Source organism: Marixanthomonas spongiae, from assembly GCF_003095375.1.
In the GTDB taxonomy this organism is placed as follows: domain Bacteria; phylum Bacteroidota; class Bacteroidia; order Flavobacteriales; family Flavobacteriaceae; genus Marixanthomonas; species Marixanthomonas spongiae.
In genome coordinates, this window is record NZ_QEHR01000006.1 from 173,015 (window position 1) to 230,685 (window position 57,671).

Annotated in this window: 48 protein-coding genes (2 of these 48 running past the window's edge); 22 read left to right on the forward strand and 26 right to left on the reverse strand. The window is 40.6% G+C overall.

Annotated features, from left to right (window positions below):
* The 4 genes from DDV96_RS10490 to panC form a co-directional block, all read right to left on the reverse strand.
* Window positions 1–1,014, reverse strand: partial view of an alpha/beta hydrolase gene (locus DDV96_RS10490; protein ID WP_116694724.1) — the 5' portion only. The gene continues 135 nt to the left of window position 1, outside the view; 1,014 of the gene's 1,149 nt are visible here — the first part of the coding sequence; it begins with the start codon at window positions 1,012–1,014; its stop codon lies off the left edge, out of view.
* Window positions 1,015–1,081: 67 nt separating this feature from the next.
* A complete protein-coding gene (locus DDV96_RS10495) occupies window positions 1,082–2,047 on the reverse strand; it encodes a lysylphosphatidylglycerol synthase transmembrane domain-containing protein (RefSeq protein ID WP_116694725.1) in 966 nt (321 codons plus the stop codon).
* Window position 2,048: 1 nt separating this feature from the next.
* Window positions 2,049–2,399, reverse strand: a complete 351-nt coding sequence (gene panD, locus DDV96_RS10500; RefSeq protein WP_116694726.1) for an aspartate 1-decarboxylase — start codon at window positions 2,397–2,399, stop codon at window positions 2,049–2,051.
* A 12-nt stretch (window positions 2,400–2,411) separates the two neighbouring features.
* The gene (gene panC, locus DDV96_RS10505; RefSeq protein WP_116694727.1) at window positions 2,412–3,257 is read right to left on the reverse strand and encodes a pantoate--beta-alanine ligase; all 846 of its coding nucleotides are present in this window, start codon (window positions 3,255–3,257) and stop codon (window positions 2,412–2,414) included.
* 105 nt (window positions 3,258–3,362) lie between these two features.
* On the opposite strand from panC, the gene DDV96_RS10510 reads away from it, so the two are divergent.
* The 8 genes from DDV96_RS10510 (at window position 3,363) to DDV96_RS10545 (ending at window position 14,499) form a co-directional block, all read left to right on the forward strand.
* Window positions 3,363–4,169: a glycogen/starch synthase gene (locus DDV96_RS10510; protein ID WP_116694728.1), complete on the forward strand. Its 807-nt coding sequence runs from the start codon at window positions 3,363–3,365 to the stop codon at window positions 4,167–4,169.
* A 26-nt stretch (window positions 4,170–4,195) separates the two neighbouring features.
* Entirely contained in the window at window positions 4,196–5,776 is a 1,581-nt protein-coding gene (locus DDV96_RS10515; protein WP_116694729.1) for a DUF4270 domain-containing protein, read from the forward strand.
* Between the two features lie 5 nt (window positions 5,777–5,781).
* Window positions 5,782–7,629 carry a glutamine--fructose-6-phosphate transaminase (isomerizing) gene (gene glmS, locus DDV96_RS10520; RefSeq protein ID WP_116694730.1) on the forward strand — a complete coding sequence of 616 codons (1,848 nt, stop codon included), beginning with the start codon at window positions 5,782–5,784 and terminating at the stop codon, window positions 7,627–7,629.
* Window positions 7,630–7,868: 239 nt separating this feature from the next.
* The gene (locus DDV96_RS10525) at window positions 7,869–8,591 is read left to right on the forward strand and encodes a sulfotransferase-like domain-containing protein (protein WP_133240841.1); all 723 of its coding nucleotides are present in this window, start codon (window positions 7,869–7,871) and stop codon (window positions 8,589–8,591) included.
* A 2-nt stretch (window positions 8,592–8,593) separates the two neighbouring features.
* A complete protein-coding gene (locus DDV96_RS10530; RefSeq protein ID WP_116694732.1) occupies window positions 8,594–9,490 on the forward strand; it encodes an aminotransferase class IV in 897 nt (298 codons plus the stop codon).
* Window positions 9,491–9,545: 55 nt separating this feature from the next.
* Entirely contained in the window at window positions 9,546–12,302 is a 2,757-nt protein-coding gene (locus DDV96_RS10535) for a TonB-dependent receptor (RefSeq protein WP_116694733.1), read from the forward strand.
* Window positions 12,303–12,640: 338 nt separating this feature from the next.
* Entirely contained in the window at window positions 12,641–14,146 is a 1,506-nt protein-coding gene (gene atpD / locus DDV96_RS10540; RefSeq protein ID WP_116694734.1) for a F0F1 ATP synthase subunit beta, read from the forward strand.
* A 77-nt stretch (window positions 14,147–14,223) separates the two neighbouring features.
* A complete protein-coding gene (locus tag DDV96_RS10545) occupies window positions 14,224–14,499 on the forward strand; it encodes a F0F1 ATP synthase subunit epsilon (protein WP_116694735.1) in 276 nt (91 codons plus the stop codon).
* Between the two features lie 86 nt (window positions 14,500–14,585).
* Here DDV96_RS10545 and nhaA read toward each other — a convergent pair whose 3' ends face one another.
* The 4 genes from nhaA to DDV96_RS10565 all read right to left on the reverse strand — a co-directional run bounded on the left by nhaA (window position 14,586) and on the right by DDV96_RS10565 (window position 17,021).
* Window positions 14,586–15,905: a Na+/H+ antiporter NhaA gene (gene nhaA, locus DDV96_RS10550; protein WP_206074019.1), complete on the reverse strand. Its 1,320-nt coding sequence runs from the start codon at window positions 15,903–15,905 to the stop codon at window positions 14,586–14,588.
* A gap of 76 nt (window positions 15,906–15,981) precedes the next feature.
* Window positions 15,982–16,188, reverse strand: coding sequence for a helix-turn-helix domain-containing protein (locus DDV96_RS10555; RefSeq protein ID WP_116694737.1), 207 nt, complete (start codon window positions 16,186–16,188; stop codon window positions 15,982–15,984).
* A gap of 3 nt (window positions 16,189–16,191) precedes the next feature.
* On the reverse strand, window positions 16,192–16,671 hold the full coding sequence (locus DDV96_RS10560; protein WP_116694738.1) for a DUF2975 domain-containing protein: 480 nt from the start codon (window positions 16,669–16,671) through the stop codon (window positions 16,192–16,194).
* Window positions 16,672–16,673: 2 nt separating this feature from the next.
* Window positions 16,674–17,021: a DUF2975 domain-containing protein gene (locus DDV96_RS10565; protein WP_116694739.1), complete on the reverse strand. Its 348-nt coding sequence runs from the start codon at window positions 17,019–17,021 to the stop codon at window positions 16,674–16,676.
* Between the two features lie 366 nt (window positions 17,022–17,387).
* Between DDV96_RS10565 and DDV96_RS10570 the strand changes: the two genes are divergently transcribed.
* A complete protein-coding gene (locus DDV96_RS10570; protein ID WP_116694740.1) occupies window positions 17,388–18,254 on the forward strand; it encodes a cupin-like domain-containing protein in 867 nt (288 codons plus the stop codon).
* Between the two features lie 78 nt (window positions 18,255–18,332).
* Here the strand turns inward: DDV96_RS10570 and DDV96_RS10575 are convergent, their stop codons facing one another.
* Together DDV96_RS10575 and DDV96_RS10580 are read right to left on the reverse strand one after the other, a co-directional pair.
* Window positions 18,333–20,576 carry an inorganic phosphate transporter gene (locus DDV96_RS10575; protein WP_116694741.1) on the reverse strand — a complete coding sequence of 748 codons (2,244 nt, stop codon included), beginning with the start codon at window positions 20,574–20,576 and terminating at the stop codon, window positions 18,333–18,335.
* Between the two features lie 68 nt (window positions 20,577–20,644).
* Window positions 20,645–21,868: a porin gene (locus DDV96_RS10580; protein ID WP_116694742.1), complete on the reverse strand. Its 1,224-nt coding sequence runs from the start codon at window positions 21,866–21,868 to the stop codon at window positions 20,645–20,647.
* Between the two features lie 407 nt (window positions 21,869–22,275).
* On the opposite strand from DDV96_RS10580, the gene DDV96_RS10585 reads away from it, so the two are divergent.
* Window positions 22,276–22,644, forward strand: coding sequence for a toxin-antitoxin system YwqK family antitoxin (locus tag DDV96_RS10585; RefSeq protein ID WP_116694743.1), 369 nt, complete (start codon window positions 22,276–22,278; stop codon window positions 22,642–22,644).
* A 108-nt stretch (window positions 22,645–22,752) separates the two neighbouring features.
* On the opposite strand, the gene DDV96_RS10590 is transcribed toward DDV96_RS10585, so the two are convergent.
* Together DDV96_RS10590 and DDV96_RS10595 are read right to left on the reverse strand one after the other, a co-directional pair.
* Window positions 22,753–24,696, reverse strand: a complete 1,944-nt coding sequence (locus DDV96_RS10590; RefSeq protein ID WP_116694744.1) for a hypothetical protein — start codon at window positions 24,694–24,696, stop codon at window positions 22,753–22,755.
* Window positions 24,697–24,726: 30 nt separating this feature from the next.
* Complete coding sequence (locus tag DDV96_RS10595; RefSeq protein ID WP_116694745.1) at window positions 24,727–27,501, reverse strand: TonB-dependent receptor; 2,775 nt, start codon at window positions 27,499–27,501, stop codon at window positions 24,727–24,729.
* A 175-nt stretch (window positions 27,502–27,676) separates the two neighbouring features.
* Here DDV96_RS10595 and DDV96_RS10600 point away from each other — a divergent pair, with 175 nt between their 5' ends.
* The 5 genes from DDV96_RS10600 (at window position 27,677) to DDV96_RS10620 (ending at window position 32,690) form a co-directional block, all read left to right on the forward strand.
* Window positions 27,677–29,017 (forward strand): deoxyguanosinetriphosphate triphosphohydrolase, encoded by a 1,341-nt coding sequence (locus DDV96_RS10600; RefSeq protein ID WP_116694843.1) that lies wholly within the window; start codon window positions 27,677–27,679, stop codon window positions 29,015–29,017.
* Window positions 29,018–29,217: 200 nt separating this feature from the next.
* A complete protein-coding gene (locus DDV96_RS10605; protein ID WP_116694746.1) occupies window positions 29,218–29,421 on the forward strand; it encodes a helix-turn-helix transcriptional regulator in 204 nt (67 codons plus the stop codon).
* A gap of 5 nt (window positions 29,422–29,426) precedes the next feature.
* Window positions 29,427–30,638, forward strand: coding sequence for a DNA cytosine methyltransferase (locus DDV96_RS10610; RefSeq protein WP_116694747.1), 1,212 nt, complete (start codon window positions 29,427–29,429; stop codon window positions 30,636–30,638).
* Window positions 30,635–31,732 (forward strand): DNA cytosine methyltransferase, encoded by a 1,098-nt coding sequence (locus tag DDV96_RS10615; protein WP_116694748.1) that lies wholly within the window; start codon window positions 30,635–30,637, stop codon window positions 31,730–31,732. The genes DDV96_RS10610 and DDV96_RS10615 overlap by 4 nt, the downstream gene beginning before the upstream one ends.
* On the forward strand, window positions 31,698–32,690 hold the full coding sequence (locus DDV96_RS10620; protein ID WP_165806004.1) for an HNH endonuclease: 993 nt from the start codon (window positions 31,698–31,700) through the stop codon (window positions 32,688–32,690). The genes DDV96_RS10615 and DDV96_RS10620 overlap by 35 nt, the downstream gene beginning before the upstream one ends.
* Window positions 32,691–33,150: 460 nt before the next feature.
* On the opposite strand, the gene DDV96_RS10625 is transcribed toward DDV96_RS10620, so the two are convergent.
* Window positions 33,151–34,206: an IS110 family RNA-guided transposase gene (locus DDV96_RS10625; RefSeq protein WP_116694750.1), complete on the reverse strand. Its 1,056-nt coding sequence runs from the start codon at window positions 34,204–34,206 to the stop codon at window positions 33,151–33,153.
* Window positions 34,207–34,400: 194 nt separating this feature from the next.
* Here DDV96_RS10625 and DDV96_RS10630 point away from each other — a divergent pair, with 194 nt between their 5' ends.
* From DDV96_RS10630 to DDV96_RS10640, 3 genes are all read left to right on the forward strand, one after another.
* Window positions 34,401–35,084 (forward strand): DUF4919 domain-containing protein, encoded by a 684-nt coding sequence (locus tag DDV96_RS10630; RefSeq protein ID WP_116694751.1) that lies wholly within the window; start codon window positions 34,401–34,403, stop codon window positions 35,082–35,084.
* Between the two features lie 160 nt (window positions 35,085–35,244).
* A complete protein-coding gene (locus DDV96_RS10635; protein WP_116694752.1) occupies window positions 35,245–35,784 on the forward strand; it encodes a hypothetical protein in 540 nt (179 codons plus the stop codon).
* Window positions 35,785–35,825: 41 nt separating this feature from the next.
* Window positions 35,826–36,062, forward strand: a complete 237-nt coding sequence (locus DDV96_RS10640) for a VF530 family protein (protein WP_116694753.1) — start codon at window positions 35,826–35,828, stop codon at window positions 36,060–36,062.
* A gap of 116 nt (window positions 36,063–36,178) precedes the next feature.
* Here DDV96_RS10640 and dxs read toward each other — a convergent pair whose 3' ends face one another.
* Window positions 36,179–37,954: a 1-deoxy-D-xylulose-5-phosphate synthase gene (gene dxs / locus DDV96_RS10645; protein ID WP_116694844.1), complete on the reverse strand. Its 1,776-nt coding sequence runs from the start codon at window positions 37,952–37,954 to the stop codon at window positions 36,179–36,181.
* 54 nt (window positions 37,955–38,008) lie between these two features.
* Between dxs and DDV96_RS10650 the strand changes: the two genes are divergently transcribed.
* Window positions 38,009–38,464, forward strand: coding sequence for a nucleoside deaminase (locus DDV96_RS10650; protein WP_116694754.1), 456 nt, complete (start codon window positions 38,009–38,011; stop codon window positions 38,462–38,464).
* Window positions 38,465–38,525: 61 nt separating this feature from the next.
* Here the strand turns inward: DDV96_RS10650 and DDV96_RS10655 are convergent, their stop codons facing one another.
* The 9 genes from DDV96_RS10655 to DDV96_RS10695 all read right to left on the reverse strand — a co-directional run bounded on the left by DDV96_RS10655 (window position 38,526) and on the right by DDV96_RS10695 (window position 49,939).
* A complete protein-coding gene (locus DDV96_RS10655; RefSeq protein WP_116694845.1) occupies window positions 38,526–38,723 on the reverse strand; it encodes a cold-shock protein in 198 nt (65 codons plus the stop codon).
* 95 nt (window positions 38,724–38,818) lie between these two features.
* Entirely contained in the window at window positions 38,819–39,064 is a 246-nt protein-coding gene (locus DDV96_RS10660; protein WP_116694755.1) for a hypothetical protein, read from the reverse strand.
* The gene (locus tag DDV96_RS10665) at window positions 39,064–40,854 is read right to left on the reverse strand and encodes a chloride channel protein (protein WP_116694756.1); all 1,791 of its coding nucleotides are present in this window, start codon (window positions 40,852–40,854) and stop codon (window positions 39,064–39,066) included. Before DDV96_RS10665 ends, DDV96_RS10660 begins: the two co-directional genes overlap by 1 nt.
* Window positions 40,833–41,156 carry a tetratricopeptide repeat protein gene (locus DDV96_RS10670; protein WP_116694757.1) on the reverse strand — a complete coding sequence of 108 codons (324 nt, stop codon included), beginning with the start codon at window positions 41,154–41,156 and terminating at the stop codon, window positions 40,833–40,835. Before DDV96_RS10670 ends, DDV96_RS10665 begins: the two co-directional genes overlap by 22 nt.
* A gap of 212 nt (window positions 41,157–41,368) precedes the next feature.
* Entirely contained in the window at window positions 41,369–43,126 is a 1,758-nt protein-coding gene (gene aspS / locus DDV96_RS10675) for an aspartate--tRNA ligase (protein WP_116694758.1), read from the reverse strand.
* Between the two features lie 130 nt (window positions 43,127–43,256).
* A complete protein-coding gene (locus DDV96_RS10680) occupies window positions 43,257–46,760 on the reverse strand; it encodes an efflux RND transporter permease subunit (RefSeq protein WP_116694759.1) in 3,504 nt (1,167 codons plus the stop codon).
* Window positions 46,761–46,775: 15 nt separating this feature from the next.
* A complete protein-coding gene (locus DDV96_RS10685; RefSeq protein WP_116694760.1) occupies window positions 46,776–47,936 on the reverse strand; it encodes an efflux RND transporter periplasmic adaptor subunit in 1,161 nt (386 codons plus the stop codon).
* Between the two features lie 24 nt (window positions 47,937–47,960).
* On the reverse strand, window positions 47,961–49,334 hold the full coding sequence (locus DDV96_RS10690) for a TolC family protein (protein ID WP_116694761.1): 1,374 nt from the start codon (window positions 49,332–49,334) through the stop codon (window positions 47,961–47,963).
* Window positions 49,331–49,939, reverse strand: coding sequence for a TetR/AcrR family transcriptional regulator (locus DDV96_RS10695; RefSeq protein ID WP_116694762.1), 609 nt, complete (start codon window positions 49,937–49,939; stop codon window positions 49,331–49,333). The genes DDV96_RS10690 and DDV96_RS10695 overlap by 4 nt, the downstream gene beginning before the upstream one ends.
* Before the next feature lie 172 nt (window positions 49,940–50,111).
* On the opposite strand from DDV96_RS10695, the gene DDV96_RS10700 reads away from it, so the two are divergent.
* Window positions 50,112–51,086 carry a polyprenyl synthetase family protein gene (locus DDV96_RS10700; protein WP_116694763.1) on the forward strand — a complete coding sequence of 325 codons (975 nt, stop codon included), beginning with the start codon at window positions 50,112–50,114 and terminating at the stop codon, window positions 51,084–51,086.
* Window positions 51,087–51,089: 3 nt separating this feature from the next.
* On the opposite strand, the gene DDV96_RS10705 is transcribed toward DDV96_RS10700, so the two are convergent.
* Window positions 51,090–51,617: an alpha-ketoglutarate decarboxylase gene (locus DDV96_RS10705; RefSeq protein WP_116694764.1), complete on the reverse strand. Its 528-nt coding sequence runs from the start codon at window positions 51,615–51,617 to the stop codon at window positions 51,090–51,092.
* Window positions 51,618–51,730: 113 nt separating this feature from the next.
* Here DDV96_RS10705 and DDV96_RS10710 point away from each other — a divergent pair, with 113 nt between their 5' ends.
* Entirely contained in the window at window positions 51,731–54,529 is a 2,799-nt protein-coding gene (locus DDV96_RS10710; RefSeq protein WP_116694765.1) for a 2-oxoglutarate dehydrogenase E1 component, read from the forward strand.
* A 37-nt stretch (window positions 54,530–54,566) separates the two neighbouring features.
* Window positions 54,567–55,871 carry a 2-oxoglutarate dehydrogenase complex dihydrolipoyllysine-residue succinyltransferase gene (gene odhB / locus DDV96_RS10715; protein WP_116694766.1) on the forward strand — a complete coding sequence of 435 codons (1,305 nt, stop codon included), beginning with the start codon at window positions 54,567–54,569 and terminating at the stop codon, window positions 55,869–55,871.
* 287 nt (window positions 55,872–56,158) lie between these two features.
* On the opposite strand, the gene DDV96_RS10725 is transcribed toward odhB, so the two are convergent.
* Both DDV96_RS10725 and DDV96_RS10730 read right to left on the reverse strand, forming a co-directional pair.
* A complete protein-coding gene (locus DDV96_RS10725; protein WP_116694768.1) occupies window positions 56,159–56,791 on the reverse strand; it encodes a response regulator in 633 nt (210 codons plus the stop codon).
* Window positions 56,788–57,671, reverse strand: partial view of a tetratricopeptide repeat-containing sensor histidine kinase gene (locus DDV96_RS10730; RefSeq protein ID WP_206074021.1) — the final stretch only. Its footprint extends 1,087 nt past the window's final position; only the last 884 of its 1,971 coding nucleotides appear in the window; the start codon falls outside the window, past its right edge; it ends in the stop codon at window positions 56,788–56,790. The genes DDV96_RS10725 and DDV96_RS10730 overlap by 4 nt, the downstream gene beginning before the upstream one ends.

Here is a 57,671-nt window from a genome sequence, read left to right on the forward strand (position 1 = left end):
ATAACGGCCCAGATAATAATCGCTCATGTTTTTGTCTGGGTACTGTCTTTTGGCCATGGTGCCTATTTCCCGTAGCGATTCCCATTGTTTCAGTTTTTCGGCAGCGGTTGCCGTAGCGATAAAATCGTTTACCCGAATGGGATTGGTAAGCCCAAAAAGCGTTTCGATGGTGTGGTATTTATCTTTAAGGTATTCGTCCACCGGGCTGTCCATTTTCAGCAATACTTCGTTGTATTCTTTTTTGCTGATGGGACGATAGACTGAGAATATTTTTTCCAACGCATTGGGGATTCCCCGGCTTACCAAGGAATAATGGGTAGCGCCATCAAAATTGTCGTAATAGTACTCAAAATTGTCTTGGTCAATCTGTTTCAGTTGTGCATTGAGCAGTTGGGTAACCTCCATCAACGATTTAATATCGTCGGTACCGGTGGCCAAGTAATAAAAAACCTTCGATTCTATGGCGGGGATGCGCTGGGGGATGCGTTCGTCGAGCAAGGGAGCCAAATCTGGGCTCAGGCTAATGTACCCATTAAAAAGCGGTGGGTCTTTAAACAGGTAATAATTAATGAAATTTGCCGTAAAATCGTGCCCAACAGCAATGGTGAATTTTGCCGTGCGGTAGTTATTGTCAATATACGGCAACAGTTCCAAGCCTATAAATTCAAAAAAAGCGGCTCCTTTTTCAGCCGGGAAAAAATTGGTGTCGTCGTAATTACAGTCTTCGTAGCGCGATTCGCCTTGCATAACGCCCACCACGATGCTCTCGGGCATATCTTCCCAATAACTTAGATAATCGACGTTTCCAGCTACGGGTTCAAAAAGGTAATCGGCGTCGAGCACAATAACAATGGGATAGGCTTTTTCGGTGTTGGTGTCATAATTACGGGGAAGCTGGATTTTCAGTTTGCGGGTTTCCTGTAGTTTTTCTGAATGGAATTCTTCATATAAAATCTGTGAACTGGCCGAAAGTGTAATTAGAAAGCAACAGACGAGAAGCAAGGTTTTTTTCATAAGGTTTTCGATTTAGGACCGGAAAGATACTAAAATTTAAAAATAGCTGTTTTTTGAAAAACAAAACTTATTTTTCCACTTTGTTGTAAATAGGCAACAGGAGAAACGACAGCCCGCCCACCAAGACGATCAAGATGATGTTCGATGTCCAAACAATCCACCCAAAAGCTGTTCCGGCTGTTTCTGGGATGCCAAACACCGCAAGGATGGCGGCCACAAAAAAAGGATAGCTGCCAAAACCACTGTTGGTAAAAGCAAAGGCAAAGCTGCCCACCACAAAGGCGATGATTACCGTGCCCAAGGGAATTGCCGCTGTATCATCTACAGCAAATGTGGCCACGTAAAAAGACAAGACATACAGCCCCCAAATTAAAAAGGTTTGAACGATGAACGAGCCTTTTTTCCTCATTTTGAAAATACTGAAGATGCCATCTTTCAGGCCCAGCAAAAACTGTTTTATTTTTAGCGTGAACTTTGCTTTTGAATAGTTCAGGAAAATAAAAAAAACAATGGCGGCCACCACCAAAATTCCTATGGCAAGGAACAGTTTTGAGGGTTTGATATATTCGGTTAAAAACGCATACAGGTCGTCAAATTCCAAAAATAGGGCCAAAGCAGTAAAGAACATTAAAAAAACCAGATCGACCACCCGTTCCGAGATAATGGTGCCAAAGCCTTTATCAAACGGTACGTGCTCATATTTATCCAGCACGATGCCGCGGGAAACCTCTCCACTCTTTGGGATGAACATATTCATTAAATACGCCACCGAGATTGCCATAAAATTGTTAAAGAGTTTAGGAGAATAGCCTATGGGTTGCAGCAGCAGGTTCCAGCGTACGGCCCGTATAATATGGCTTACCAAGCTACAAAGCACCGAAAGCACGATAAAGGTGTAATCTGCCTTTTTAAAGTAAAAAGCGATTTCATCCAATTGCTCGGGTGTAAATTTTGTGTAGGAATAATACACCAAAAAAATGCCCAAGGCCAACGGCAGGGCAATTTTAAGAAATTTTGTAAGCGATTTTTTCAAGTTATTTCAAGAGGTTGTTTTCTTCATTGGGGAACACCAAGGCGGGCTTAAATTGTTTGGCTTCTTCCACGTCCATTAGGGCATAGGTGATGAGGATCAAGATATCGCCTGGCGCAACTTTTCGGGCAGCGGCACCATTGAGGGTTATTTCGCCACTGTTTCGGGGACCGGGTATGGCATAGGTTTCCAAACGCTCGCCGTTGTTGTTGTTTACAATCTGTACTTTTTCACCCTCAATGATGTTGGCAGCTTCCATTAAATCTTCATCAATGGTAATACTGCCAATGTAGTTGAGGTCTGCACCGGTAACTTTAACTCTGTGTATTTTAGATTTTACTACGTGTACTTGCATGCTGCAAAGGTATTAATTTAGGGCCATATTATCTATTAATCTTATTTCTCCTGCAAAAACAGCGATAAAAGCCCTGTATTTTTCGTTTTTCTGTTTTTTTACGGCTGTTTTCAAGGTTTTTTCGTTAGCTATTTCAAAGTACTCCAATACTAATGTGTCGTTTTTATCGAAGGTTTCTTTCACAAAACGGTTTAATTCTGAAATACTATGCGACGAAAACCGCTCTTTAACCCTCCTTAGCGTTTCTGAAATTAAAACAGCCTCCTCTTTTTGCGCCGCAGAAAGACGCTGGTTGCGGGAACTCAAGGCCAAGCCGCTTTCTTCTCGTACAATGGGAACCCCCACGATGGCTACGGGAAGGTTTTCTATCTCCACCAGTTTTTTTACGATTTGCAGTTGCTGAAAGTCTTTTTCACCAAAATAGGCGCGGTCAGGCTCAATAATAGTAAAAAGAAGATTTAAAATAGTGCCCACCCCGTTAAAATGCCCTTTGCGGTGTTTGCCTTCCATTTCATGTTCCAAGCCTTGAAAGTTATAATTGGTAGCCTCAACGGTGTTGCCGTAAAGTTCAGAGGCTTCCGGTGCATAGACAAATATGTTATTGTGGAGCGAATTTAATAACGCAATATCGCTCTCAAGCGTTCTTGGGTAACGTTCTAAATCTTCGGTATTGTTAAATTGTGTTGGGTTTACAAAAATGCTCACCACCACACAGTCGTTTTCCTGCAACGCTCTGTTTACAAGAGATACGTGGCCTTGATGCAAGGCGCCCATAGTAGGGACAAAACCGATTTTTTGTGATTTCCGCCAAGGTGTGAGAGCAGCTAAAAGCGATTCTCGGTTGGTGTGTACGCTCATGGTTTTAGTTTGAGTGGCGGCAAAATTAATAGATTACGGGCAATCTACATAAATTTTCGTAATTTTGCACTTTCAAAATAACTAAGCTATTAAAGTACTAAATTTATGAAAGATAAAAGAGTCTTGTATGTGTCTTCTGAAGTAATCCCTTACCTGCCAGAGACCGAGATTTCTTCCATGTCGTTTGAAGCCCCTAAAATGGTCAATGACAATGGTGGTCAAATCAGGATTTTTATGCCACGTTACGGCAATATCAATGAAAGACGCCACCAACTGCACGAAGTTATCCGTTTAAGCGGAATGAACCTGGTCATCAACGACCTGGACATGCCGTTGATCATTAAAGTGGCCTCCATCCCTAAAGAGCGCATGCAAGTGTACTTTATAGATAATGACGATTACTTTAAGCGAAAAGCCACCTTTGCAGATGAGGATGGAAACTATTTTGACGACAATGACGAACGGGCCATCTTTTTTGCAAAAGGTGTCATTGAAACCGTCAAAAAACTTAACTGGTCGCCAGACATCATACACGTTCACGGTTGGTTGGCCTCCTTTTTGCCCTTGTACCTTCGTAACTACTACGGAACAGAACCTTTGTTCGAAAACAGTAAAATAGTTACCTCTGTGTACAATCAAGGCTTCGAAGGTACGTTGAACAAAGATGTAAAAGAAAAAATATTGTTTGATGGTATTGAAGAAGAAACTATAAATGCTTTGGAAGAACCCAATTACGTCAATATGATGAAAGTGGCCGTAGAAAACTCCGATGCTGCGATCATTGGTTCAGACGAACTGCCCGAAGAACTGGAAACCTTCCTTAACAACTTGGACAAACCGGTGTTAAAATATCACAAAAAGGAAGATTTTTCCGAAGCGTATTTAGACTTTTACCAGTCAAAATTATTGTAAAAACACCCGCACATTTAAATTTGCTTATGAAGATTAAGAATTTGTTGCCACAATTAGCAGCCTTATTGTTTTTGGTTGTTGCCCTGGCATCTTGCGAAGAGGATATAGAAATTATAGGAACTGAAATTGTAGGCGACAATACCTTTATCGAGCCCGACCAAACCAATTCAGTACTGGCCTATAGCCGTAAACTGTTGCCCATACAAACCAATGGGCTCACCACCTACCAATTGGGCGTAACAAACAACCCCATCTACGGAAAATCTACCGTAAGCCTCCTTTCCCAAGTAACCTTGGGAAAAGTGGACCCAAAATTTGGGGACAGTACCAAACTGGACAGCGTGGTGCTGTACATCCCTTTTTTCAATACCAGCGAAAGCACCGGTGAAGACACCATAAGCTATACATTGGATTCTGTATATGGTGAGGACCCAATCAACATTTCGATGTATGAGTCTAATTTGTTTTTAAGGGATTTAGACCCCGAATCTGGTTTTGAAGACCCGCAGAACTATTACTCAGATTTGGAAAAGAAGTTTGACAACAACCCTTCGTTGATAGGCGATTTGATTTTCGAGATAGAAGATTTTAAACCCAGCGATAAAGGAATAGATCTTGTTACGTATAATGTGAACGGTGACACCATTACCGAAACCATAGCCCCAGGGTTGCGCGTGAAACTTCCCCTTGAGTTTTTTCAACAGAAAATTATCGATAAAGAAGGCTCTTCCGAACTGTTGAGCAACAACAACTTTAAAGATTATTTCCGGGGAATCTATTTTAAGGCCGAATCTATGACGGACAAGGGGACCCTTTTTCTCTTTGATCCCTTAAGCGCAAACATAACCTTGCATTATTCCTTTAAAAACGATGACGATGAAGATGACGAAGACACCTTGCCGCTGGGTTTTACGGGAATAAACGTGAGCTTGTTGCAAGATGAACTGCCGCCAAATATACAAACCGCCATTGAAAACCCCGATGTTGAGAACGGTGATGAAAACCTATATCTTAAAGGGGGCGACGGCATTGCGGCGGTAATTCAGTTATTCGGAAAAGAAGACGAACTAGACGCCAATCTGGAAACCGGGCCAAACGGAGTGCCTGATGAGCTGGACATGCTCCGGAGCCAAAAACCTTTGATCAACGAGGCAAACCTCACGTTTTACGTAAATAAGGACAAAACGGCCGCCTTGAGCAAAGAACCCCAGCGCATTATGATTTTCGATGCGACGAATGGAAGGGTGTTGATTGATTACGTAATAGACCCTACGGGCACCGGCAATCCGTTGACCCATAAAACATATCACTTAGGCCCTCTTGAAAAGGATGCCAGTGGTGATGGCGATTTTTACGAAATAAAACTGACCAACCACGTGAGCAACCTCATAAACCGCGACTCTACCAACGTGCCTTTGGGCCTTGTGGTGACCGATAATGTGGTAACCCCCAATTTCCAAGACCTTCAAAACACCCAGTCGCCTGGGTTAAAACGCGTACCCGGTACCAGTGTATTGACGCCAAAAGGAACTGTGTTGCACGGCAATAATTCCCCCAACCAAGACAGAAAACTGAAACTTGAACTTTATTACACCAAACCCGAGTAAACATCATGTGCGGAATTGTAGGATATATAGGCAAAAAGGAAGCGTACCCCATTATTTTAAATGGGTTGAAACGCTTGGAATACAGAGGCTACGACAGTGCGGGCATTGCGTTGTTTGATGGTTCGGACATTCAATTGTGCAAAACACAGGGCAAAGTGGCCGACCTTGAAGCGAAAGCAGAAAAAAACATTTCCTTAAAAGGAAGTTTGGGCATTGGCCATACCCGATGGGCTACGCACGGCGTTCCTAACGACATCAACTCGCATCCGCATTATTCCAATAGTGGGGATTTGGTGATCATCCACAACGGAATCATAGAAAATTACGCTTCTATTAAGAAAGAATTGATTAACCGCGGCTATACCTTTACTTCCGATACCGATACCGAAGTGCTGGTAAACTTGATCGAAGAAGTAAAAAAACAGGAAAACGTAAAGTTGGGCAAAGCAGTCCAGATTGCGTTAAACCAAGTAGTCGGTGCTTATGCCATCGCCCTGTTCGATAAAAACAAACCCGATGAAATTGTAGTGGCCAAGTTAGGCAGTCCGCTCGCCATAGGCATTGGCGATGACGAATTTTTTGTAGCCAGCGATGCTTCGCCTTTTATTGAGTTCACTAAAAATGCAATTTATCTGGAAGATCAGGAAATGGCTATTATTCGCCGTGACCGTGATGTTAAAGTGCGAAAAATTAAAGACGATAAATTGGTAACACCGTATGTTCAAGAGTTGCAGCTTAACCTGGAACAAATTGAAAAAGGCGGCTACGACCATTTTATGCTTAAAGAAATATATGAACAGCCATCGGTAATTAAAGATACGTACCGAGGGCGTTTGCTTGCCAACGAAGGTATTGTCCGTTTGGGAGGTCTAGAAGACCATATAAAACGCTTTATCAATGCCGATCGCATCATCATTGTGGCCTGTGGTACCTCTTGGCATGCCGGCTTGGTGGCCGAATATATCTTCGAAGATTTGGTACGGGTGCCTGTTGAGGTGGAATATGCATCCGAATTTAGGTACCGTAACCCCATCATTACCGAAAAAGACGTGGTAATAGCCATATCGCAAAGCGGTGAAACGGCAGACACTTTGGCAGCGATTAAATTGGCCAAAGAAAAAGGTGCTTTTGTGTATGGTGTTTGTAATGTGGTGGGCTCTACCATTTCAAGGGAAACGCATAGCGGCACCTATACTCACGCCGGTCCCGAAATAGGGGTGGCTTCAACTAAGGCGTTTACCACACAAATTACCGTATTGACAATGATGGCGCTTCGGTTGGCAAAATCCAAAGGAACGTTGTCACAAAGTGATTATATGTTGCACTTACGCGAACTGGATATGATTCCTGCAAAAGTGGAAGAAGCGTTGCAAAGTGATGAAAACATCAAGGAAATTTCAAAAGTATTTAAAGATGCTGCCAATTTCCTCTATTTGGGAAGGGGTTATAACTTCCCGGTTGCTTTGGAAGGCGCATTAAAGCTAAAAGAAATTTCATACATTCACGCCGAAGGCTATCCCGCCGCCGAAATGAAACACGGCCCCATCGCCTTGATCGATGAGCAAATGCCAGTCGTGGTTATTGCCATCAATAACAACCATTACGAAAAAGTGGTGAGCAACATCCAAGAAATCAAGTCCAGGGCCGGAAAAATCATTGCCGTAGTAAGTGAAGGCGACACTACGGTTAAAGAAATGGCCGACTACGTTATGGAAGTTCCTGTTACTCCAGAAACCTTATCACCACTGGTCACGACAATCCCCTTGCAATTACTGTCTTATCACATTGCCGTCATGTTGGGCAGGGATGTGGACCAGCCACGAAATTTGGCAAAATCGGTTACCGTGGAATAATAAGAAAACGGGCTATTGTGTAAAGAGGGTTTCTAAAAAGCAATTTTAACTATCTGTTCAAACGCAATCGAGAACTACAAGATTTTCACTGTCAAAGAAGTATCGGCTGCGCCCGACCGCAGAAATCAATTTGTGTTTGCTTTTTAAACACCCTCTTGTGTTTTCTGCAAGTTTGCATCCCATTGCATATATTTTTGATGTATTTTTAGTGTTTGTTTCCTTATTTCAAGCGCAGCGTCATGAAAATCGTCAACCTTATTTCAGGTCCTAGAAACCTATCTACCGCTTTAATGTATTCCTTTGCACAACGAGAGGATTTTGCCGTAATGGACGAACCTTTCTACGGCTATTACTTAAAGAACACAACAACCCAAACAGACCATCCCGCAACCGAGGAGATTCTTAATACCATGGACTTAAACTTGAGTTCCATTATAGCCAGTATTCAAACGCTCTCAAGCCTAAACCATGTGTTCGTGAAAGGGATGGCGCATCATTATATAAGTGAGGAACCTGATTTTATTCTGAAATGGGACAACCTCATTTTAATAAGGCATCCTGAAAAACTGCTCCTTTCTTTTTCAAAAGTGATCGACAACCCCAAATTGGAGGATATTGGTATTAAAAAAGCTTCGGAAATGTTTTTGTTCCTGAAACAAAACGGACGAATACCCACCGTTATAGACAGCGATGAACTTATGAAAGCACCAGAAGCCTATTTAAAAAAAATATGCCACGTCCTAAATGTTCCTTATACATCAAAAATGATATCTTGGCCTAAAGGCGGCATTCCTGAAGATGGCATCTGGGCGCCGTATTGGTATAAAAACGTGCACAATTCCGAAGGGTTTCAGAAGCAAAAAAGAACCCAGACCGAGCTGCCAAACCATTTGAAATCCGTTTTAAAAGAAGCGATGCCGTATTACAATACCCTGAAAAAACACATAATAAAGAACGATTGATTATGCTACAGCAATTTGACGAACGCAACCGCGATATTCAAGTATTTATAAAAGACAAACTCTACCACCGGGACGAGGCCAAGGTTTCGGTCTTTGACAGTTCGGTTCAAGGTGGCGATGCGGTCTGGGAAGGTCTGCGGGTATATCCCGAAGGCGTGGTCTGTCTGGATGAACACCTTACGCGTTTACAAGAAAGTGCCAAAACCTTGGCGTTTGAGGATATTCCGACTAAAAAAACCATAAAAAAAGCCATAAAAAAAACGCTTGACGCCAATGGTATGGACAACGAGGTGCACATTCGATTAACATTGACCCGAGGCGAAAAAATAACCAGTGGCATGGACCCACGCGTTAACCAGAACGGTTCGTGCTTAATTGTGCTGGCAGAGTGGAAGCCTTTGGTGTACGACAACAAAAGCGGCATAAAGGTGATAAGCTCCAGCCAACGGCGCAATGCCCCACAATTTTTGGACAGTAAAATTCACCATGCGAATCTACTGAACAACATCCTCGCAAAAATACAGGCCAACGTGGCGGGGAAAGATGCCGGACTAATGCTGGACGAACGTGGTTTTGTGGCCGAACTGAACGGCAGCAACCTATTTATGATAAAAAATGGTATTATCTACACGCCTTATGCTCACGCATGTTTGCCGGGCATCACCCGTGCCACGGTTATAGCGCTCTGCAAGAAAAACAGCATTCCCATAGAAGAAACCGACCTCACCCTGTCACAATTATATAACGCAGATGGTGTTTTCGCCACGGGTACCATGGGCGAATTGACCCCGGTCATAGAAATTGACGGCAGGGATATTGATGCCGAAAACGATCTTCAGAAAAAAATACTGGCCATTTTTAAAAATAATATCAGGTCATTTTGTGAAAAATTAACATAATCTTAAAAAAATTCATATCTTTCAGTTTTAACCTCTATAACTAACTGAAAAGATTATGAAAACAAAACTACTCCTCCTTTGCTTATTTGCCTTTAGCGGCATGGCAATTTCGCAAACAACCGTTACGGGAACTGTTTCCGATCAAGACCAGCAGCCTATTTTGGGTGCCAACATTATCGTGATGGGCACCAATGCGGGAACCGTTTCAGACTACGACGGTAAATTTATGTTAACGGTAGATCAAGATCCGCCGTTTTCTATACAAATTAGTAGTGTGGGGTTTCAGTCGGTTACCCAACAAGTAACTGCGCAAGGTCAAGACTTTTCCATAGTATTGCCGCAAGGCGATAAGCTGGATGAGGTGATTATTTCGGCCTCCCGGACCCCGGAGAGTGTACGGGAATCACCAGTGACCATTGAGCGTATTGACTCCCGGGACATTGAAAACAGTGCCGCTCCCAATTTTTACACCGGACTGGAAAATTTAAAGGGAATTGATGTAAACAAAGGTGGGTTGACTTTCAATTCGGTCAATGCCAGGGGGTTTTCCTCCTTTGCGAATACCCGTTTTGTGCAATTGGTCGATGGGATGGACAATGCCTCACCCGCTTTGAATTTTGTAATAGGAAACTTCTTGGGCGTTAACCAGCTGGACGTACAAAGCGTGGAAATCCTTCCCGGTGCTTCATCTGCGCTCTACGGTGCAAACGCTTTTAATGGAATATTGTTTATGAACACCAAAAACCCATTTGAACACCAAGGCATAAGCGTATATTACAAAACAGGGATTACCAGCCAAGAAGCGGCAGGCGATAACCGGTTTTATGATTTCGGAATCCGTGTGGCGCATAAAATAAGTGATAAAATGGCGGCAAAAGCATCTTTTTCCTATTTAAAAGGAACCGAATGGTGGGCTACCGATTACCGCCAATATACCTTGAACGAGCCCGGCGAACCCGATTTTATCTCGCCGTTCCGCTCTGGATTGGCACACGATGGGATCAATATCTATGGAGACGAAGTGGCGACCGATATCAATGCCGTCGCGCAATCATTGGAAGCCGCAGGCCTTATCCCTCCAGGAGCAAGTGGCTTAGTGCCATCGGTCGTGGTGGGCAGAACCGGTTACAAAGAAAAAGATGTTACCGATTATGAGGCCATTAACGGAAAGGCAGATTTCTCCTTGAACTTTAGACCCTTCAGCAACAGTAACACGGAAATCATCTTGAACTCAAGGCTCGGCTTCGGAAATTCCATTTACCAAGGAGCGAGCCGCTATCAACTTAAAGGTTTCCTCTTGCAGCAACATAAATTGGAAGTAAAAGGAGATGACTTCTTTGTTCGGGGATATGCCACCACCGAAGATGCCGGTGATTCCTATGATATGCGTTTCACGGGAATTAACATCAACCGCATTAACGCCCCAGAATGGTTTGGAACCTATGTGGGCGCCTACTTAAACGCCATTACCACTGGCGCAAGCCCCGAACAAGCGCATGCCGGTGCCCGCGTGTTTGCCGATGAAAACGTGACCTTTCAGCCCGGAACACCAGAATTCCAAGCTGCGTTTGACAAAGTAACCTCCAACCCCGATGTAAGCGTGGGATCTAAGTTTGTGGACAACTCCAAAATGTATGTGGGGGAAGGAAATTACAATTTTAGGAGCTTGCTCAACGACGTAATGGATTTGCAAGTCGGCGGTTCGGTAAGGCGGTATTCACTGGATTCGGGCGGTACCATCTTTACCGATTATGATGGCCCCATTGAATACGATGAATATGGCGCCTACGTTCAAGGGATTAAAAAATTTATGGATGAGAGACTTAAACTAACGGCATCTATTCGCTACGACAAAGCTAATAAGTTCGATCCAAGTTACTCGCCAAGGGTGTCTTTGGTATATGCTGCAGGTGCCGACAGAGAGCACAACTTCAGGGCTTCTTTTCAAACGGGATTCAGAAACCCCGACACCCAGTCGCAGTTTATTGGGCTGAATGTGGGGCGTGCCATTTTGGTGGGTTCCGCCGAAGATAATTTAGATCGCGACCTGCCTGGTACCGATTTAACGGGTCGAGATGCGTATTTCGATTCGTACTCCTTGGCTTCGGTAAATGCGTTTTCTCAATCTGGCGACCCGTCGGTATTGGTTCCGGTACAGACCGACTTGGTGGAACAAGAGCAAGTTTCCGCCTTCGATGTAGGTTATCGTGGGCAGTTGGGCAAAATTTTTATGGATATCAATGCGTACTATAATATATACGATGGCTTTATAAGCAGCAAACTGGTGGTTACCCCAAAAAGCGGAAGTGCTTTCGATGCTTCCGGGATTATGGATTTGGCCACTGGGAACGTAGATGTGTTTCAGCTGTACACCAATTCTGAGGCCGAGGTGTCTTCGTATGGCTTGGTAGCAGGGCTTTCCACAAATTTTGCCGAAAACTATCGGGTTGGGTTGAGCTATACCTATGCGAAGTTTGATTTTGACCAAGCTTCGGACCCAGATTTCAGGGCGGCGTTCAACACCCCAGAACATCAGGTGAAATTGTCTTTTGGAAACCCAGAAGTGTTCAAAAACTTTGGGTTTAAAATCAATGCGAGATGGAGTGACGAATATTTATGGGAATCCAGCATCGCCAATGCTATTATAGACTCCAGGACCGTTCTGGATGCACAGGTGAATTATACCATCCCAAAATTGAAATCGGTCATTAAAATAGGCGGGACCAATATTGCTGGCGACGAGTATCGAAGTGCTCCCGGTGCCGGTTCCATAGGTTCGCAATATTATATTTCGTGGACTATTAATCAATAGTGCCTGGTTTGCTTCAGGTAGGATTTTTTAAATTTTATACAGGTTCATTGTAGTTTAATAAATAAGCCCAGGGGCAAATCGCTCTGGGCTTTTTTTATCGCTGTATTTTTAAAGTGTCAACTTGGTTTTATATTGAAATTGAATGTCAATTCCTTCAGAAAAAGTGAAATTTGAGGCGCTATTTGCTTCAGAAAAACACCCTTCAAAAAATCATCAATTTCCATTGCATAATTTAAACAGAAAAAACTATCTTTGCACCTGCCTAACTGAAAGGGTAGGCCGTTCAAAAACAGGGTGGTAATTGCACCCTTGGATAACTAAAAAATAAACAGTCAATAATGTCACAAGTTAAAGGAAAAGTTGCACAGATCATTGGCCCGGTGGTGGATATAGAATTTGCTAACGGAGTCGAGCTTCCAAAAATTTACGATTCAGTAGAAGTGGACAACCACGGTAACCTATTGGTTCTTGAAGTACAATCGCACATTGGGGAAAACACCGTACGAACCATTTCGATGGATTCTACCGATGGATTAAGCCGCGGTGTAGAAGCTGTAGCAACAGGCGCCCCCATACAAATGCCAATTGGTGAGGAAGTATATGGACGTCTTTTTAACGTAATAGGTGATGCTATTGACGGGATGGAAGACCTTCCTAAAGCGGGTGACAATGGGCTGCCCATTCACCGGGAAGCACCAAAATTTGAAGACCTTTCCACTTCTACCGAGGTATTGTTCACCGGTATTAAAGTAATCGACTTGATTGAACCTTACGCAAAAGGAGGTAAAATTGGATTGTTCGGTGGTGCCGGGGTAGGTAAAACCGTATTGATTCAAGAATTGATTAACAACATTGCCAAAGGCCACGGTGGTCTTTCGGTATTTGCAGGAGTAGGGGAACGTACCCGTGAAGGAAACGATTTGCTTCGTGAAATGCTCGAATCTGGCATTATCAAGTATGGTGACGACTTTTTGCACTCTATGGAAGATGGCGGATGGGACTTGTCTAAAGTTGACAAGACCGCAATGAAAGAAAGTAAAGCAACCTTCGTGTTTGGGCAAATGAACGAGCCACCAGGAGCACGCGCCCGTGTGGCGCTTTCAGGATTGACCATTGCCGAGTATTTCCGTGATGGAGCGGGCGATGGCCAAGGAAAAGACGTACTGTTTTTCGTAGATAATATTTTCCGTTTTACACAAGCAGGTTCAGAGGTATCGGCACTTTTAGGCCGTATGCCTTCTGCGGTAGGGTACCAACCAACCTTGGCAACCGAAATGGGGGCGATGCAAGAACGTATTACCTCCACCAAAAAAGGATCGATTACATCGGTACAGGCGGTTTACGTACCTGCCGATGACCTTACCGACCCGGCACCGGCAACAACTTTTGCTCACTTGGACGCTACCACGGTGCTTTCACGTAAAATTGCCGAGCTCGGTATCTATCCAGCGGTAGACCCATTGGATTCTACCTCACGTATTCTTACCGCCGATATTTTGGGCGAAGAGCACTATGCCTGTGCACAACGTGTAAAAGAGCTGTTGCAACGGTATAAAGAATTACAGGATATCATTGCTATTTTGGGTATGGAAGAATTATCTGAAGAAGATAAACAAGCGGTAAACCGTGCACGTCGTGTACAGCGTTTCCTATCACAACCATTCCACGTAGCCGAGCAGTTTACGGGTATTCCTGGAGTATTGGTTGACATTAAAGAAACCATCAAAGGCTTTAATATGATTATGGACGGTGAGTTGGATCACCTACCCGAAGCCGCCTTTAACCTGAAAGGTTCTATTGAAGAAGCGATAGAAGCAGGTGAAAAAATGTTGGCTGAATCGTAAATTAGATTTGAGATATGAAACCTGAGATATTAGAGTATCTCACATCTCACATCTCACATCTCAATACTTATAACAATATGTATTTAGAAATAGTAACCCCAGAGGCCTCTTTGGTAAGTGGCGAAGTAGAATCGGTAACCGTACCGGGCGTAGAAGGTGAGTTCCAAATGTTAAACAACCACGCCCCCATAGTATCTGTATTGGCAGAAGGGAAAGTGAAATTTTCCGGAAACCCGACCATAGCCGAAGGATTTGAAAACAAATTCACAAAAGAAGACGGCAAGTGGGTACTCAAAATTACCAGCGGCACCGTTGAGATGAACAACAACAATGTGATTGTTTTGGCCGATTAATTTCTGAAAAACGAATAAAATACTAAAAACGCCTTCCAAATCGAAGGCGTTTTTGTTTACAAGATTTTTTACGATTCTTTCTTACATCAGTCAGGAAATGAGGCATTTTCTTTTTCCTTCTTTTTAAGCTGAAACCGTAGAATAAGATACCCCGTTAAACCGGCAACCAGAGTGCCCAATAATATCCCTATTTTTGAAACGGTCAACAAGTCGTCTTCACGGAAGGCCAGTTCAGCAATAAACAACGACATGGTAAAGCCTACACCGCCCAAGAAACTGACTCCCACAATTTGCCTGAAGCTTATTCCGGTAGGCAGTACGGCGATTTTCAGCTTATAGGCCAGATAACTAAACAAAGAAATGCCCACTACCTTGCCAATAACCAAGGCAATGGCAATATGCGATATAAGGTGGGTATCGCTCAACGAGTCCAGGTTGATGGTTATCCCGGCGTTGGCCAATGCGAAAATAGGCATAATGACGATGGCCACCCAGCCACTGAGGCCGTTTTCCAACTGTTGCATGGGCGATTGCACGCGGTCTGTGATCAAGTTAATGCGGTCCACCGCATCTTGTTGTTTATCTGAAAGTACAATTCCTTCGTATTCAGTTTTTTTAAAAATGTGGAGCGAACTGCGCATTTCCTTGAAAAAATTGTCCAAGTTCATGTTCCTGCTCGATGGAATAACCAGCGCCAGCAGTACCCCAGCGATGGTGGGGTGTATCCCCGATTGTAAAAACAACACCCATACAACGATGCCACATATAAGCAACAAGTATTTTGAATGAAACTTCTTGTAAGCCAAAAAGGCTAAAAAAAGCAAAATAGCCAATGCAATCAATAAGTAAGATAAATGCATCTCGTGGCTGTAAAAAAGAGCAATGACCACTATGGCGCCAATGTCGTCTATCACGGCAAAGGTGGTCAAAAATATTTTGAGCCCCAGCGGTACGCGTTTGCCCAAAAGGTTAAGGATGCCCAAGGAAAAAGCAATGTCGGTCGCCATGGGGACGCCCCATCCCGCTGTGCCAGTCTGGCCTTTATTCAACAATAGAAAAAGCGCAATAGGGACGAGAATGCCACCAATCGCTGCAAAAATGGGCATGCTGGCCTTTCGCATGGTGGTCAGTTCCCCATCGAGCAATTCCCTTTTGATTTCGAGCCCCACATAAAAAAAGAAAATGGTCATTAAGCCATCGTTTACCCATAGATACAGGGGTTTTTCAATGATAAAATCGGTGTTGCTGAACCCAATGGCAAAAGTTTCGTTCCAAAAGGTATGGTAGCTTTCCTGCCAAGGCGAATTGGCCCAAATCAAGGCGATAATGGCAAATAAAATAAGGAAAAAACTTCCCGAAGCAGATCGTTTTATAAACGTTTCAACAGGATTTTTGGCTATCTTCAAATTGAATGGTGTTTTTTTAGTGATTTAAAAATATAAATTTATTAAAAGTCATGGGTTTTACCCTAAAAAAATGAGTTCAATCTTCAGTGTATTTCAACAGGTCGCCTGGTTGGCATTGCAAGGCATCGCATATAGTCGATAGAGTAGAGAAACGGATCGCTTTGGCTTTTCCAGATCTCAATATGGAAAGGTTGGCTTCTGTAATCCCTATAATTTCTGCAAGCTCTTTGCCCGTCATGCCACGGTCTGCCAGTAAATTATCAAGGTTTATTGTGATTGGCATGACTTAAATCGTTAATTCATTTTCAGTTTTAAGCTCGGTGCCATTTTTTATTATGTCCGCAATAATATATAACACAAAAGCTAAAATAATAAGAAGAAAATTCTGACTAAAACTTGCAATACCTACTATTGATCCACTCGAATAAAAGAAAAGAATTATATCAAAAACACCTCCCAAAACTCCAGATAGTAAGAAATATTTTCCTGCAGTTATAAAATTTATTGAACTTTTAAAATTAAACAAACCGTTTTTTAGTGTTATGCTTAACCCCTTTTTAACATAAATCAAGCCAATAAAAGTGAAAACTGAAAGAAAAACGCCAACAAACTGGGTGTAATAGCCAAATATAAAATTGTCATATAGGTATTCAAACTGATCCATAAAATCGGAAAAGAAAGTTACGTATGTGTTTCCGAGGAAGAAAAGGATATATAGTATTATAAGCCCCACCACGAAAACGTGCAACAGTTTTATTTTTTTCATGTCTATATAGTTAAATCGTTTTCTTCCTTAAGTTTTTTGGCGTTTGCAAAAACAGTACTGAACAGCATAAAAAAGAACCCCATGATGATAACAAACAGGAGGCTATATGCTGTAAAATCTAATGTCAACGCAAGGCGGTCAATTAAAAGAATATCTGCCAAAAAGCGTAATAACAGTGTTGTAACCCCTACCGAAATTAGCAGTTTTCCAGCTGTATTGAAATTGCTGATTACTTTTTCAGAATAATAATTTCCCTGCACGATATGAGTTAATGACACTTTCAGAAAATACAAGCCAATTATAAAAAGGATATACTCTATTAGTGCAAGCATTAAAAATACCCGTGGCATCCAGTTTGATAAATTTACGGTTTTATAATTTTAGGGAATATTTAATACGTTTTGGTATTCTCCGGTTATAATGAATATAATGAGCAAGGCTCCCCCAAATAAAACCGCAAGCAAAAGAATTAACAGGAAAGCATTAATGAAATTTTTTAAAAGTTTAGCGGTTTCCACGATATTAATTATTGTTTATCGATAACAAATATAAAAAAATTATTGAAAAACAATAATTAAATTCAGGTTTTTATGAAAATGTGCAATGTAACAAAACGTTTTTGCAAGTGTGTTCCAAACGATCATCGCCAGCAACCTAAACATTTCTTTAAGACACCCTTTCAGCTAAGTTTTGTAATTTTGCCCTTTTAAACAGCTATGCAATTACAAGAAATAGACCGGGTTGAAACCATTACCAAAAACGATTTTATCAATAATTATTTTAAGCCTCAAAAGCCCGTGGTTATTGAGCGATTTATTGAAGATTGGCCAGCTTATAAAAAATGGAACCTGGACTATATGGCAAAGGTAGCGGGCGATAAGGAGGTTCCGTTGTACGACAACCGTCCTGTGAGCCATGAAGATGGTTTTAACGAGCCGCATGCGACTATGAAAATGAGCGAGTACATCGATTTGCTGAAACGTGAACCTACCAAGTACCGTATCTTTCTTTGGAACATCTTAAAAGAGGTGCCCGAGCTACAAGAAGATTATTCGTATCCCGATTTTGGTATCAAGTTAATGAAAGGCTTGCCCATGCTGTTTTTTGGAGGCGAGGACAGTTATACCTTTATGCATTATGACATCGATCTGGCCAATATTTTCCACTTTCATTTCCACGGAAAAAAAGAAGTAATCCTGTTCGATCAAGACCAAAACGATTATCTGTATAAAATACCGCATTCCCTTATTACACGGGAAGATATTGATTTTGCCAATCCCGATTACAAAAAATGGCCGGCGTTGAAAAAAGCAAAAGGGTTTAAGGCACATTTAGAACATGGCAACGTACTGTATATGCCAGAAGGTTATTGGCACTATATGCGCTACATTACCCCCGGTTTTTCCATGAGCCTTCGCGCCATCGCCCGAAACCCCAAAAACTTGGGAAAAGCCATTTACAATATCGCCATTATGCGCCATTATGATACCTTGATGCGCAAACTGAAAGGACAGGACTGGATTGACCAAAAAAATGAAAAAGCCATTGCCAAAACCCATGAAAAATTAGGAATAGACCAATAAGTCCAACTTTTAAAAGCTAAAAAAGAGCCTTTTACGAAAACTGTAACAGGCTCTTCTTATTTTCGGAAGGAAAAAGTATTATGCTTTTTTATAACTTATGTAATATTCTTCCATTAAATTCATCAAAGCCGTGACCAAATCTTTTGTTTCCAGTAACAGGCTGAAGTAGAGTGTCGTGTTTTTAGGGCTTGACTCTTCGGTTCTGGTACGGGCGATCTGTTTTTCGACTTTTTGCGAAACATACTCAAACAGTTCTTGTTTTTTATCCAGAACGACCTTGATTTTTTCTATTTCACGGTTTTCGAAAATATGTTCAATATCCACAAATAGTTCCTGAAGGGATTGGTCTATCTCCTGAAGATCCTTGATTTGGTTAAAACGTAGGGCCTTGTGGTTGTTGTTCACATGTTTGTAACTCGCTTTTGAAATATACTCCAGCGATTGGGCCACATCTTGCAGATAGCCAAGGATAATAATGTAGAAGTTGCTCCCGCGAACACTTTTTTCGTCTAAGTCCTTGATGAAATAGAATATATTGTCGCGCAGTTCGTCAATTTCATTATTGAGCTTTTTTACTCCCTTTTTGCTCTTTTTCAGCTTTGACGTGTCCTGTTTGGCCAATCCACGGAGCATATCGGAATAAATTTTATTGCTTCGGTGCACCACTTTTGCAATATTATCGGCACTTTCCTGAATGATCCCCTGTACGGTATTGCTCTCGGTCTTTTTAAGTCCCGTTTCGTCCATAATGGCGGTGCTTTTCTTTTTGTAAGAAAGGTAATTTCGAACCAGTAACAAAACGGCCAACATCAATAAAATAGCGATGGCCACCCCTTTTCCCAAGAAAATAAGGTACGCCATGGTTCCTGCGGCCACAAAGGCGCTAAATGCGGTAAAAAACCAGCCGCCAATTACGTTGAGTACGCCCGCCACGCGATATACGGCACTTTCACGCCCCCAAGCCCTATCGGCCAACGAGGTGCCCATAGCCACCATAAAGGTTACGTAGGTAGTGGACAATGGCAGTTTCATAGAAGTAGCGATTGAAATAAGAACCCCTGCCGTTACCAAGTTGATCGAGGCCCGTATCATATCGAATGCGGGTAATTCGTAGGTCCTGTGCTTTGGCAATTCTACGGTGGGTTTTTCAAACCGGGTATTGATTTTTTTGGTCGTTCTATTGGGTAGAATGTACGTTAAACCTTGGGCTATTCTCGATGTACCTTTTACCACAACCCTTGAAAGCATATTGGGCTGGAATTTTTCGTGTCCTTCGCCCTGTCTGGAGAGCCCTATTTCGGTCTCTGCCACGCTACGGGCTTTTTTTGAAAACCATAAGGTCAATACCATCACGCCTCCAGCAATGAACAGCAAGAAGGGCTCTGCGGGCACTTTTTCAGAAAGTACTTCCATAGAAAATGTTGAAGCAGCTTCGCCCGAGGCTGACCACGCTTCATAAGAATGGAAAGCAGCCATGGGCACCCCTATAAAGTTCACTAAATCGTTTCCGGAAAACGCAAGGGCCAACCCAAACGTACCCACGCCAATGACGAAAACAAGAATGCTCTTTTTGAAGATTTTCATAAATAGGTAAGAAAAAAGCGTCCAAAAAATAAAGCTTCCGCCCACAAAATACAGTTGGCTCCCTTCAATTACTCCTTTAAAGTCTTCGTAATAGGGCGTGCCTTTTAGGCCTTTCATAAAAATAAAATACCCAATGGCCGTTAACGCAAATCCGCCAAAGAAAGCCCCAAAATTCTTTACCTTTTTCTCGTAGTGAAACGTAAACACCAAGCGCGACAACCATTGCACGACAGCTCCCACCGTAAAGGCAATGACCACCGAGAGCAGGATGCCCAAGATGATTTCGGTAGCTTTTGCCGTGTTGATGTATTTACCAAGGTCTAACCAAGTTTCGGCATCGTTGGCACCAATTTTTATCAAGGCCATTACCACAGCAGCCCCTAACAATTCAAAAACTATGGATACCGTTGTAGATGTTGGTAGTCCGAGGGTGTTGAAAAAGTCGAGCAACAATATATCAGTGATCATCACCGCCATAAAGACGATCATAATTTCTTCAAAATAAAACTCACCGGGAACGAAAATACCTTTTCGGGCCACTTCCATCATACCGCTGGAAAAAACGGCACCGATAAAAATACCGATACTGGCGATGATCATGATAGATTTAAAGGATATGGCTTTAGAGCCGATGGCCGAGTTTAAAAAATTAACGGCATCGTTACTAACCCCTACAACAAGATCGGCTACGGCAAGTACCGCTAAAGCTACGATCATTAATAAGTATATGTTTTCCATTTTGTTTACTTAAAGTGGTGCAAATCTCTTAATTTAATTGCCTTTTATTGTTACCAAAAAGTTATCTATTAAAAATGAAGATCAAACCCCAAGCGAAATGCAATCGGCCCTTTTTCATGTTCAATAGTTGAATAGCTAATATCGCTTTGAACTTTCAGTTTATGTCCTACAATATATTTTGAAATTCCCAATGTATATTGGTTTTGGCTTTGTGCTTTGGTAATTGCACCAAAATTTAAAGAAGTAAAGCGTCCAGCAATTTCATAATTGTTTTTGAAAAGGTAACCAGCTTGAAAATTAAGGGCATTTCCTATTAAAACAACATCATTAGTGGGGTTTCCATCATCATCTAAAGCAGGGGAGCCATCAACTTCTGTGGCAATAGGATTGTCAGCGTCCCTATTTGCAAATTCGCCCATAAATGAGAATCCTTTATATTTAAACATGGCATCAACAAATACGGTTGAAATATCTGTTTCGTAAAATCCATTGCTGGTTTGCATGTAGCTACCTTGGTTGCTCCTTGTTTTTACGGCATTGTCATTATAATCGTAGGCAACGCCCAAAAGTAGTTTAGGGGTTTGTTCGCGCTTTAAGTCACTTTGGGAATACTCTGAGTTTCTGGTAAACTCACCGAACGGCAATAGTTCTAGCCTACCGGTGTATTGATGGCCGCCCAAGTTGCCCGAGGTGATGTTCCTGCCCTCCCCTTGCGACAACGCAAATTTTTCACGCAATATAATTTTTTCTGAAAGGGTGGTTTTATGGTGCAATTGGATGCCTATGTCGCGGTCTATATTAAATATGCTGTTCAGCAACGATCGGTCGATAAATTGCATATTGGCCGATGAAACCAAACGTTCCACATTGCCCGGAAGTTTAGTCTGTCCTGCCCAGAGTTCAAAATTTCCGTAGAAATTCCACATGACTACCGCATCGAGGATATAGCGTGGGGCATCACTGGTAAATTGGTTCCCTCCGGAAATATCCCGGTTGGAAAGCCCAAGCTCGATTTTATATTTCAGTTTAGGCGAATAAGCAAAGCCGTTAAATTTTAACCGCGCCCTTCTAATTAAAAAATTTTGTTCCGGTTTTGTGTAGTTTTCACCAGTATAATCCCAACTGGAAAGTGCTCTAAATTGTATGCGTGGGGCAAATTTAACACTCCACGAACTGTCTTTGGCTACGAGGTTTAATAGCCCTTTACCAAAAGAAGTATCTGTTGTTTCTTGTGCATTTGCTTTGATAAAAAAAGCAAATAATGCTGCAAACACTATATAGCGTAGCCTCATATAGAATCATTTTAAGTTTTTGTCGGCGCAAAGAACCGATTCTTATGTTAAATTAATGTTTCCTGAATATTATTTCTATATAATAATAACCTATTTTATTAACATAAAAAAGCTGCCTGATCAGGGCAGCTCCTACACTTAAAAAATCTAGTCGACAAAAACTTAAACGATTTTATGAGGTGTAAATTTGTCTAAAGACCTTACAAATTAACTACTCTAATGTAGTGTAGGCGTCAAGGTAATATTAATAAATTATTAAGTTGAAGCTAATTCCAATGTTAAGTTTTAATATGTAAATTGCTGAAAACAAGATATTTATAGTTTTAATGTAAATTTAATGTTACGTAAACATTTAATTAATGTAAATTTAGTTGTATATTTGGTAAACAGAACTTAAAAAAAATATTATGAAAAATATAATCACACTTTTAGCTTTAATAGCAATAGTAGGAATTGGTACTGCACAAGAAGTAAAGAAAAATAAATATGTGCTAACAGGATTAGATGGAAATGTTATTGAAGCAACGTTATATCACGACAATGGTGTAGTGGCACAAACAGGTTTTTATACATTAGATAATAAATTACAGGGAGAGTGGATTAGCTATGACACGAATGGAAATAAAACTGCCATTGCTAATTATGACAACGGAAGAAAAGTAGGTTCTTGGATGTTCTTTCAAGGGGAATCCATAAAAGAGGTTACGTATTCTAATTCTAGGATAGCAAAAGTAAATACTTGGGAAGTAACAGATACACGTGTAGTTTCCAACTAGTTTTTATATAAAGTATTATTAATAAAGAGGCTGTATTCAAATGAATACAGCCTCTTTTGCTAACAATAAATTACAAATAATAAGTTATTTTATCTGTCTTCTTTTAAATTATAATCTTGCATTAATCCAAGTCCATCCCGAGATGTCTACAGCAGTGCCGTTGAATACATCATCATCAGGAGTAGTTAACGGTACACCATCAACTATTATATTACTAACAGGACCATCGTCCTTCATGTCTACATTTGTAGTGTGCCCGCTAAGTAGTACGTTGTTCATAGTAGCACCAGATTCTTTTTTAAACTGAAGTGCAATACCAGGATTAGATGAGATTGCTGTAAAGTTTTCGATAGTAGGATTTCCATTGTCACCATCAGCCTCGATAGCAGTTGAGAAACCTTCTATTTCGTGAAGTACATAGGTGTTTGTCAATAAACCATTCCATCCTTCGGTCCAGTCAACTGAATCATCTTCATTATTTTCAAGATACAAATTGTTTGCACCTACAGTACCACCAAAGAATTCAACACCATCATCAGCCCCATTTAATACTGCAACATTGTTTATTGAAGTTTCTGAACCCACAGCATATAACGAAACTCCGTTGTATTGAGACTCTGAATTAATTTGAGCTCCTGTACCTAAAATTACTAAGTAATCAACGTTACCAGAATCATCTGCGGGGTTTGATCCTCCATAAATAAATCCACCTACTTCAGCCGTTGCATCAATCCCCGCAGTTGTAGGAGCATCACCACAAATGGTCAATCCACCCCAGTCTCCCGGTTGTGCATTTTGTGAAGACATTACCACTGGATTATTAGCTGTACCATTTATTTTAATTGAACCTCCTTTTAAAACAGCAAGATATATTTCTGTACCAGCATCACGAGCCGTAATTTTAGTTCCAGCTGGGATAATTAATTCACCTCCTGCTTGAACCCGAAGTGCACTATTTAATAAATATCTTTCGGTTGGGTCTAATGTTACACTTCCTGTGATATCTCCCTCTAATATTGTATAAGCAGCACCAGTTTGATTAGAGTTTACCCAATCAAAAAGAGCTACATCCACTGTCGGAGCAGCTACATATGAAAGGCTTGGATTAGCAACCTCTCCATCAATAATTACATTTTCTAATGGTCCATTGTCTTTCATGTCAATAGAGACTTCATACCCTGTTAATGAAAGCCCAGTTATAGTTGCACCAGATTCTTTTTTAAATTGAAGTGCAGTCCCTCCTGTAGAAGAAACAGCTGTAAAGTTTATCAATTTTGGGTTGTTATTATCTCCGTCTGCTTCAACAGCAGTGGAAAAACCATCAATAGTATGAAGTACATAAGTATTAGTCACTGTTCCATTCCAACCTTCAGTCCAATCAACAGCGTCATCTTCGTTGTTTTCTAGGTAAAGGTTTTCAACAGAAACAGTTCCTCCAAAAAACTCAACCCCATCATCAGCACCATTAATAATGGCTACGTTTTTAATAGTTGTACCAGAACCAACAGAATATAGGGTTAAACCATTGTATTGAGATTCAGAGTTAATTTGAGCTCCGGCTCCTTCAATAATTAGATAATTGATATTTCCTGAACTGTCACTATCATTAGTACCCCCATACACAAGTTGGCTAACCTCAGCAGTTGTATCTACACCTGCAGTAGTAGTTGCTTCTCCTAAAAGTACAAGACCTCCCCAATCTCCTGGGGTTCCGTCTTCCGATTTCATTATTACAGGAAGTGAAGCAGAACCATTGATATCTATTTGAGCACCTTGTTCTACTGCAATAAAGTTATTCGTTCCTCTTTTAGAAACAATTACAGTTCCTGCAGGAATAGTTAACTTATTACCAGATTTTACTGTAAAAGTTCCATCAAGTATATATTCTTGAGAAGGATCTAGTACTCTGTCTGATTCCAAATCTCCTGTTAGGTTAGAGTCTTCTACTGGATCGTCGTCACTTGATACAAAGTCATCATCACTACTACAGCTCGTCGCTATTAGTAAACTTAATACGGCAAAATAACTTGCCATTAATTTCATCTTTTTCATGTTAGTTTAAATTAAATTACACATTGATTGTTAAAAAATATATTTAAGGTTTAATCCTAATTGCACTCCACGAGTATAAGAGAGGACTGTTTTTTCTGATTCAATTCCTGTAGTACTCGGTCGTACTAATTGGGTTCTTTTTATTTCTGGGTTTAGTAAATTTTTTCCTGAAAGTCCTACTCTCCAATGTTCACCAAACTCTTTGTTTATAATTAAATCAAGCGTCACAAAACCATTTTCTACTATGGCATCATTGTAGTTTATATCACTTGAGGTTTGTATTTCGGGAGCTCCTAGAGCATATATACGGTCTGAAGCATAATTTCCAGTTAATGTTGCTTCAAATGGATTTTCAGTATTTGTGTCAAAATTTAAAGATCCGTTTACAATCCAATCTGAAGCTCCTTGTAAATCTGTTTCGGTAAGGCCTTTGTATCTAAAGGTTCTTATAAATGTTCCGTTTTCGTCAAAGACTTCTTTCAAGTCTTGTTTATGCCACATTCTTGAGGCATTTACACTTAGCTTCAAATTTGGGTTTTCATCTCCGTCTATTACGAGAACACGACCTTCCACTTCTAAACCATATACTTCGGCTTCGTTTCCAGAATTGAAGTAGGAGAAAACCCCTGCAGATCCTCTATCCTGAACTTTGTTAATTGGATCTTCAATTTTTTTGTAAAAACCAGTAACAGATAGCAGTTCGTCTCTTGAAGGGAAAAACTCCCATTTCAAGTCATAATTATAATTGTTTGATGCTTCAATATCTGGGTTACCTCTGGTTACTTGGCCAACAGGTGATACATATTCAAAAGGAGCTATTTCTTTAAACTCAGGTAAGGTAGTAGTATAACTGTTTGCAAATCGGATGCTTTGTTTTTCATTGATAGCATACTTTAAATTGAATGAAGGGTACAAACGACGGTAATCTTTATTTGTTGAACTTGTTCTCCCCGGGAAGTTGTTAACATCAAAATCTACATCAATATCATCTTTTTGAAACCGTAAACCTCCTTGTATGGTAAATTTGCCTGTAGTTCCCACAAAATCAAAATATCCTGCGATAGATTGTAGTGTGCCTTCGTACAAATCAGGTTGAAGCTCATTCACTTTCAAAAGTCCATTGGTAAAGTTTTCTTGAGTAAATATTTCTGAAATTTGATCAATAGACTCTGGGTTAATAGCATTTGTAAATGCTTCCTCAACACCAAAAAACTGTGAACCAAAGTCACGCGTTTTCTTTCTGAAGTTTCCACCCACATTTATATGAAGTAAGTTGCTTTCTTCATCTATAATTTTAAAAACATCGTTAAGACGTCCATTATATTCTACATCTTCAATTTTCTGAATACTTTTACGCTGCTGAAAACCACCATTTCTCCCTAATTGTACTAGATTATCATTAAAGTTTACTTCGTTTCTAATACGGTTGGGTTCATCGGCACTTAAAAAGTTATATCCAGCCCCCCAAGTAAGTGTATTATTTTCAGATAGATTATGATCTCCAGTTAATTGCGTAACAGAAAGCAATGTCTTTTTAAGGTTTTGATCCCTGATAAATTGGAATAACCCCTCTGAAGGATCTGTTTCTTCAAAAATAGTTGCAGTTCCAGCTCTCCCTCCTTCAAAAACCTGGTCTTCAATTTTATTGATTACAAGCGTATTAAATTTTATATCGTTATTGTCGTTCGCTCTAAAACGAACACTCAATAAACCTGAAGTAGCAATTTCTTTTTTCCACGTAATCGCATCAGGAATAGTATCATCTATAAAGTTTGAACGGTATTGTCTAAAAACGCCATTTCTATATTCAAAATCTGAAGATTGACCAGCGGTAAATAACACGCGTATTCTGTCGCCTATTTTGGATCCAGCTGTAAAAGAATATGATCTGTTGATTGGAACATCTACTTTTTCCGGACTCCAGGTTTGCTGGGTTAGAGCGTCTTTTGTATTAAAATCTTTTGAATAAAAACCAGCGGTTACATCATTATTATTTGGGGAAACTTTAAAATTATTAAAGACACCATCGCTTACCACGTTTGTATTAACTGAAGAGCTTGCGCTAACGGCATACTCACTACTTCCACTTAGTTCTTTCGAAGTAATATCGATGTTTCCAGAAGCTTGATCTGCAGATATCCTTGGAGAAGTAGTTTTACTCACAGATACACTCTGAATTAAACGAGTAGGAAAGAGTTCTAGATTGATATTTTTACGTTCAATATCATCTGAAGGAATAGGCAATCCATTCAGCGTAGTATATAAATAGCGATCTCCAAGACCACGTACAAATACATCGCCGGTGCCATCAGTTTTGTTTACCCCTGAAATTTTGGTAGTCGCCGATGAAACATCTGAAACCCCCATTTTCGACATCTGTTCTGCGCCAATACTCTCTTTAATTTCAACTGCTTTTTTCTGTTCAAGCAGTAAAGCAACTTCACTTTCACGACGTATAGTAGTTTTAATAACCACTTCATCCAATGCCGCTGCACTAGCGCCAAGTGGTACATTAATTGTGGTCACCTTATTTCCTTCTACCGTAACATCGTTGATTTCTACGGTTTCATACCCCACAAAGCTATACACCAGTGTGTAAGTTCCAGGAACTACATTTTTTAACTCATAAAGACCGTCAAAATCTGACGTAGTCCCTTTTTCTGAATTTTTTATTAAAACGTTAGCAAAAGGCAGTGGTTCATTATTATAGTCTTTGTCAGTAAGTTTTCCTACGATAGAACCCGTGTTTTGGGCAGATACCAAAGTTGTTAATGCAATTGCTAAAAGTGTGAAAAATTTCTTCATTCCTTAATTTAAATTTCTTGCCGCAAAGAAACCTACACATTGTAAAGATGGTGTTAAGTGGGTATTACTAATATGTCATAAGAAGGTTACTTTAACGTTAACTGCTTAACATTGCCTTTTCACTTGGCGTGGTTTGTTCAAAATAGTATCTTGCATGTAAAATTTCAGTCTTATGATGCAATGGGAAAAACTGCTCTCGCTTAAACGACAAGGCGATACCAATAAACGATTACGGATAGAACAAGATGAAACCCGCTTAGGTTTCGAAGTAGATTACGACCGAGTTATATTTTCTTCTGCTTTTAGAAGCTTACAGGATAAAACCCAAGTCATTCCACTTTCTCAAACCTCTTTTGTTCATACGCGTTTAACCCATAGTCTTGAAGTTTCAGTAGTAGGTCGCTCATTAGGGAGACAAGTAGGCAAGGCTCTTCTTGAAAAATACCCACAGCTACAAAAAACACATGGCTATCAGTTTAACGATTTTGGTGCTATTGTGGCAGCAGCAGCTTTAGCACACGATATTGGAAATCCACCTTTTGGGCATAGTGGTGAAAAAGCAATAGGCGATTATTTTTTAAATGGAAAAGGGAAGCGTTTTAAAGAAAAATTAACCCCAAAACAATACCAAGACTTAGTCGATTTTGAAGGAAATGCCAATGGGTTTAAAATTTTAACCGAAACCAAAAACGGTGTGGAAGGTGGCTTGCGTTTGTCTTACGCTACACTAGGTGCGTTTACAAAATATCCAAAAGAATCGCTACCAAAGAAACCTACCAACCATATAGCCGATAAAAAGTATGGTGTTTTTCAATCGGAAACTGCTTTTTTTGATGAGGTTGCTGAAGAATTAGGGTTGCTGGAACGAGGAGCTGACGAAAACCTAAGCTACTGCCGTCACCCCTTAGCATATTTGGTGGAAGCGGCAGATGACATATGTTATACCATTATCGATTTTGAAGATGGCATCAACCTCGGTTTGATCGAGGAAGAATTTGCGTTGGAATATTTAATCAATCTGGTAAAAAACACCATAAACACTGAAAAATACCATAACTTAAAGCAAAGTCCCGATCGGTTGGCGTATTTGCGTTCGTTGGCCATCAACACCTTGATAACCGAAGCAGTTGAAGTATTTCTGAAACACGAGGAAGAAATTTTAAAAGGGGAGTTTAGTCAATCCTTGTTGGAAAAAAGCCGCTACCAAGCCCAGATAAACGATATCCTGCGTATTAGCATCGAAAAAATATACCAAAGTAAGGAAGTGGTGGAGAAAGAAATAGCGGGTTACAAAGTTTTGGAAACCTTGATAGACACGTTTACAACTTCGGTTGAAAATGTGCTGCGCGGTGAAGAACGCCATTACGACCGCCTGATTTTAAAAAACTTTACGGAAACTATTTCTGATAAAGAATCGCTTTACAGAGCCATTTTAGCCGCGTGTCATTATGTGTCACGGTTAACCGATGGCAAGTCGCTGCAGTTGTTTGAGCGGGTGCGTGGGGATTTTAAGTAGATGGGGTTGTTTTTATATATTTGTTGTACACAAGCTCTGAAAGCCAACCGCACAGCCAAGCACATTTCATTTTTTTCGTGCCTCAAAAAATAAAAAGAGCTTGCCTTTTCCCAACGCTTAAGATTGTTGATAAATATTTAGCTCATTAAGTGAGATAATAAGATATCACTGTATATTTGAGAAATAGAAAACATTCTGAAATGAATCGAATTAAAGAAGTTTTAGAAGAAAAAGGTATAAAGCAAACTTGGCTTGCTGAAAAATTAGGAAAAAGTTACAATATGGTCAACTCCTATGTTCAAAACAGAAGACAACCAAGTATTGAAGATTTATACAAAATTGGAGAGATTTTAAATATTGAAGCTAAAGATTTGCTTGTAGCATCTTTAGAAAAAAAGAACTAAGATATATGCTTGCAACTTACAAGTTAGAGAGAGAATTTTTATCATTATTAGAAGAGCCTCAATTGAGGTTGTTTGAAAGCGAATTCAAAATAAAAAAAGATGAGTTTCTAGGAATTAAATTTGACAAACGTGGTTACACAGTCAATGATAAAATTGAACAAATCCTTGATAGTAAAATTCAAACTATTGGGTTCTTTTCAGGAGCAGGAGGTTTAGACATAGGTTCTCAATTAGCAGGAAGTAAAGTAATTTCTAGTTTAGATTTTGATAAAGACAGTGTAGCTACAATGAAGAGAAACAAATACTTTTCACATTCATCACATTTCCATAGAGATATTAAAGAGATGAGTGCTTTAGATTATTCTAAAATAATTAAAGAGAATAATCCAGAAAAATTAATTTTAGTTGGAGGTCCACCTTGTCAACCTTTTTCGAAAGCTGGCTATTGGGTTACTCATAAAAACAGACTAGGAAGTGAAGACCCAAGAAATATGATTGGTAATTATTTACGAATGATTGATGAATTGAGTCCAGACGGTTTTATTCTAGAAAATGTTGAAAGTTTACTCCATCCTAAAAACAAACAAGCTGTACAAGATTTAGAAGAAGCTATAGACAAGTTAGGATACAAATACATTATTTATAGAGCCAACTCTCTCGATTTTGGTGTACCTCAAAAAAGAAAAAGAGTTTTCTTTATCGCATCCAAAAGTGGTATTTCAGGAGAACCTATAAAAACACACGGTACAGAAAAAGAAATAATTCTAAATACTAATTTAAAACCACACGAACGCGTAATTGATTGGATTGGTAAATTTGATAAAGACCAATACTTCGAACCCGAAGAATTAACTACAGGGAAAACTTATGACGAAGAATTAAAACAAATTCCTCCTGGTAAAAACTATTTTGCATTAACAGAACGAGACGGACATCCAAATCCAAAATTTGAGGCGAACAAAAGATTTTGGAGTTTCCTGTTAAAATTACATCCTAACCTACCTTCTTGGACTATTGCAGCTCAACCTGGTCCTTGGGTTGGTCCTTTTCATTGGAACAATAGAAGATTAAGAGTTCCTGAAATAGCTGCATTACAAACCTTTCCTGAAGATTATCATTTTGTTGGAACAAGGCGTTCTATTCAAAAACAAATTGGAAATGCTGTTCCTTCTTTCTTAGGAGAAGCAATTGTTAAACATTTAATCTCTAACATATGACAAAACCAAAAATTGTAAGTATTTTTTCAGGTGTAGGAGGTATTGATTTTGGTTTTGAAAAAGCTGGTTTTCAAACCATTTTTGCATCTGACATTTGGGAGAGAGCTTGTGAATCGTTAAAAATGAACTTCAAAGATTGTGAAGTAGTTTGCAATGATGTTGTAAATGTAGACTTCAAGAGTATAAGAGCAAAACATAAAGAAATTGATGGTTTAGTTGGAGGTCCTCCTTGCCCTCCTTTCTCTAAATCTAGATTTTACAGAACTGAAAAAGATAGAGGTATTGATGATGTTGATGGCTTCACAACAGTTTCAAATTATTTTCGTGCTGTGGAAGAACTACAGCCAAAGTTTTTTTTCTTTGAAAACGTTCACGGCTTTGTATTTAAACCTCATAAAGCAGCTTTAGAATTGGTTGAAGCAGAAAGTGAGAGATTGGGTTATAAGATTTTTCACAGAGTTGTTAATGCAGCTGATTATGGAGTAGCACAAACTCGTCAAAGATTTATTTGTATTGGAGTAAAGAAAGAAATGGAAGACTTTAAATATCCTGAACCTTCACACTCCGACCCTAAAAAAAATGTAAAAGGTACATTGCCTTGGGTAACTTGTGGAGACATCTTAAATGATATAGATTTTGACTTGCCAGAAGATGAAAAAATGCAAGCTGGATCAAAACATAAAGATCTTTTAAAATTAGTTCCACCAGGCGACAATTATTTATTTTTCACAGAAGAAAGAGGTCATCCAAACCCAATTTTTAAGTGGCGTTCACGCTATTGGTCATTTTTATTGAAATTATCCCCAAATAGACCTTCTTGGACAATTCAAGCAAGTCATTCTAACAATATGGGACCATTCCATTGGAAAAATAGATTTTTGAGAATTAAAGAAATTAAACGCATTCAATCATTTGAAGACGAACATATTTTTTTAGGCAGTTACCGTGAACAATGGAGACAAGTAGGAAATGCTGTACCACCAAAACTGGCTTATGCTTTTGCACAACAAATAAAACAACAATATTTTATAAATAATGAGTACAAGGAAGACCAAAAACTTGACGAAATCAGATTTGAGGTATCTGTTGATTGATAGCCTTAAAACATATTCTGATAACGTTTACTACATTGATGGAAATAATCCATATAGATTTTCTCTAAATAAAAAGACAACTTACATATTGATAAGAAACGTCCACGAATCTGGAAAAGGAAGGAGTAACCCAGATGAATGTCGATTCCAAGTTTCTAATTCAATTGGACTAGTTAAGGCTCTAAAATCAAGAGTCAATGTTATTGTTCTGGGCTTTTTTGCAGATGAAAATGTTTTTACAGCGTGGGATCCACTAGTCTTCAATAACAGATTTGATTCTGATTTTATGGATACATCAGTAAAAAAATCTAGGTCAGTTTATTCTAGATTTTCGGTTCAAGAATCTGCAAACCAAAATAAGATTGCAAATTACGTTGATGATAACAACCAATCAATAATTTCGTTCAAACCTGAATATTTAGGTCTTTATCTTGAAAATATAGATAATATCCATAATCTGGATGAATCTGAATTGCATAAACTAATTGAATTTTCAGACAACGAAAATGTTGAGGATTTTGCAGGCTCTATTTCTCTGGGAAATGAGCAATTAGTAGTAACACACACCCGATTTAAGCGAGACCCTAATTTCAGAAGAAAAGTTTATGAAGCTTATAATAACAAATGTGCAATGTGTGGAATACAGTTAGAGTTAATTGAAGCTGCCCATATTGTGCCACACTCACACGAAGTTGGAACTGATGACATCTCTAATGGCTTAGGCTTGTGCTCATTACATCATACCGCATATGACAAGTCCTTAATCTATTTTGACCATAACTTTACTATTAAAGTTAACAAGAACAAAATGAAATACTTGGAAAAAATGGGGCTCGATGGCGGATTTAGAAAATTTGAGGAATTGGCTTTTGAAAAATTGCAATTACCGCAAAACCATATTTTAAAACCGAATACCGAAAACATATCGATAGCAAATCAAATTAGAGGAATTAATTAATCCAACACGATGGTCAAGCACATTTATTTTTTTGCCAACACCTAAATCCAACGCTAAAAAAATAAAAGAGCTTTCACGCCAACGCTCACTTCGGAACTAACCGAAAACCTTGGAAAACCAAACAGAACGTGGAAAGCCAGTGTACAACAATGCATCCTATGAAAAGCACTAATCCTGTTCTTCAAAAATAATATTTTTATTTTAATTATTTCATAATGATGGTTTTGGGGTGTTGGAATGTTGATAACTCCGAAGGATTATCAATATTTCAATACCATATAACTTGCTCCGCATCCTATATGTGATCGGCCTTATGGGTCGTCACCAGCATCTGTATGATTATAAGTTATAATTAACCCGGCCACTTGCTATAAAAGTGTGGTCCGACCTTGTGGCGGCCACCTACGTTGTTTTGTGGTACAGGTAAATCTACTTCTTTGTGAGCTTTGTTATTTGTTTATCATTCTATCACCCCTATTGCATAAGGGGTTTCTGTTTTTATCACTGCCAAGGTCCTGCTCAATAGTTTGCGGGCCACTTTGACGATTATTGATTTTACGTTCTTTCCCAGGTGCTTGCGGTAATAGGCCTGCATTACCGGGTCTGTCCTGATGGCCTGCCAAGAGGCTTCTATAAAATAACTGCGCATCAACCGGTGCGCGCGCACCGTTATCCCGGTGCTCCGTTGATTGTCCCCACTTTGATGGATGCCCGGTGCCAACCCAACATAGCCCGCTAAATGTTTTATGTTATTGAAACGCCTTAGATCGCCCAGTTCGCAGATAACCCCACAGGCTACTATCCCACCAATCCCTGGAATACTTCTCAGTAAGTAATAATCTTTTTTGTAATGCCTGCGGCAGTAGGCACGCATCTTTGTGGAGACATCCCGCAGTTCTTGGTCTATGAACCTAAAACTGCGCATCCTGCTGTCCAATGTCTCACGGGCCGAAGGGTATGCAAAGGTTACTTCGTCGACCCAATCACGGAACTTATGGCTCCAATGGTCATTGTCAAACTCCTCGGGAATGGCGATCCCGAAATAGAGCAACTGCATCTTTATATAGCTCTTCACGCGCCTAAAGTCCTTGACAAGGTCATTGCGCCTCCTGAAAAGGCTCCGCAACTGTTCACGTTCCACATCTGGGACGTGGATGCCCGCGAGCCTGCCGTCTTTTAATTCCCTGCTTATCAACTGGGCGTCGATATTATCGGTCTTGGTGTATTTCTCTTTTCCCTTTCGGTGGATATCGGCAGGGTTGACCACCAGGGAACGCCAACCATAACCCTCAAAACTACGGTGGGGGTAATATCCGCAACAACCAGCCTCATAGGCTGTGGCCACTTCGTGACCGGAAAAATGTTTATGGACATATTCGCGTAAGAGTTCAGGTTTGGGCGGCATGGTAAAGGATTTGCCTGAGAACAGGTCGGTGGAACAGTGAATCTTCCAGCTTCGCTTGTGGATGTCGATGCCAATGTATAACTTTGGTTGGGCAGTGGGTGCAGTTTTCATATCTTATTGTTTTGGTGAACTTTAAAGATACTGGATCTACTGCTTTTTCATCGATGCTAAAAATAATAGCGGTTTAATAGCTAAAACGAAAGTAAGTAAATATAAAAAAGGTCTGTGTTTTACCGAAAAGTTAGTGCGTTAAAATCCGCTACTATTCTTATACTAGACCATTGTGCAGCATTAAATAAACGATAATGAAAAAAATAATTTTAGTATCATTCATCTTAATTAGTTTTTTGTCCTATTCTCAAGATTGGGATTTCGAAAAACCTAATTACAAAAAAATTGAAAAAAATATTAAAAATAAAAAATCTAATCTCTTCTACGAATCTTTGATGAATAGATTCCAAAATGCCGATTCAACAATGACTTTGGAGGAAAAAAGACACTTATATTACGGTTATACATTTGATGAAAATTATTCGCCTTATTCACGTTCTGATTATGGTGATAGTTTAAGAGTTGTGTTACAAAAAGAAAAATTAGACAGTTTAGATTTAATTAAAGTAGTCAATTTTACAGATAAAATGCTTTTAGACAATCCTTTTGATTTGAATGCAATCAATTATCAATTATATTCATTAGAGCAAATGGGAGATAAAACCACTTTCAATAAAAAAGTTACCCAATTAAGAATTATTGTTGATGCTTTAATGAGTTCAGGTAATGGAAAAAGTAAAAAAGAAGCATTTTATGTGATTTATACCTCCCACGAATATGACTTGTTGAGTATTCTTGGTTTTCAATTTGGTGGGTCTCAAAGTTTAATTGAACATTACGATTATTTGACTCTTGCTAAAAATGAAGCAAAATTAGAAGGATTGTATTTTGATGTAAGTCCTTGTCTGAATTCAATGTCAAAAATGTTGAAAGAATAAAACGCTGTAGAACAATGACTATAAGTAATTGCTTGTTCTGGACCACTTCTGAAAATCCGCTAGGATTTTCAGTTTGTTGTGTACTTGCTAAGTTCAGTTTTAACCCACGCGACTACTCATAGCCCGACCGTTACAACCAATTTAAACCGAATTTTAAGAAATGAAAAAACTAAATGTATTCCTTGGGCTTTTAATTGGATTTACAATCTTATCCTGCTCATCAGATGACAATAAGGATGAGCCACCTCAAAATTTCTTTGCTAATGCTTATCTGGAAATTTATTCAAAAGATGGGTTCAACTGTGTTGGGGATTTGTTTTTGACAAGTGGAACCGCTAATTTAAATTCAGATGGTGAAATTAAAATCAACAACGATAATGAAAATGTTGTTGTTTTTAACGAAATGGATATGACCAATTGCGAAATGAACAACCCGACAATAAAAACTTTTGATTTGCAAAATGGCTATGATTCTGAATTAAACACCATTTTTGCCCCCGATGTATTTTATGACATTGTCACAGATGTAAACGGCAACATACAATCTGCGAACGAATATTATGCAAATCAGTTAAATATAACATTTGCCAAACTAACTTTTTCATCAGATAGCAAATTAAGTTATGAGATTCAGTATGAAAACGGAACAATATTGACGGAGTCTTATTCTGGAAAAATAGAGGTTTTTGAAGTATTCTAAAAAAACTGTTTCTATATAATCAATATAAACTGAAATAATCAATGAATAAAAAAAACGGTCAACAAAACGAACAACCCAATAACCCAATGCACGGGGTAAAATTACAAACAATACTAGAGGTGCTGAAGGAACATTATGGTTGGGAAGGATTAGCCAAGAAAGTCAACATCAATTGCTTTAAAAATGATCCTTCCATTAAATCGAGCCTTAAGTTTTTAAGAAGAACTCCGTGGGCGAGGGATAAAGTGGAGCAGCTGTACCTTAATTTGATTGAGTGAAAGTTTCCTAGTATGGCCCGTAGATACGCCACGGATACTCCATAGATAGTTCATTGTTTTGTAAGAATTTGATCTTTTTTCCTACGTGATTTATAGAAGTTGAATAATTCAGTACTTTACTGTAAACATTTTAGAATAAACTGTTTAATCTTTCTTATAGAAATTCCAGCTTCGTCTTTCAGTTCATCAACCGTTCCGTGTTGGGGAAAGTAATCTGGAATCCCCAGCAATTTAATTTTTCCGGGATAGTTTTTTTCTGAAGCATACTCCAGCACACCACTTCCAAACCCGCCTTTAGTTACGCCATCTTCCACGGTGATGATTGTTTGGTGTTTCTTGAAAATAGAGTCCAATAATTTGGTGTCCAATGGTTTTACAAAACGCATGTCGTACATGGCAAATTTTTCTTTTTCTGAAATGGCATCAACAGCTTTCATTACTTCTTCAGAAATGGTTCCAACAGTTAATACCGCAAGTTCAGTCCCTTCTTTTAAACAGATGCCTTTTCCTATTTCAATTTCAGAAAACGGTTTTTCCCAATCTGTTATGGAGCCTCTTCCACGCGGATAACGAATGGCAATTGGATGTTCAAGACCTAATTGTGCCGTGTACAACATATTCCGAAGTTCAATTTCGTTTCTGGGCGCAAAAACGATGAGGTTGGGAATGCACCGTAAGAAAGCAATATCAAAAATACCGTGGTGCGTGGCGCCGTCTTCGCCTACAATCCCGGCACGGTCCAAACAGAAAATAACGGGCAGGTTTTGCAAACAGACATCATGGATCACTTGGTCGTAGGCACGTTGTAAAAAGGTAGAATAAATATTGCAAAACACGGTCAAGCCTTGTGTGGCGAGCCCTGCAGATAAAGTAACAGCATGTTGTTCGGCAATGCCTACATCGAATGCTCTTTCTGGAAAGGTTTCCATAAAGTATTTTAACGAGCTTCCTGTTGGCATGGCAGGGGTAATACCCACAATGTTTTGGTTTTCCTTGGCCAGTTCTACGATTGTTTCGCCAAACACATCTTGAAATTTAGGGGGAAGTCCGTTGTTGTCTTTTGGCACTAAATCGCCTGTAAGCGCATTAAACTTTCCAGGGGCGTGGTATGTTACCTGGTTTTCCTCGGCTTGACGTAACCCTTTCCCTTTTTTGGTGATCACGTGCATTAATTTAGGGCCTGGCACGTTTTTTAGTCGTTTTAACTCTGAAGTCAATTCTTCTAAATTATGGCCGTCAATTGGGCCAGAATATTTGAAATTAAGTGCTTCAAAAATATTGTCTGTATCAGGCGCACCGTATAAGGTTACCTTTGTTAAATAATCTTTTAACGCACCCACACTGGGATCGATACCAATAGCATTATCATTCAGGATGACCAGGATATTGGTGTTGGCAATACCTGCGTGGTTTAAAGCTTCAAAAGCCATACCGCTGGCTATGGAAGCATCGCCCACCACTGCAATATGTTGTTTTTGTGTTTCTCCTTTTATTTGTGAAGCAATGGCCATTCCTAACGTGGCCGAAATTGCTGTGCTGCTGTGACCAACGCCAAACGTATCGTAATTGCTTTCACTTCGTTTCGGGAAACCGGCAATGCCGTTCAACTGTCTGTTGGTGTGGAAAATGTCTTTCCGTCCGGTCAATATTTTATGGCCGTAGGCTTGATGGCCTACATCCCACACCAAAATATCGTCAGGGGTATTGAAAACGTAATGTAGGGCGATAGTGAGCTCTACAACCCCAAGACTGGCACCTAAATGGCCTTCCTTGGTCGCTACTATATTAATGATAAACTCCCGCAGTTCTTTGGCGAGTTGCGGTAGTTTTTCCTTTGAAAGTTTCCGAAGGTCTTCAGGAAATTGAATACTATCTAATATCTTTTTTGACACATAACAAAGATACATTTTGATATTGTACTTTTGAATATTCTATAAAAGATACTGATGGATTTATTGAAACCCTACGACGACACTTATTTTATGAAACGTGCCCTTATGGAAGCCGAAGCAGCTTTTGAAAAGGATGAAATCCCCATTGGGGCCGTGATTGTTATTGATAACCAAATTATCGCCAGGGCGCACAACCTAACCGAAACCCTGAACGATGTTACCGCGCACGCAGAAATGCAGGCCATAACTGCCGCTGCAAATTATCTAGGTGGCAAATATTTAAAAAAATGCACGCTTTATGTAACCCTAGAGCCCTGCCAAATGTGCGCAGGTGCCTTGTATTGGAGCCAGATTGATAAAATAATTTATGGAGCGAGGGACGTGCAACGGGGCTGTATAGCTATGAGCACCAAACTGCACCCCAAAACCAACATGAGCGGTGGTGTTTTGGAAGAAGAGGCATCAGGTTTGCTTAAGCGGTTTTTTATTGAAAAACGAAATATGAATTAAGGGCATTAAAAAACCCTCCACAGTTGGGAGGGCTTTGCTAAAATCTGTAAAAGTATATCACTTATTCATGGATCACGCGCACTTGGCCCGCTACCATTCCTTTTCTTCCTTCTTCTTCAACATATTCTACTTTGTCACCCTCGTTAAGAGCTTCGCCATTAAGGCCGGTAACGTGTACAAAAATGTCTTTTCCGGTTTCGTCGTTGGTGATAAAACCGTACCCTTTAGATTCGTTAAAAAATTTTACTGTTCCTTCCATTGTAATAAAAAAATAAATTAATAATAAAACCAAAGGTACTATTTATTAGGTTGAAACGTTAAAAAAATGCAAAAAAATTTAATTAAAGGATCAAATCATATCTTTTCTTCCTTTCCCTTTTCCCGCATTTTATCAAGATTTTCTTTGGTGAGCATGTAGTCTTTAAAGTTTCGTTTGCGCCACCTATGATAGATGAAAAGGGGCATCCACACAAAAAACAGCCCTACTATAGAAAGGCCCACGCAAAGTTCACCGGTACTGAAATCTTCGGGCCGGATATAGAAGCCATACCCAGCACTGCCCACAATGGCAATAAATACTATGATTAATACAATTCGCATCAGTTTCTTGAAAAATCGATTAGTTTTCGTCTATAAGCAGTCAATAACCTGGATTTTGAAACAAATCCGTAATACGTGCCATTCGATTCCACCGGAAGGTTCCAGGCTCCGGTATCTTGGAATTTTTGCATAACACTGGTCATCTTGTCTTTCTCAAAGTTAATGATTTCTGGCGGATTTTGCATAAGCTCCCGGGCATTTACTTCACTATAAAGCGATTGGTTGAACATGATGGGACGAAGGTCGTCCAGCAAAATGATGCCTTCCAACTTGTCGGTCTTTCTGTTAACCACGGGATAGATGTTCCGTTTAGATTTCATTACGGCCGTTTCTATTATTTCGCCCAATTTCATATCGCTATAAACTTTTATGAAACTGCGTTCCACTACGCTTTCTATGTCCATTAGCGTAAGAACGGCATGATCTTTATTGTGGGTAATCAATTCGCCTTTACGGCCCAGCTCCATCGCATAGACTGAGTGCGGGATAAAACTTTTGGTAATGGCGAATGAGATGGTCGAGGTGATCATCAATGGGATGAACAGCTCGTATCCGCCGGTCATTTCGGCAATGAGGAAAATGGCCGTCAACGGGGCGTGCAATACACCTGCCATAAGCCCCGTCATTCCCACCAGCGTAAAATTGCTTTCAGAAATAGGGTTTGAAAACCACCCTATACTATTGAGGGCCTTTGCCAAGGCGTTGCCCAGAATGCTCCCCATAAACAAAGTAGGGGCAAAAATACCGCCTACCCCGCCCGCTCCAAAGGTAAGTGCGCTGGCTATTATTTTAAACACAACCAAACCCATCAACAACGCGATCACAACCCATACGCTGGAAAGTTCTAAGTTGAAAAAATTGTTTTCCAAGGCCGCATTGGGATTGCCCTGGATGAGGTTGTTCATAATGTCGTATCCTTCTCCGTACAATGGAGGGATAAAATAGATAAGCAACCCTAACCCCAAACCGCCAATGAGGAGTCGTTTTATAGGCGAGTTGATCTTTTCGAAAAAATCCTGAAAAAAAGCATACGTTTTGGTGAAATAAATAGAAGCAAAGGCGCCTACAACCCCTAACAGCATATAAAAAGGAAGGTCCTGTAGCGCGAACTTATCTTCAATGTTAAAAGGAAGCAAGATCTCGTCTCCGAAGAAAAAATACGATGTGATCACCCCTGAAAGCGATGCCAACAATAACGGCAATAAAGAGGCCAAAGTGAGGTCCAGGCTAAATACCTCGATGGCAAAAATAATTGCGGCAATGGGCGCTTTGAAAATGGATGCCATTGCCCCGGCCCCGGCACAGCCTATGAGCAAGGTTCGGGTAGATTGGTTTAAGTGCAATACCCGGGAGAGATTGGAGCTCAATGCAGCACCTGTAGCCACCGTTGGCCCCTCCAAACCTACCGATCCTCCAAAACCCACGGTGATGGGAGCGGTTAAAATACTTCCTATCATCTGGAACCGCCGCATAAGTCCTTTGCGTTTTGAAATTGCAAACAAGGTAGAGGGGATGCCGTGGTTTACTTTATGCCTTATAATGTACTTCATCACAAGGTAAGTGAGCGCCAGCCCAATAATGGGAAATATAAAGTAAAAAGCGGTGTGGTAATATTGAACAAAGCTGCCTTCCAGTAACAGTTGTATAAAATGTGTTAAATTTTTTAACACCACCGCACCAACTCCTGCCATAAAACCGATCAATATACTGAGTATGTATATAAACTGCTTATGCGAAATATACTTTAACCGCCATTTTAGAAAGCGCTTTAAGAGGGTTTGTTTTGGCATATGGAGTCCAATTTTGCTCTTAGGTTATTCAAGTCTTGCTTGTAAATTTGCCGTAAAGTCTCTACGTAGTGGCGGTTGTTGTAATAGCCTGCTTCAAAATCTTCAATAGCGTCCATTAGCAAATTTTGTGCTTCGCCACAGTTGTTTTGTTCAGTATTAATCAAGGCTTTATAGTATTTTCCATCTGCTGATTTACCGTTGTTGTATTGGATAAATTTATCAAAATCTGTCAAAGCCTTCTCAAAGGTACCATTTTCATAATAAGCAATGCCCCTGAACAAAAAAGCTTTTGATTTACCCAATCTCCGCCGTATACAGCTGTTTTTTTAAATTTATGGTTTGGGAATATACGTATAAACCATCTATCGATAGCTATAGATAATAATCCCAATTAAAAAAAGCATTCCCATTGTAAAAAAGTACAGTAGGGGATGGACTATTTTCCAGTTCATTTTTTCTTCTGAAACGTAAAAAAAGCCTCACAGATTATAACAAGCTATGAGGTCTAAAGAACTTATTTATTGTCCAAGCTGAGCTTTAAATGCAATGCTTCCAATTGCTCGTTGTCAATAACCGCTGGAGCATCGATCATTACATCGCGGCCCGCATTGTTTTTTGGGAAGGCAATGAAATCCCGTATGGTTTCCTGGCCGCCCAAAATGGCTACCAAGCGGTCCAGCCCAAAGGCAATGCCACCGTGGGGGGGGGCACCATATTGAAAGGCGTCCATTAAAAAGCCAAACTGTGCTTTTGCTTCTTCAGGCGTAAACCCTAAATAATCGAACATTTTAGCTTGAGTTTCCTTATCGTGAATACGAATGGAGCCGCCGCCTATTTCGTTTCCGTTCAATACCAAATCGTATGCATTGGCTTTTACGGCACCGGGATCGGTTTTCAACAGTTCCATTTGGCCGGGTTTTGGCGACGTAAACGGGTGGTGCATGGCGTGGTAGCGATTGGTTTCTTCGTCCCATTCCAATAAGGGGAAATCGATAACCCAGAGTGGTGCAAATTCATTTGATTTACGTAGTTCCAGACGTTCGGCCAGTTCCATGCGCAAGGCGCTCAATTGCGTTCGGGTTTTGTGGGTTTCGCCCGAAAGCACACAAATTAAATCGCCGGGTTTTGCAGCGGTGGCTTCGGCCCATTTGGCCAAATCGTCTTGATCGTAAAATTTATCAACCGACGATTTATAGCTTCCGTCATCATTGCAACGCACGTACACCATCCCCTTGGCGCCTACTTGTGGTCGCTTAACCCAATCGATCAATTTGTCTATTTCTTTCCGGGAATAGCTGTTTCCACCGGGAACGGCAATACCGACCACCAATTCGGCTTTATTGAACACATTAAAGTCTTTGTTTTGTGCAACGGTGTTCAATTCTCCAAATTCCATCCCAAATCGAATATCGGGCTTGTCGTTTCCGTAGCGGCGCATCGCTTCGTCATAAGTCATCCTTGGGAATTCTTCAACGTCAACCTTATTGATTTCTTTCAACAAATGACGGGTAAGGCCTTCAAAAGTATTTAACACGTCTTCCTGTTCCACAAAGGCCATCTCGCAGTCAATTTGCGTAAATTCGGGTTGGCGGTCGGCGCGAAGGTCTTCATCACGGAAACATTTCACGATCTGGAAGTATTTGTCCATTCCGCCTACCATCAACAATTGTTTGAAGGTTTGCGGCGACTGCGGCAATGCGTAAAACTGCCCTTCGTTCATGCGGCTGGGCACTACAAAATCACGGGCGCCTTCTGGGGTCGATTTAATGAGGTATGGGGTTTCCACTTCCACAAAATCCTTTTCTGAAAGATAGTTGCGAACGGCCATGGTCACTTTATGGCGAAAAACCAAGTTGTTGCGAACCGGCGTACGGCGAATGTCGAGGTAGCGGTATTTCATCCGGAGGTCTTCGCCGCCATCGGTTTTATCTTCAATAGTGAAAGGTGGCGTTAAGGACGTATTTAAAACAGAAATTTCAGAAACCAACAACTCTATATCGCCAGTAGTCATTTTCGGGTTTTTAGATTCCCGCTCAATCACGGTTCCGGAAACTTGGATCACGAATTCCCGTCCCAATTGCGAGGCCTTGTCCATCACGTCTTTAGGGGTGCGTTCTTCATCGAAAATCAACTGTGTAATACCGTAGCGGTCCCGGAGGTCTACCCAAATCATAAAACCCTTGTCCCGTATTTTTTGAACCCAGCCAGACAGGGTTACTTGATTATCGATATCTTTTGCTTTTAATTCGCCGTTATTGTGCGTTCTGTACATAGTTTTTTGAAAATTGAAGTGCAAATTTAAGAAGTAATATTGTACTGGGTGTTTATTTGCTACAGAAATATAGCGGGCTGAAAAGCAAAAACTTCCAAAAAAATAGTTTTCTTCGGAAGTTTTTGGCTCTTTATTTCCCTGTCTCTGCTTGTTTTAATCGTTGCTTTTCCTGAAGTTTCCGTTCTTTCTTTTCGGCTCGTTTCTTAGCGATTTTTACCTTGGCGCGGTTTACCAAATAAAACATCACCGGCACCACGATCAAGGTAAGGAAGGTAGCGAATATCAACCCGAAGATCACGGTCCAGGCCAATGGTCCCCAAAATATTACGTTGTCGCCACCTATATAAATACCGGGGTCGTAATCGGTAAATAATCCAAAGAAATCAATGTTTAATCCTACGGCCAGCGGTATTAAGCCTAACACTGTGGTGATGGCCGTCAATAACACGGGGCGCAAACGCGATTTTCCGCCGGCGACGATCTGGTTGAAATATTCTTTTTTGGTCAACAGATCGTCTTCATCAACTCCCAGCTCTTCTTTTTTACGGTCTATGAGTATTTGGGTATAGTCTATCAACACAATGGCATTATTCACCACAATACCGGCCAGTGAAATGATGCCCATCATGGTCATGATAATTACGAAGTCCATTCCAAAGACCACCAAGCCCAAGAATACACCTGCCAAACTCAGTACAATGGCCGAGAGAATGATTATGGGTTTTGATATAGAATTGAACTGTGCCACCAAGATCAACAGAATTCCGCCCATGGCATAAAACAACGCCATAAGCAGAAAACTCATGTTTTCGGCCTGTTCTTCTTGTTCGCCAGTAAACGCATAGTCAATATCCTGCGGCAAGTTGTAATTTTCAAGTTCAGCTTTTATTTCGTTTACTATTTCAGTGGCATTGTATCCTCCCAGTACATTAGAATAAAGAGTTATGACGCGTTTTAGGTCTTTCCGTTTTATGGAGCTAAAAGACGAGGTAGTCGTTTTTGTAATCAACGATGAAATGGGCACCTGGACAATTTTTCCTTGGTTGTTTCTAAAGGTAACGGGTTGGTTGTACAATGCACTCTCGTTATAGCGGTATTGATTGTTCAGCCTGACGTTAATGGGATAATCTTCGTCATCTTCTTTATAGGTGGAAGCTTCTTCCCCGTAAATAGAGCGGCGCAAGGTCTGTCCCACCGCAGCAGAAGAAACGCCCAATTGTCCTGCCTTTTTACGGTCCACTTGGATGTCCACTTCTGGTTTCGATTTGTTCACGTCTATTTTAAGCTCTTCAATACCAGCGATGCCACGGTTTTCAATGTAGCTTCGCATTTGTTCGGCTTCTTGCAGCATTTTTTCGTAATCATCGCCGCTCAATTCAATGTTTATGGGATACCCTACCGGTGGTCCTGCCACATCTTTTTCAACGATTATGGAAGCTCCCGGGAATCCTTTTACGGCATTACGCACTTCAGATAACACAGTGCTGCTTTTCACGCCCCGTCGCAGTTTAAATTCCCGCATGGAAAGCGTTATTTTTCCTTTATGGGGCATTTCGTTGCTCTGGCCGGCATCGGTCATGGGGTTTCCGGCTCCTTCCCCCACTTGCGATATGGCCGACTCTACCATAAAGTTGTACCCATCGGGGTCTTCATATTTCTCTATAACACTGTATATGCGGTCTTCGATCTTTTTGGTGAGCTCATTGGTTTTTTCTATTGAGGTACCTTCAGGGTATTCAATATAGGTCATAATCTGGTTGGGCTCGTTTTCGGGGAAAAATAACACTTTGGGCTGCGCAATCCCAACGAAAACAAAGGAAAGCAGCAAAAGCCCAAAGGTTCCAAAGAGGAACCAATACGCCATCTTTCCGCGAAGCGCATATTTCAGGAATTTTTCATAAAAGTTCTCTAATTTCTTGAGCGATTTAAACTGAAAGTACTCCACAGCACCAGCCAGTACATATTTATAAACCCAAAGCATAATAGCGGCCAAGATGCTCAAGTTCCCTATTCCGCGAAGCCCTGGAACGTCCAGTATAAAACCGGTAATCAATAAAATGGCGCCAATTATAGCCAATACAAGACTGCGCCGTACCAATTTCTTTTTGGTAATCTTTTCTTCTTCGGTCTCCATGAATTTTGACGTGAGCATGGAGTTGATGATCAAAGCGACAAAAAGGGAAGACCCTAACACCACCGAAAGCGTAATGGGGAAAAAAATCATAAACTTACCAATAATCCCCGGCCACAGCCCTAACGGGAAAAATGCGGCCAAGGTGGTCGCTGTCGAGGCGATAATGGGCCAAGCAATCTCGCCCATGCCTTGTTTAGCGGCTTTTTTTCGGGGCATGCCTTCGCTCATGAGCGAATACACATTTTCTACTACCACAATACCGTTGTCCACCAACATACCAAGGCCCATCACCAAACCAAAAAGGACCATGGTGTTTAAGGTAAAGCCTAAGGAAGAAAGGATAAACAGCGACATAAGCATGGAAAGCGGAATGGCAAACCCAACAAACAGTGCATTCCTGAAACCTAAAAAGAACATCAAAACCAATACCACCAAGATTACCCCAAAAATAATGTTGTTAACGAGGTCGTCCACTTGGTTCTGCGTTTTTATGGATTGATCGTTGGAGAGGGAGATGTGCAGCCCTTCAGGCAAGTAGTTTTCCTTTTCGGTTTCGATTATTTCCTTAATGTGCTCTACGGCCTCAATCATGTTTTTTCCGGCCCGTTTCTTTATATCGAGCATAACCACCGGTTCTTTGTATTCCCGGGCAAAAGTGGTGGGGTCTTCGGCTTTAAAATTTATCGTTGCGATATCCTTGAGGAAAATGTTGCCGCCATCGCGTTTTACCACAATATTTTCAAGTTCTTTTGGGTGTTCTATTTCACCCAATACGCGAATGTTCTTCTCAACCCCGTTACTTTTAATGTTCCCGCCCGAAATGGTCGTGTTTTCGCTTCTAATAGCATTGATAACGTCGTTAAAGCTCACTTGAGAAGCCGTCATTTTATAGATATCGATCGCCACTTCCACTTCCTTATCTTCCACGCCGCGAATAACGGCTTCCTTGATGGGCGGTAACAACTCTATTTTGTCTTGAAGGTATTCTGCATAATCCTTGAGCCGTTGCAGCGGATAATCTCCGGTAAGGTTGACGTTGAGGATGGGCATTTCTTCTGAAATGTTCAAATCGAACACATTGGGTTCTACCTTGGCGCCATTGTCTAAGGTAGGCCACGTAGTTTCGGCCTTGACCAAATCTACTTTGTCCTTAACCCGTTGTTTTGCCGTGGGTATTTCCACGTCTTCTTCAAACTCCACAATGACCATGGAATAATCCTGAAGGGTAGTGGACGTGATTTCGTGTACACCGCCAATGTCGTTGAACTCCTCTTCCAAGGGTTCGGTAATGAACTTTTCGACATCTTCGGCAGAGTTGCCGGGATTTATGGAACTCACATATATTTTAGTCTCCACGATCTCCGGAAATGACTCGCGGGGCATGGTGTAATACGAAAAGATACCCAAAACTAAAATTATGGCAATAATGACGTACACCGTCATCTTATTGTCGATGGCCCAAGAGGAGATGCTGAATTCTTTATAGGTGTTCTTGCTCATAACGCAATAGGTTGTTTAGTTTTTGTAGGTCACTTTCTGGCCGTCACGAACGCTTTTGGCCCCTTCAACAATAATTGTTTCCCCTTCTTTTAGCCCATTTTTTATTTCAACTTTATTGCCGTATGTAAGGCCGGGTTCCACAATTTTCCGCTTGGCCGTTCCCGTGGAATCGGTTTTAGGTTCATACACAAAAACAATGCTTTCCCCTTTTGAATTTTCCTGAAGAATGCTCTCGGGCACGGTAATCGCATTTTGGTTGGTGTAATCGTTCACCTCGACCGTGGCTATTAAGTTGGGTTTTACCTTTCCGCTTTTGTTGGGAATGGCAATACGGACATCAAACGTACGGTTGTCTGGGTTGATGTAGTTGCTTGCTTGACGAACCGTCCCTTTATATTCTTCTCCAATGGAAGCCAAACGCACGTTTACCTCAGTGCCCTTTTCAATGCTGTTCAAGTAGGTTTCGGGCATGGAAGCTTTTACGTACATATCGCTCAAGTTGACCAAGCGGATTACTTGTGTCTGGCCTTGGTTTACCACTTGGCCTTGATCTGCAATCACATTGTCCACTACACCCGAAAACGGTGCCGTAATCACAGTTTTAGCCAATTGCGAACGGATTTGTTGCGCGGCTTTATCGGCTGCTTCGTAAGTGGCTTTTGCTTCTAAAAATTGAATTTCGGAACCAATTTTTTGATCCCATAACCGTTTTTGGCGCTCAAAGGTTGTTTTTGCCAATGCCACTTGGGTTTCTTGTTGCGCCAATTGGCTGGAAAGTCCGCCGTCGTCAATTTTCGCCAATCGTTGCCCTTTGCTTACGCGTTGGCCTTCATTAACATAAACGTTGGTCAACACGCCAGAAAACTCGGGGTAGATAATAATGTTTTGATCAGTCCTTACGTTTCCTTGCACTTCCACAAAGTGTTTAAAAACGGTATCGTGTATTTTCTGGGTGCTTACCAAAAGGGCGCGATCGTGCCGTTCCTTTTTTTCAATAAAGGTGTTTAGTTTGTCAATTTTGCTATTCAACTCTTTTTGTTGTGCCGAGAGTGCTGCCTTTTTTTCTTTTATTTCAGAAAGGTCGCCTTTTTCCAAAAGGGAATCCACAGATTCTTCCTTATTGCCACAGGCGGCTAAGGTTAAGAATATCATGAATAGGTATAGTAGCTTTTTCATAAATGTTGCTGTTGTGTTGATTTTTTAGTTGTCTTTGGTTTCGGGGTATTTTGTAGTGTCCAATAGTGTTTCGAGCTCAGCTTTGGCGTTAATAACGTCGAGCATGGCTTGCAGGTAATCCTGCTGTGCACTGAAAAGTTGTTGTTGGGCCTCGCTTAGCTCAAAACTGGTGGCAATCCCTTCAAAAAACTTGATGCTGTTTTTCTTTTCAATACGTTCGGCCAGTTCTAAGTTGCGTTGTTTGTTTTCGTAATTCTCTAAGGCAAATTGGTACTCGTTGCGGGCGTTTGCCATTTCAAGTTTTACTTGGTTGCGGGTTTGTTCCAGTTCTAATTTTGATTGTTCTAAGGCCAGTTGTTTTTGGGCCGTTTTGGCACTTCGCATTCCACTGCTGAAAATAGGGATGCTTAAATTCACCCCCAAAACCGATTGTGTAAAATAGTTTTGGTCGCTATTAAAAAAGGTGAATTCATCACTGTAACCGGCAACACCATAATTAACAAAAGCCGAAAGGGTAGGTAGGGCTTTGCTTTTTTCAAGTTTTACCTGAACTTCCGAAAGGTTTTTTTGGTCTTCTGCAATGCGGTAATCAATATTTTCTTCCACATCTATTTCTTTTGAAAGGAGCAATAAGTTGAAATTTTCTTTGCTCAATTGGCTTAAATCGTCGGTAACCACAATGGTGTTATCTACTGGAATGCCCATGGTTACTTTCAACATGTCGTAGGCAATGGCTTGCATACGTATGGAGTTGTTGAGGTTTGCCTGTAAATTTAAAAGGGTGATTTCCAATTGTTCCACATCTTCTTCTTCGGCCAATCCATTCTCAAAGATTTTTCGGGTATCGTTGAGGTTTTTTTCAATGGTGGCGACGTTTTTCTTTAAAATAGCAACACTTTCGGTGGCCAATAGCACATTTCCGTAGGCATCGGTGATCGCTTTTTTAACTTCCAGATCGGTTTTTACCTTGGCGTTTTCAGAAATTTGCAACAGCGTCTTTGCAGATTGAATCCCTACAATATAAGAGCCGTCAAAGATCAGTTGGTTCCAAGTGCCGGTTGCATTTACACTATGTTGGGTGCCAAAGGTGACGGGCACAAAGGTTCCGGGTGCCCCTCCGGCAATTTCACTGGGAATCAAGGTTACCGGTTGCTTTAGATTGTTGTTGTAATTGGCATCACCGCTTATTTGGGGTAAGCCTTGGGCGATGATTTCCCATTTTTGCTTTAAGGCAATAGCAACGTCTTTTTGGGCAATACGTGAATTGTAACCATTGTCTAATCCGTATTGAATGGCTTCAGCCAACGAAAAAGCGCGTTTTTCAACTTGGGTAGAATCTTGTGCCTGTAACGCCACCGTAAAGAGGGAAAAAACAATTAAAAAAACGGGTGTCTTCATTGATGTATGTTCTCGGTTATAAATTTATTGAGTGTCTGCAATCCTTTTGAGGTTACAATGCCCCGTAGGTGATACTCCAAGTAGTCTTCCATTAATTGTGTTTTTGAAAACTGCGGAACGGGGAAAATGGTTTCATCATTGATGCCTTCTATTCCCAAAAAATACAGCTTTGAAATAAAGTCCACGTCAATGTTTTTTCGGTACACGCCTTTTTCAACGCCTCGTTTAAGGTTTTCCACGGTGCAGCACGCCATTTTTTCGTACTTTTTTGTGTTTAAAAGCCGGTGTATTTCAGGATAGTATTTTTGAAGCTGAAATTGCGGCGATGCTTTTTGGTTTTTAAGTTGCAGCATCACAAATTTCTTGATTTCATAGATTTCTTCAATAGGATCTTTTTTTTGTGCCAAAATGGTGTCGATACCGCAACTGATTTCCGAAAAAACAAGCAGGGCCGTTTCTTTTATGAGTTCGGTTTTGTTTTTGAAATGGGTATAGATGGTTTTTTTTGAAATGCCCAATTCTTGTGAAATATCGTCCATCGTGACGCTTTTAAACCCGAGCGACAGGAACATTTCAGCAGCTTTTATGGTAATTTTGTCTTTCATAAGAAATTGCAAAGGTAGGGAAAGGAAACTTTAAGTACAAAAATAGTTTCCAAAGTTTCACGGATCTTTAACATTTCAAAACCATAAAAAAAGGGTGCGCTTTATTTTTTTAAGGATTTAAGGCAACGGTTTATTTGGCAACTTGTATTTTAGCGGGAAATTTTCAACATCAATGGAATTACTCAAAAAATACAATCTTGCGCTTTCTGAAGAACTGAACAACACCCTACAAATAAAGGAACCTGAGCAGTTGTACGAGCCCATACAATACATTGTGAATATTGGCGGGAAACGCCTGCGCCCAATCCTTACCTTGTTAACTTGCGATTTTTTTGATGTTGATTTTAAAAAAGCGATGCCGGCGGCCTTGGCTGTCGAGCTGTTCCATAATTTTTCGTTGATTCATGACGATATTATGGACAATGCCCCATTGCGCCGCGGCAAGGAGACCGTTCATGAAAAGTGGGACATCAATACCGGCATACTCTCGGGCGATGCCATGTTGATATTGGCGTACCAATTGTTTGAGCAATACGAAGCGCCTCTTTTTAGGGAACTGGCAAAGCTTTTCAGCAAAACCGCCATGGAAGTGTGCGAAGGGCAGCAGTACGACGTCGATTTTGAAGACCGTGACAATGTGACCATAGCAGAGTACATTAAAATGATCGATTATAAAACGGCCGTTTTATTGGGTGCCGCCATGAAAATGGGTGCTATTGTGGCGGGAGCGTCAGAAAGCTGTAAAGAAAATATGTATAGATTTGGCAGGAATTTGGGGATTGCGTTTCAGTTACAGGACGATTACTTGGATGTTTTCGGTGATCCGGAATCCTTCGGAAAACAAGTGGGGGGCGATATTATTGAGAACAAAAAGACGTTTTTGTATCTAACGGCGTTAAATGAAAGTGAAGCATTACAGGCAGAAGAGCTGGAGCACTTATATACGATTAACCCTAAAGACCCTTCCGATAAAATTAAAGCGGTAACCCGTATCTTCAATGAGTCTGGTGCTGCGGAAAAAACGCAGGCAGAAATTTCAAAATACACAAAAAAAGCAAATGAAGTTTTGGGCCGGGTTGATATTTCAGAAGAAAAAAGAACAGCCCTTCGTGAATTTGGCGAATGGTTAATGAAACGAACGTTTTAGCGCTTAAAAATATACCCGCACAAAAGGTGACCAAGGGCTGGTGTAAATGTCTTCGCCGTCTTTGTACAGCACATTGTAGCGCACACCTATGGTAACGTTTTGCGTACGATAGCCTGCCCCGGCAAACAAAGCCGTGTTCCAAAAGTTGGCTTCCAGGTTGCCGCCGTCCAGTTCAAGGGTTTGGTTTACCCGAAGCTGCTCTAGTTCGGCCGAAAGTTGAAGTTCCCGTATGGGATTAAACAGGGTGAGTAAGCTGGCACCATATAAGGTCGTGTTGAAATTTTCGCCAGACTGGTAGCTGAACTGTAGGGCAGGCCCCACACTAAAATATGGGTTTACATCGTAAATGGCACTGGGTGAGATGCTTCCGCTAAAATAGCCGTTTCCAAAACCAATGCCTAGCCCCCCGCCAAAACGAACGTTGTCCCAAAAGTCATTTTTATGTTGGGCAGGAACACCAATTTGCGCAAACATACCAGTAAAACAAAACAATAGCATCATGCCGAGCAGAATAAAGCGAAGAGGTTTCATTGGGAAATATTTAAGAGTTACAGCGCCATAAATATACACATAACCATCGCCTATTTATTGTATTTATTGTATTTTTGTACTGTTTTACAATATGAAACCTTTGTATCCCAATTATGGATAAATATTCTTTTCTCAATGCGGTACATCCTTCGTACATCGCAGAACTTTACGACAAATATTTGCAATACCCAGATAGCGTAGAACCTAGCTGGCGTGCTTTTTTTCAAGGTTTTGACTTTGGAAACGAGTCTGGATCGCCCGAGGCATTGGGCATGGAGCCTCAAGCAGGCAAAACCATAAGCGATGCTGGCAAAACAGGTATTGAGGCGGAATACCCAGAGTATTGCGTGAATGTTGTAAAGGAGTTTCAAGTCATTAAATTAATCGATGCCTACCGCTCTCGAGGGCATTTGTTCACCAAGACCAACCCCGTTCGGGAACGGAGAAGATATACCCCAACGCTAGACTTTGAAAATTTCGGGTTGTCCAAAGATGATCTGCAAACTACTTTTAAGGCGGGGGAAACATTAGGCATTGGCGAAGCGACTCTTGAAAAAATAATTGATCATCTCAATAACATCTATTGCGACTCCATTGGGATTGAATATATGCACATTCGCAAGCCTGAGGAGACAAAATGGATTGAAGATAAGCTGAACATCAATGAAAACCAGCCTAACTTTTCAGAAGAAAAGAAAAAGCATATCCTTAAAAAACTAAACGAGGCCGTAGCTTTTGAAAGTTTTCTCCATACTAAATACGTAGGGCAAAAACGATTTTCGCTTGAAGGGGGGGAGAGCTTGATCCCCGGGCTTGATGCATTGATAGAACACGCAGCCGAAAACGGTATTGAAGAATTTGTAATGGGAATGGCGCACCGTGGCCGTTTAAGCACCTTGACCAATATTTTTGGAAAGAGCGCGAAAGATATTTTTAGCGAATTCGACGGAAAAGATTACGAGCAGGTGGTGTTCGATGGCGATGTAAAATACCATTTAGGATGGACTTCCAAGCGAAAAACCGACAATGGTAAGGAAATCAACTTGAACATAGCGCCAAACCCCTCTCACCTTGAGGCTGTTGGGGCAGTAGTACAAGGTATTGCCCGGGCAAAACAGGATGACCATCATAAGCATCACCCTGAAAAAGTACTTCCCATAGTCGTGCATGGAGATGCGGCGATTGCTGGACAGGGCATTGTGTATGAGATCGTGCAAATGTCTCAACTGGACGGGTACAAAACCGGTGGCACCATCCACATTGTCGTGAATAACCAAGTAGGTTTTACTACCAATTATTTAGATGGTCGCTCCTCTACGTATTGTACCGATGTGGGTAAGGTTACCCTTTCGCCCATATTACATGTGAATGCAGACGACGTAGAAGCCGTGGTGCATGCCATGTTGTTTGCGTTGGATTATAGGCTGAAGTTTGGGCACGATGTGTTCATCGATTTGTTGGGATACCGGAAATATGGGCATAATGAAGGCGATGAGCCCAAGTTTACCCAACCAACCTTGTACAAGGCGATTTCAAAACATAAAAATCCGCGCGAGATATATTCTGAAAAACTAATTAAAGAAGGGGTGATCGATGAAGATTACACCAAGAAAATAGAAGAAGATTATAAAAACGTGTTGGAGGAGAACCTTGAAGATTCCCGTAAGCAAGAAAAAACGGAAATCAGTGCCATTATGCAAGAAGAATGGGAAGGGTTTGATTATGCCGAAGAAGACAAGATGATGGAGGCGGTGGATACCACTTTCGATCTTGAAAAATTGGGTGAAATTGCTAAAGTGATCACAAAACTTCCCGATGACAAGAAGTTTTTGCGCAAAGTGACCAAGCTCATTAAAGCGCGCAACAAGATGTATTTTGAAGATAACAAGCTGGACTGGGCCATGGGCGAATTGTTGGCTTATGGCACTTTGCTTTCTGAAGGACATGATGTGCGCATTACCGGCCAAGACGTGGAGAGAGGAACCTTTTCCCACAGGCATGCCGTAATAAAAACCGAGGAGAACGAAGAAGAAGTGGTGCTGCTCAACGAATTGAGCGAAGACCAAGCTTATTTCTATATTTACAACTCCCTGCTGTCTGAATACGGCGTGGTAGGGTTCGATTATGGATATGCGATGGCCAGCCCCGTGACGCTGTGCATTTGGGAAGCACAATTTGGCGATTTCAGTAACGGGGCGCAAATTATGATCGATCAGTACATTTCTTCGGCAGAAGATAAATGGAAGCTGCAAAACGGTCTGGTAATGTTGCTTCCGCATGGTTACGAAGGCCAAGGAGCAGAGCATTCATCGGCGAGAATGGAGCGCTATTTACAACTATGTGCCAAAGACAATATGTTTGTAGCAGATTGTACTACCCCGGCCAACTTTTACCATTTGCTTAGAAGACAAATGAAGGTGGATTACCGCAAGCCATTGATCGTGTTTACGCCTAAAAGCCTGTTACGTCATTCCAAAGTGGTTTCGACCAAAGAAGAACTGGCCAACGGCTCCTTCCAGATGGTTATAGACGATCCAGACGCCAAAGTTTCAAAAGTAAAAACACTGGTATTTGTTACTGGTAAATTTTATTACGATCTTTTGGAGGTAAAAGAAGACGAAGAGCGGGACGATGTTGCTTTGGTTAGAATTGAGCAACTGTTCCCATTGCCGACCGAGCAGATGAAAAAGATCATGAAAAAATATAAAAACGCCAAGGATGTGGTTTGGGCCCAAGAAGAACCAAAAAACATGGGCGCCTATTCCCATATTTTGATGCATTTTGAAGAGGCCCGCGATTTCAGGGTGTGCAGCAGAAAAATGTACGCCGCTCCTGCCTCAGGTAGCAGTGTGCGTTCAAAACAGCGGCATAAGAGAGTGATAGAGAGCGTTTTTAAAACCGAAGAACACTAAAATAGAACAATATCCTTAACAGGTAAAATAAATTACTATGGCATTAGAAATGAAAGTTCCCTCACCGGGAGAATCCATTACCGAAGTAGAAATAGCACAATGGTTGGTTGAAGATGGCGACTATGTAGAAAAAGACCAAGCCATTGCCGAAATTGACAGCGATAAAGCAACCTTAGAACTTCCTGCCGAAGCAAGCGGCGTCATTACCCGTAAAGCCGAAGAAGGCGACGTGGTTGAAGTGGGAGAGGTGGTTTGTTTAATCGATACCGAAGCTGAAAAGCCAGGCGACTCAAGCGATGATGCTGATAAAAAAGAAGACTCAGAAAAAGAAAAGGAGAGTTCTTCTAAAGATGACGCTAAGGAAAAAGAAGGAAAAGAGGAAAAAGACAGCGATAAGGCTGAAGCCAAAAAGGAAACACCGTCAAAGCCTTCCACGCCATCGCAAGAACAAGACAAAAAAACGTATGCCACGGGAAGTCCTTCGCCTTCTGCCAAGAAAATTTTAGATGAAAAAGACATCGATCCTAAAGATGTTAAAGGGTCTGGGCGCGATGGCCGTATTACCAAAGAAGATGCCCAAAAAGCACAGCCATCTATGGGGACCCCTGGGAAAGGAAACAGGGGCACGGAGCGCAAAAAACTTTCCATGCTAAGAAGAAGGGTTGCAGAGCGTTTGGTATCGGCAAAAAATGAAACTGCCATGTTGACCACCTTTAACGAAGTCGATATGAGCCCCATTTTTGAATTGCGCAAAAAACACAAAGAAAATTTTAAAGAAAAACACGGTGTAAGTTTAGGCTTTATGTCTTTCTTCACTATGGCAGTGGTAAGGGCCTTGGATATGTATCCCGACGTCAACTCCATGATCGATGGCGACTACCAGATAAAATACGACAACAAAGATATTTCCATAGCGGTTTCTGGCCCCAAAGGTTTGATGGTGCCCGTAATACGCAATGCCGAAGATTTAAGTTTTAGGGGTATTGAAGAAGAAGTGAAACGTTTGGCGCTTAGAGCCAGGGATGGAAAGATTACTGTCGATGAAATGACGGGCGGTACCTTTACTATTTCCAACGGCGGTGTTTTTGGCAGTATGCTCTCTACACCAATTATCAATCCACCACAATCTGCCATTTTAGGAATGCACAATATTGTTGAACGCCCTATTGCAAAAGACGGAGCCATAGCCGTTGCACCTATTATGTACGTAGCGCTTTCTTACGACCACAGAATCATCGACGGAAAAGAATCGGTAGGGTTCTTGGTGGCCATTAAAGAAGCCTTGGAAAGCCCAGAAGAATTGTTGATGGACAACGATGTTAAAAAAGCATTGGAGCTATAAAAACCACAAGCTTTATAACTAAAAACACCCGGCCAAAGCCGGGTGTTTTTTTAATTAGTTAGTTGAAATATTAACATAAAAATTAAGAAACAAAATAATTAACAATATTCAGCAACACAATGGAAATTACTATGATGACCAAAAGAATAAATATTCTTTTTTTATTTTTTTCACGTCTTTCGTCGTCATCTTTATACACAATGTTAATATTCAGTATGTAAATGTCAGAAAATAAACACAGAAAAGAAATACGTGGATACACGTAAATATAGTCGTAAAAGTGTTTTCTAAAACATTTTGTCGTGGTTTTCTTTGGCCCAAATAAGCAAACTGTTTGTTTTTGGTTTTAAATTGAGCTTGGAAATTATGTTGCTACGGTGCTTTTCAACGGTACGGTGGGAGATAAAAAGAAGAGAGGCTATTTCTTTATTGGTTTTGTCTTCTGCAATCAATTTCAATATCTTTTTTTCTGAAGGCGTAAGTTCGTTCAGCCTGGAATCGGTAAATAAGGTTCCATCTAACAGTTCCTTTATTTTAGGGCTAAAGTATTTTTCGCCATTTGTAACGGTATTGATGCAGTTTTCTATTTCCTCTAAGGCAAATTCTTTCAACACATATCCAAAAATATTCAACTCTTGTGCCTTAAGGTAAAGTTCTTTTTCTTTGTGCAGGGTAATGAGCACAATTTTAGTGTCAATGTTGTTCTCCTTGCATTTATTTGCAATCTCGATCCCGGACATATAGGGCATTTGTATGTCTAAAATGGCAATGCTGGGCTTTTCTTTGGCAATTAAATTATAGGCATCCATTCCATTGTGGGCACTGCCAATGATATTGTATTCCTTTTCCAGTAAAAAATCGTTCAACCCTTTTAGTAAAAGAGGGTGGTCGTCTGCTGTAATTATGGTTTGTATTTTCATGTTACCGGAAATTGAAATATGATTATCGTGCCATTGTTTTTAACCGATTTTACCTTCATTTGGCCATTTAAAAAACGGGTACGCTCCAATAAGGTCTTTAGCCCAAGGGATTTTACATTTTGATATTTTTCGGGAAAATCAAACCCTATGCCGTTGTCTTTTATTGAAATAATCACGTTGCCCGTGAGTTTCTTGACCATCACCTTACAGGCTTCAGCTTTGGCATGTTTTAAAATATTATTGAGCGTTTCTTGTACAATCCTGTAAATGTTCACTTCTTGCTCTTTGGTGAACAAGTTATCAATATTTTCTATTTCAGAAGAAATAAAAAGCGTGGTGTTTTCATCTATTTGGTTTAAGGTGTATTCTATCGCTTTGGTGATCCCCATTTCCTGAAGTTGGAACGGGTGCAAGTCCCTTGAGATGGAGCGTACTTCGTCAATGGCTTCATCTACCATTTTTTTGGTATCGGTATCGCCGTTGGCAATGATTTTGTTTTTTATGAGCAATAGCCGCTGCCCAAGACCATCGTGGATGTCCTTGGAAATGCGCTTGCGTTCCAGCTCTTGCGAAACCAACAGTTTTTGGCTGAACTTTTCCTGCAGCTCTTTGTTGTTTTTAAGGTACCGTTGGTTTCGGTACAGTAAGATGAGCCCAAACAAAAGCACCAAGGCCAAACTGGAAAAGAACACGATTTTTTTGAAGTTATCACTGTCCTTTTCCAGCAATTGGATGTTGGTGTTTTTTTCTACCAGTTCTTTTTCTTTTTTTTCGGTTTCGTACAGGGTTTGGTAATAGGCCAAGAATTGCGCAGTGCCTTTGTTGTAGAGCGAATCCCGTATGTTGAGGTAGGCGTTTTTGTTTTCCAGGCTTTTTTTGA

What these genes read in the sequence shown, in the direction of transcription:
- panD (WP_116694726.1), bottom strand. Translation starts at nt 2,399, where the DNA reads ATGCAAGTACACGTAGTAAAATCTAAAATACACAGAGTTAAAGTTACC.
- panC (WP_116694727.1), bottom strand. Translation starts at nt 3,257, where the DNA reads ATGAGCGTACACACCAACCGAGAATCGCTTTTAGCTGCTCTCACACCT.
- DDV96_RS10510 (WP_116694728.1), top strand. Translation starts at nt 3,363, where the DNA reads ATGAAAGATAAAAGAGTCTTGTATGTGTCTTCTGAAGTAATCCCTTAC.
- DDV96_RS10515 (WP_116694729.1), top strand. Translation starts at nt 4,196, where the DNA reads ATGAAGATTAAGAATTTGTTGCCACAATTAGCAGCCTTATTGTTTTTG.
- glmS (WP_116694730.1), top strand. Translation starts at nt 5,782, where the DNA reads ATGTGCGGAATTGTAGGATATATAGGCAAAAAGGAAGCGTACCCCATT.
- DDV96_RS10525 (WP_133240841.1), top strand. Translation starts at nt 7,869, where the DNA reads ATGAAAATCGTCAACCTTATTTCAGGTCCTAGAAACCTATCTACCGCT.
- DDV96_RS10530 (WP_116694732.1), top strand. Translation starts at nt 8,594, where the DNA reads ATGCTACAGCAATTTGACGAACGCAACCGCGATATTCAAGTATTTATA.
- DDV96_RS10535 (WP_116694733.1), top strand. Translation starts at nt 9,546, where the DNA reads ATGAAAACAAAACTACTCCTCCTTTGCTTATTTGCCTTTAGCGGCATG.
- atpD (WP_116694734.1), top strand. Translation starts at nt 12,641, where the DNA reads ATGTCACAAGTTAAAGGAAAAGTTGCACAGATCATTGGCCCGGTGGTG.
- DDV96_RS10545 (WP_116694735.1), top strand. Translation starts at nt 14,224, where the DNA reads ATGTATTTAGAAATAGTAACCCCAGAGGCCTCTTTGGTAAGTGGCGAA.
- DDV96_RS10555 (WP_116694737.1), bottom strand. Translation starts at nt 16,188, where the DNA reads ATGCCAATCACAATAAACCTTGATAATTTACTGGCAGACCGTGGCATG.
- DDV96_RS10560 (WP_116694738.1), bottom strand. Translation starts at nt 16,671, where the DNA reads ATGAAAAAAATAAAACTGTTGCACGTTTTCGTGGTGGGGCTTATAATA.
- DDV96_RS10565 (WP_116694739.1), bottom strand. Translation starts at nt 17,021, where the DNA reads ATGCCACGGGTATTTTTAATGCTTGCACTAATAGAGTATATCCTTTTT.
- DDV96_RS10570 (WP_116694740.1), top strand. Translation starts at nt 17,388, where the DNA reads ATGCAATTACAAGAAATAGACCGGGTTGAAACCATTACCAAAAACGAT.
- DDV96_RS10575 (WP_116694741.1), bottom strand. Translation starts at nt 20,576, where the DNA reads ATGGAAAACATATACTTATTAATGATCGTAGCTTTAGCGGTACTTGCC.
- DDV96_RS10580 (WP_116694742.1), bottom strand. Translation starts at nt 21,868, where the DNA reads ATGAGGCTACGCTATATAGTGTTTGCAGCATTATTTGCTTTTTTTATC.
- DDV96_RS10585 (WP_116694743.1), top strand. Translation starts at nt 22,276, where the DNA reads ATGAAAAATATAATCACACTTTTAGCTTTAATAGCAATAGTAGGAATT.
- DDV96_RS10590 (WP_116694744.1), bottom strand. Translation starts at nt 24,696, where the DNA reads ATGAAAAAGATGAAATTAATGGCAAGTTATTTTGCCGTATTAAGTTTA.
- DDV96_RS10595 (WP_116694745.1), bottom strand. Translation starts at nt 27,501, where the DNA reads ATGAAGAAATTTTTCACACTTTTAGCAATTGCATTAACAACTTTGGTA.
- DDV96_RS10600 (WP_116694843.1), top strand. Translation starts at nt 27,677, where the DNA reads ATGCAATGGGAAAAACTGCTCTCGCTTAAACGACAAGGCGATACCAAT.
- DDV96_RS10605 (WP_116694746.1), top strand. Translation starts at nt 29,218, where the DNA reads ATGAATCGAATTAAAGAAGTTTTAGAAGAAAAAGGTATAAAGCAAACT.
- DDV96_RS10610 (WP_116694747.1), top strand. Translation starts at nt 29,427, where the DNA reads ATGCTTGCAACTTACAAGTTAGAGAGAGAATTTTTATCATTATTAGAA.
- DDV96_RS10615 (WP_116694748.1), top strand. Translation starts at nt 30,635, where the DNA reads ATGACAAAACCAAAAATTGTAAGTATTTTTTCAGGTGTAGGAGGTATT.
- DDV96_RS10625 (WP_116694750.1), bottom strand. Translation starts at nt 34,206, where the DNA reads ATGAAAACTGCACCCACTGCCCAACCAAAGTTATACATTGGCATCGAC.
- DDV96_RS10630 (WP_116694751.1), top strand. Translation starts at nt 34,401, where the DNA reads ATGAAAAAAATAATTTTAGTATCATTCATCTTAATTAGTTTTTTGTCC.
- DDV96_RS10635 (WP_116694752.1), top strand. Translation starts at nt 35,245, where the DNA reads ATGAAAAAACTAAATGTATTCCTTGGGCTTTTAATTGGATTTACAATC.
- DDV96_RS10640 (WP_116694753.1), top strand. Translation starts at nt 35,826, where the DNA reads ATGAATAAAAAAAACGGTCAACAAAACGAACAACCCAATAACCCAATG.
- DDV96_RS10650 (WP_116694754.1), top strand. Translation starts at nt 38,009, where the DNA reads ATGGATTTATTGAAACCCTACGACGACACTTATTTTATGAAACGTGCC.
- DDV96_RS10655 (WP_116694845.1), bottom strand. Translation starts at nt 38,723, where the DNA reads ATGGAAGGAACAGTAAAATTTTTTAACGAATCTAAAGGGTACGGTTTT.
- DDV96_RS10660 (WP_116694755.1), bottom strand. Translation starts at nt 39,064, where the DNA reads ATGCGAATTGTATTAATCATAGTATTTATTGCCATTGTGGGCAGTGCT.
- DDV96_RS10665 (WP_116694756.1), bottom strand. Translation starts at nt 40,854, where the DNA reads ATGCCAAAACAAACCCTCTTAAAGCGCTTTCTAAAATGGCGGTTAAAG.
- aspS (WP_116694758.1), bottom strand. Translation starts at nt 43,126, where the DNA reads ATGTACAGAACGCACAATAACGGCGAATTAAAAGCAAAAGATATCGAT.
- DDV96_RS10680 (WP_116694759.1), bottom strand. Translation starts at nt 46,760, where the DNA reads ATGAGCAAGAACACCTATAAAGAATTCAGCATCTCCTCTTGGGCCATC.
- DDV96_RS10685 (WP_116694760.1), bottom strand. Translation starts at nt 47,936, where the DNA reads ATGAAAAAGCTACTATACCTATTCATGATATTCTTAACCTTAGCCGCC.
- DDV96_RS10690 (WP_116694761.1), bottom strand. Translation starts at nt 49,334, where the DNA reads ATGAAGACACCCGTTTTTTTAATTGTTTTTTCCCTCTTTACGGTGGCG.
- DDV96_RS10695 (WP_116694762.1), bottom strand. Translation starts at nt 49,939, where the DNA reads ATGAAAGACAAAATTACCATAAAAGCTGCTGAAATGTTCCTGTCGCTC.
- DDV96_RS10700 (WP_116694763.1), top strand. Translation starts at nt 50,112, where the DNA reads ATGGAATTACTCAAAAAATACAATCTTGCGCTTTCTGAAGAACTGAAC.
- DDV96_RS10705 (WP_116694764.1), bottom strand. Translation starts at nt 51,617, where the DNA reads ATGAAACCTCTTCGCTTTATTCTGCTCGGCATGATGCTATTGTTTTGT.
- DDV96_RS10710 (WP_116694765.1), top strand. Translation starts at nt 51,731, where the DNA reads ATGGATAAATATTCTTTTCTCAATGCGGTACATCCTTCGTACATCGCA.
- odhB (WP_116694766.1), top strand. Translation starts at nt 54,567, where the DNA reads ATGGCATTAGAAATGAAAGTTCCCTCACCGGGAGAATCCATTACCGAA.
- DDV96_RS10725 (WP_116694768.1), bottom strand. Translation starts at nt 56,791, where the DNA reads ATGAAAATACAAACCATAATTACAGCAGACGACCACCCTCTTTTACTA.